This is a genomic window from Pannonibacter sp. CBAS1226 (assembly GCF_055685825.1).
In genome coordinates this window covers 167,932-225,100 of the sequence record NZ_JBVOUO010000004.1, presented here as the reverse complement: position 1 = coordinate 225,100, position 57,169 = coordinate 167,932, and the positions used below count along the sequence as shown (strand labels likewise).

Sequence of the window (57,169 nt, the reverse complement as noted above, 5' to 3'; positions counted from 1 at the left end):
CAAGGCCGGTGCGCCTGTCCGTTACCGAAGTCGAACGGCTGGTGCGTGATCCTTACGCCATCTTCGCCCGCCGCATTCTCGGTCTGGAACCCGTGGACCCCATCGGCGGCTCGCCGACGCTAGCCGACAAGGGCTCGATCATCCACGACGCGCTGGCGCTGTTCCTGTCCGAATGGCATGGCGATCTGGACCACACGGCCGTGGAACGTCTGGTAGAGATTGGCGCGGAGCTGTTTGCCCCGCTTGATGCCTTCCCCGCCATCCGCGCCCTGTGGTGGCCGCGCTTCCTGCGCATTGCCGAGGAATTCGTGGCCTTTGAACGCCAGCGGGAACCCTCCATCCGCCAGCGTTTCCTCGAAATTTCCGGCGGTGTCGAGTTGACCCTGCCGGGTGCCGAATTCCGGCTCACGGGCCGCGCCGACCGCATCGACCTGATGCAGGACGGCACGCTGGCGGTGATCGACTACAAGACCGGCGCGGTGCCCAGCATCAAACAGGTGGAGGCGCTGCTTTCGCCGCAGCTGCCGCTGGAAGTCGCCATGATCCGGCGCGGCGGCTTCGGCAGCGTGCCTGCGGGCGATCCGGTGTCCGACATGCTCTACATCGAGCTGAAGGGTGGGCGCACGGCGCTGAAGGTGGAATCACGCCAGCCGAAGGACCGCACCATCGAGGAACTGGCGGAAGATGCCTGGAAGCGGCTGGAACAGCTGGTGGCCGCCTATCAGGACGAGGAGCGCGGCTATCTCTCCCGCGCAAGGGTGGAGAAGGAGCGCGACCTCAACGGCCCCTATGATCACCTTGCCCGCGTGAAGGAATGGGCCAGCGGTTCGGAGGACAGCGAATGAGCGGGCCGCAGATCCCCCTTGCAACGCTTCAGCGGCAGGACCTTGCCTCCCGGCCTCACGCCTCGGCCTGGGTGAGTGCCAATGCGGGCTCGGGCAAGACCTTCGTTCTCTCCCGCCGGGTGGTGCGCCAGCTGCTGGATGGCACCGATCCCTCGCGCATTCTGTGCCTCACCTTCACCAAGGCCGCCGCTGCCGAGATGGCAACCCGTGTGTTCAAGATCCTCGGCCAATGGATCGCCTTGAGCGATGATGAGCTGGCAAAGGAAATTGCCGCCATCGATGGAACGCCCCCCTCCCGCGCCCGTCTGGCCGGGGCACGGCGGCTGTTTGCGCAGGCGCTGGAAACACCGGGCGGGCTGAAGATCCAGACCATCCACGCCTTCTGCGAGGCGCTGCTGCACCAGTTTCCGCTGGAAGCCAATGTGGCCGGGCATTTCTCGGTGCTCGACGACCGGCTGGCGGCAGAACTGATGGCGGAAGCGCGCGCCTTCGTGCTGCATGCCGCAGAAACCGAGCCGGAAAGCCCGCTGGGCGCAGCACTGCAACGGCTGATCGGCCTGATGCCGGATGCGGCTGTCGAGGAGGTTCTGGCCGAGGCCATCAACCGGCGCGATGCCTTGCGCAACTGGATCGTCAGCGCCGGAGATCTGGACGCGGCACTCTCCGGCCTTGCGCGGGATTTCGGGCTGGAACCAGGTGCAAGCCTTGAGGCGCTGGAGGAGGAGCTTCGCGAGGCCCGCCTCATCCGCGATCCGCTGGCTTTTGCCGAAGCCCTCCGGCAGGGCACCAAGACGGATGGCGACAAGGCGGACCTGCTGGCCGCGGCCGCCGCCGCGCTGAAGCCCGGCGGCGATCCGGCCACTTTCCGTCACAACTGGCTGCGGGTGTTCTTCACGCAGGCCATGGAACCGGCCAAGCGCCTGTGCACGGCAGGCGTCACCAAGCAGTTTCCGCAAGTGGCAGAGGCCATGCAGGCCGAGCAGAGCCGGCTTGTGGCCCTGCTGGACAAGCGCCGGGCGATTGTCACGCTGGAAGGCACCGCCGCCATCTTCCGCCTCGCTGATGGCGTCATCGGCCACTACGAGGCAGGCAAGGCCCGGCGCGGGTTGCTGGATTTCGAAGATCTCGTGGTGCGCGCCGCCAATCTTCTGGCCAACAGCGATGCGGCCCAGTGGGTGCAGTTCAAGCTGGATCAGGGCCTTGACCACATTCTGGTGGATGAGGCGCAGGACACCAGCCCCCGGCAGTGGCAGGTGATCCGCTCGCTGGCGGAAGAGTTTTTCTCCGGCGAAGGCGCAAGACGCGGCCCGCGCACCATCTTCGCCGTGGGCGACGAGAAGCAGTCGATCTATTCCTTTCAAGGCGCCGTGCCCGCCTATTTCGACGAGATGCGCCGCTATTTCGACAAGCGCGCCGCGCAGGCAGACCAGCCGTTCCATCCGGTGGAGCTGCAGCTGTCCTTCCGCTCGACGCCCGATGTGCTGGGCGCGGTGGACCGGGTGTTCCTGCCCGCCGAAGCCCATGCCGGCCTGTCGCAGGAGGTGAAGCCCCCGGTGCATGAGGCGATCCGCCGGGATCCGGGGCTCGTTGAAATCTGGCCGCTTGAAGAGCCGCTGGAGAGCGAGGAGCCGGAGGACTGGACCTTGCCGGTGGATCATCTTGGCACCGGCTCGCCCATGCTGCGGGTGGCCAGGCGCATTGCCGCCACCTTGCGCCGGTGGATGGACGAAGGCACCGCTGGGCCCGGCGACGTGATGATCCTGGTGCGCAAGCGCGGACCCTTTGTGGAAGCGCTGAACCGGGAGATGAAGCGGCTGGGCGTGCCTGCAGCGGGCAGTGACCGGCTGGTGCTGACCGAGCATATTGCGGTGATGGATCTGGTCGCCCTTGGCCGCTTCATGCTGCTGCCGGAAGACGACCTGTCGCTGGCCGCAGTGCTGAAGAGCCCGCTGTTCGGTCTGGATGACGATGCCCTGCTGGAAATTGCCCGCGATCCGGTGGAGCGGCTGCGCCCCGGCACCCTGTGGCAGGGGCTCTTGAAGAAGGCGCAGGACGGCAACCGCTGGGACCATGTGCGCCAGCAGCTGGAGGCATGGCGCGCACGCGCCGACTTCATGCCGCCCTTCGAGTTCTATGCAAGGCTTCTGTCCGTCGATGGCGGGCGGCGGGCCTTCCGGGGCCGCATGGGGCCTGAAGTGGATGACGTGCTGGACGAGTTTCTGGCGCTGGCCATGGGCTATGAGCAGACCGGCATTCCCGGCCTTGAAGGCTTCCTTGCCTGGCTTGCCGCTGCCCCCACCGAGATCAAGCGTGAGCTGACCAATGCCGCCGGGCTGGTGCGCATCATGACCGTCCATGGCTCCAAGGGGCTGGAGGCGCCGATCGTCATTCTGGTGGACCCGTGCAACGCTCCCGTCAGCAGCCATCACGACCCGTCCTTCCTGCCCTTCACGCCGGAGGACGGGAGGGAGCAGGCCCCCGCGCTGGTGTGGCTGCCGGTGAAGGCCGAGCGCATGGGCTGGCAGACTGCGGCCATCGACAAGTTCCGCGCCAGCGCTGCCGAAGAATACCGGCGCCTGCTCTATGTGGCCATGACCCGCGCCGAGGACCGGCTGATCGTCTGCGGCTGGCAGCCTGCCAAGGGCCCCAAAGAGGGCTGCTGGTATGATCTGGCCGCCAGCGCCCTGAAGCCGGAAGCCGAGGAAGTGACCGCCCCCGATGGCACGGTCACCGCATGGTTGTGGCGCAAGCCCGGCACGGATCCGGCAGCTCCCTTGAGGACACACGGCGCCCACGCTGAGCCGGAAGCAAAGAAACCCGCCGCCCCTGTGCCGGAGTGGCTGACACGCCCGGTGACGCCGCCCGCCCGCATGCCCCGGCTTCAGCCTTCCCGTGTGTTTGACGCGATGGAGATGAAAGAGGGCATCGAGGCGCCGGACGGGCTTTCCGCGCTGGAAGCACACCGGCAGGCGGAAGCCTATCCGCTGGAGCGCGGCCGCCTGCTGCACCGGCTGCTGGAACTGCTGCCGGATCTGCCCGAGGCGGAACGCGCGGCCGCCGGGCGGCGCTTTGTCGCAACCTCCCTGCCCGCCCGTTTTGCGTCCCGCAAGGACGATCTGCTGGGCGAGGTGATGGCCATTCTGGAAGACCCGGATCTTGCCCCCCTCTTTGCCCCCGGCGGGCGGGCGGAAGTGCCCATCTCCGGCCATATGGTGACGGCGGACGGGGTGACGGTTTCTGTCTCCGGCCAGATCGACCGGCTGGTGGTGCGCCCGGACGAGGTGCTGATTGCCGATTACAAGACCAACCGGCACGTGCCGGCCGATGCTTCAGGCATTCCACCGGACTATCTGGCCCAGCTTGCCGTCTACCGGCGGCTGGTTTCGGACATCTATCCGGGCCGCAAGGTGACGGCCGCGCTGCTGTGGACCAGCGCGCCGAAGCTGATGATGGCCCCCGAAGATGCGCTGGACACAGTGCTCGCCAGCCTCAAGAGCACGGACAAGATCGCTTGAAGGCCCGTTGCATGAGCGGCTGGATTACTTGACGGGACGGGTCCGCCTTCCTACGTTCGGGACAACGCAACAAGGTGAGTCCGTGAAGCCGGGTGCTTCAGGGGGCCACCGCATGGAAAGTGAACGCAAATGGCTACCACCGCAGTCACCGACGCCAGCTTCGATGCCGACGTCCTCAAGTCGTCCGAGCCGGTCGTGGTTGATTTCTGGGCCGAGTGGTGCGGCCCGTGCAAGATGATTGCCCCGGCTCTGGAGGAAATTTCCGAAGAGCTGGCCGGCCAGGTGAAGATCGCCAAGATCAACATCGACGAGAACCAGGCCATGGCCGTCAAGTATGGCGTGCGCTCGATCCCGATGCTCGTCATGTTCAAGGACGGCGAGCCGATGGCTGTTCAGGTCGGCGCTGCTCCCAAGAGCAAGCTGTCCGACTGGATCAAGAGCGCGCTCTGATCCCGCACCTCTTTTTCCCGCCGCCCGCCATGCCCCTGCTCGCAGAGGTTGGCAGCGGCGGCGGGAATGGATAAAGACAGCCGCAGGCCGCTTCCAGTCACGGGCAAGCAACAGGTGAGAAGTTTCCCTTGCGGAAACACCGCCTGCCCGATGATTGAACGGCCTGCGTTTTCATATTCGCAGACCCAATTGATGGAACCCAGATGACCGACGAGAACAAGACCCCCGAAGCGGAAAACGAAGCAGCCGCTGCGCCCGAGGCCGGGACCACCGTCGACCCCATTGAGGCTCTCCAGGCGGAGAACGCGGAGCTGAAGGATCGTGCGCTGCGCGTCATGGCCGAAATGGAAAACCTGCGCCGCCGCACAGAAAAGGAAATCAAGGACACCCGCGTCTATGCGGTCACGGGCTTTGCCCGGGATGTGCTGACGGTTTCCGACAATCTGCGCCGCGCGCTCGATGCCCTTCCGGCGGACGCCCGCCAGAGCGCCGATGCCGGCCTGACCGCCCTGATCGAGGGCGTGGAAATGACCGAGCGCGAGCTGCTGAACCAGCTCGACAAGCACGGCGTCAAGAAGCTCGACCCGGCGGGCCAGAAGTTCGATCCGAACTTCCATCAGGCCATGTTCGAAGTGCCCAACACCGAAGTGCCGAACAACACCGTCGTGCAGGTTGTGCAGGCCGGTTACGTCATCGGCGACCGCGTGCTGCGCCCGGCTCTCGTCGGCGTGTCCAAGGGCGGCCCCAAGGAAGCCCCGCAGGCAGGCCAGACCGGCGGCGTCGACACCACGGCCTGATCCCGAGACACACGCGCAACCGTATCAGGGGGCGGCACCTTGCAGGGGCCGCCTCTTTCGCTTTGGCGCTGCCCTTGGCCACGGTAAACTCACGCGATGAGCGACACTGATTCCCTGCTGGTCACCGCAACACCGGAGCTGAACGCCCGCGTTGGGGCATGGCTGGATCATCTGGGCGATGAGCGGCGCCTCGCAGACAAGACGCTGGTTGCCTATGAGCGCGACGTGCGCCAGTTCCTGCGGTTTCTGACAAGCCATCTGGGCGGAGCCCCGGATCTCAAGGACGTGCAGGACTTGAAGCCTGCCGACTTCCGCGCCTTCATGGCCCGCCGCCGCACCGGCGGGACGGGCAGCCGCTCGCTCGCGCGCGGCCTTGCCGGCATCCGGTCCTTTCTCGGCTTTCTGGAACGCAAGGGCGAAGTGAATGCTGCGGCAGCCGGTGCCGTGCGCGCGCCGCGCCAGCCCCGGTCGCTGCCCAAGCCCCTCACCGCCTCCGATGCCACCGCCGTTGCCTCCGGTGACCTGGCGATGGAAAGCGAGGCCTGGATCGAGGCCCGCAATGCCGCGGTGCTGACACTGCTCTATGGTTGCGGGTTGCGCATTTCCGAGGCCCTGTCGATCACCGGGCGCAATGCGCCGCGCACAGGCACCCGCAGCCTGCGCATCATCGGCAAGGGCGGCAAGGAACGGGTGGTACCGGTGCTGCCCGTCGTCTGCGAGGCCGTGGAGGCCTACCTCAAGCTCTGCCCCTACACGCCGGAGCCCAACGGGCCGCTGTTCTTTGGCGCACGCGGCGGACCGCTCAATCCGCGCCTGATCCAGCTGGCCATGGCAAAGCTTCGTGGAGCGCTCGGCCTGCCGGACAGCGCCACGCCGCATGCCCTGCGTCATTCCTTCGCAACCCACCTTCTGGCCGGGGGCGGGGACCTGCGTACAATTCAGGAGCTTCTGGGCCACGCAAGCCTTTCCACCACCCAGATTTATACGGAAGTGGATGCGGCACGGCTGCTGGAGGCCTATGACAAGGCTCACCCGCGAAAATAAAATAAAAGAATGCCTTGCATAAGCCTCATTCTCCCGTCACAGTAAGTCATCGTCTTTTTGGGCCTGACTTGGCTGTTTGCGGTGTCAACGATATCGACCCGCCAAATCTTTCTTCGAAAAATCCGGCGATGTATCGACGCCTGTCCTGCGGGGCGGGTATGACTCTTTTTGCAAGGTACTATCATCATGAAAACTGGAACCGTAAAGTTCTTCAACACCCAGAAGGGCTTCGGCTTCATCCAGCCGGATAACGGCGAGCGCGATGTGTTCGTTCACATCAGTGCCGTCGAGCGTTCTGGCATCGGCCACCTCAATGAAGGTCAGAAGGTCAGCTTCGAGCTGGAAACCGACCGTCAGGGCCGCAGCGCCGCTGCCAACCTGCAGATCGCCTGATTTCAGGCGGAAGCGACCCCTGCGCCAGCCTGAAAGGGCACGGCAGCAGACCTGCTTCCTCTGCACGTGACAAGGACCGGGCATCCATGGGGTGCCCGTTTCTGCATTCAGCGTGGCGCAAGCCTGTATCTGCGGCGTTTCTGTTGACCGGCAGCTCTGCCCGAATGGGGACTGTCCGGGCCAAGGAAACCTTCCCCGCAGTTCAGCAGACAGCGCGGAACGTCATGTATCGGCCCCGGAAAAACCGGTCAGAACTGGCGCGCCGCAAAGAAAGTTCGGGCTCGCAGCATTTTTTTGCGCCCAAGGGGGTGCAATTTGCGCGGAACCTGTTAGGTTGCGCCACTTCTCGTGCCATATGGCTTTAGGTCTAACCCCTGCTGCCCTCACATGAGTGCTGCGGCGCAGGCAACGTCAGGATTTACCTTGCAGGTACTCGTTCGCGACAACAACATCGAGCAGGCGCTCCGCGTCCTGAAGAAGAAGCTGCAGCGCGAGGGCGTGCTGCGTGAGATGAAGGCGCGCCGCTCCTTCGAAAAGCCGTCCGAAAAGCGCGTCCGTGAAAAGGCCGAAGCTGTTCGCCGCGCCCGCAAGGCTGCGCGCAAGCTCGCCCAGCGCGAAGGCCTGATCGCAGGTCCGAAGCGCAAGGCCGCCGCAGGTCCGCGCCGCTAATTGCCGGTCTGCCGGATGGAAGCATCTGGCAGGGCATCTCCGGACAGCCGGATGAAAAGACCCCTGACTGACACGGGATAATCCCGTTGCCAGCGGGGGTTTTTCTTTTGCCCGTCACACCCTGTGCCCTTTCCTGCCAATCCGTTAACGCAACGTTAATGCGCAGGCTTCAGGCTGAGGACAGGAGGACGTGATGTTCAACACTGGCCTTGCCGCCCTGGCGCTTATGACCGGTCTTTTCATCCTGCCCGTTGTGCCCGCCACAGCGCAGGAGCAGCGCAGCTATTGCCCGATTCCCGAGCATGGAACCTGGGTTACCCGTGGCGCCAAGCCCAGGGAGCTGACGCAGATCGAGGTCACCAGCCGCTGCGAGGACGACCGTGTGTTCATTCGCGCGCGCGCCTTCACCTCCTGCATCCCCCGCGACTGCAAATGGGGCTGGACCGAGGCCTTCTACAGGGCGGATGGCAGCCTGAGAGTGGAACTCAAGGGCTTCTATGGCATGCGCATCATCGATATGCGCATGTTCGGGGACCAGCGGATGGAAGCAACCGTGATTGCCGATCCTCATGATCCGCGTCTCGTGGAGACGATCACCACCCATATGCTGACACGCCGCAGATAAGCAGCCGGCCTCTTGCGAAGGCTCCAGGGCCTTCCTAGACTTCTCCTTGCAAGCGCAAGAGGGGAGAGCGGCGATGGACTTTTCGATTGGCGATCTGGCACGGCTGAGCGGCGTCAAGGTACCAACCATCCGCTATTATGAGCAGGCAGGCCTGCTGCCGCCGCCGGTGCGCACGGAAGGCAACCAGCGCCGCTTTGGCCAGCCGGATCTGGAGCGGCTGCAATTCATCCGCCATGCCCGCGATCTCGGCCTGCCGATGGAGGCCATCCGTGATCTGCTGGAGCTGAGCGCCCACCCGGAAGCCCCCTGCAACCGCGCCGACGAGATCGCCGCGACCCAGCTCAAGGCCGTGCAGGACAAGATTGCCCGTCTCAAACGGCTTGAATCCGAACTCAAGCGCATCGTCGCCGCCTGTGGACATGATCATGTGGTAGCCGACTGTCAGGTGCTGCGCGCGCTCGGCAATCACGCCCTTTGCGCCGGCGACCACTGATCAGAAGCGGCACCCCGGCACCAGGCTCAACCAGTACGATACATGAAGTTGCATTTCTTTTAGGCAAGAGCCGTTCTGGGCCTGAAAAGCCATCGACAGCGGTAGAAACTTCATCTAGCACTCGGATTAATCGATTAATCAGGTGCCCGCAGGATGAACGCCCCCCGGTCACGGCCAAACCTCACCCAGATTGCCGCGCTGCTGGATGTCTCAGCGGCAACGGTGTCGAATGCGCTGTCCGGCAAGGGCCGCGTTTCGGCTGAACTGGCAGAGCGGATCCGGACAAAGGCGGCCGAACTCGGCTATATGCCCAGCCAGGCGGGACGGGCACTGCGCACCGGCCGGTCGCAGGTTCTGGGCCTCGTGCTGCCGGATATCGCCAATCCCCTGTTCCCGCAGATCGCACAGGCCATCGAGCATGCGGCCGCTGCTGCCGGCTATGGCGTGCTCATCGCCGACTCGCGCGGTGATGCGGCCATGCAGACACAGGCGATCACCCGCCTTCAGGACCGGGGCGTGGACGGCATCATCATCGTGCCGCGCCGGGGCACGCGGATCATCAGCACCGGCAGCCCGGTTGCGGTGATCGACAGCCCCTCCACCCCCGGCAACACGGTTTCGGCCGACCACTGGCAGGGCGGTGCGCTGGCCGGCGCCCATCTTGCAGCCCTCGGCCACAGGGACGTGGTGATCATCGGCAGCAATCCGGCCTCCAACGTGCAGAACGACCGGGTGGGCGGCATCCGCTCCGCCCTCGGGCCGGACCGCCGGGTTGAGGTGCTGTGGATCGAACCGCATGAAGCCCTGCATGGACCGGGTGCAAGCCTTGGGCTCGCGGCGCGTGCGGCGGACGGCTTCACCGCCTTTGCCGCCCTCTCCGATCTTCAGGCCCTGCGCGCCCTCACCGAGCTGCAGCAGGCAGGACTGCGTGTACCGCAGGACGCCAGCCTCACCGGCTTTGACGATCTCATCTGGTCCTCCGCCATCACGCCGGCCATCACCAGCGTGCGGATGGACATGCCCGCCATTGCGGAAGAGGCTATCCAGGCCCTCCTCCGCCTCATCGAAAGCCAGGACACGGGGACTGCTCCGCGCGACCCGGGCATTGCCCGCGCCAGCCGCCCCAGCGTGCCCATGAGCCTGGTGGTCCGCCAGACCTGCGGCCCATCCCCCCGCATAACCGCAGAACAACAACAGACACCAGCAGGAGACAGCCAATGACCGTTAAACGGATGCTCTGCGCGGCCACCGCGCTGGCCCTGACCATGGGCGCAGCCGCCGCCCAGGAAAAGACCCTGACGATCTCCGTCTATGCCTTTGCGCAGGACGAGTTCAAGGAACTGCTCTACACGCCCTTTGAAGAGAAATGCGGCTGCAAGCTGGTGGTGGAGACCGGCAACAGCGTCGAGCGTCTTGCCAAGATGGAAGCCAACATGGCCAATCCGGTGGTGGATATGGCCGTCGTCTCCATGGCCGATGCGCTGGCCGCTTCCCGCAAGGGCCTGATCGACAGGATCGACACCGCAAAGCTTTCCAACTTCGACAAGCTTTATGACATCGCCAAGGACCCCAATGGCGACGGCATGAGCGTTGGCTACACCTTCTATGCCACGTCGATCGTCTACCGCACCGACAAGATAACCATCCGCTCCTGGGCCGACTTGCTCAAGGACGAATATGTCTCCCATGTCGCCTTCCCGAACGTGACCACCAATCAGGGCCCGCCGGCGCTGTACATGCTGGGCGAAGCGCTCGGCAACAACACGCCGGACCTGAAGGGCCCGATCGAGGCCGTTGGCGCCAAGAAGGACGAGATCGTCACCTTCTACGTCAAATCCTCCCAGCTGGTGCAGCTGATGCAGCAGGAAGAGATCTGGGCTGCCCCCATCGGCCGCTTCTCCTGGGCGCCTTTCACCAAGCTCGGCCTGCCGCTGGCATGGGCGATGCCCGATGAAGGCCAGACCGGCGGCATGAACGTGATGGTGCTGACCAAGGGCTCCAAGAACCAGGATCTGGCGCTGCAGTTCATGGACTACTGGCTCTCCACCGAAGTGCAGACCAAGCTTGCCGAAAAGCTGGTCGACAGCCCGGCCAACAAGGAAGTGACCGTTTCCCCGGCCATCGCCGACAACATCACCTTCGGCGAAGAAACGGCTGAGACCCTGAAGCTGATGCCGTCCGCCACCGTGCTGGATAACCGGGACGCCTGGCTGACGGAGTGGAACGCCAAGGTCGCCCAGTAAGGCCTGACTTTCTGACAAGCACAGGCAGCTTCGCGCTGCCGGACGAATGCCTCCCAAGGCTGGGGGTGCGGCGGGCGGGCTCCGCTCTGCCGCCGCACCCCGACTTTTTCTCCCTCCAGAAGCTAAGGCGGACATCATGTTCCAGAACCGGGCGGAAGCTCTGGCACTTGCGCTGCCTGCGGCGCTCTTCGCGGCCGTGGTCTTTCTCGTGCCTGTCGTGCTGCTGCTGTCGGAGGGCTTCCGCTCTGCCGAAGACTGGACGCTGTCGGCCTATACGGATTTCTTTTCGCAGCCGCTGAACCAGACGGTTTTCCTGCGCACGCTGAAGCTGGGGGCGATGGTCACCGTGGTGGCCGCCGTCATCGGCTATGCCGCAGCCTATGCCATCGTCACCCTGCCGCCGGGCTCCAAGGGCCGCGTCACCGGCCTGATCGTGCTGCCGCTGATGATCTCGCCGGTGGCCCGCACCTATGCCTGGATCGTCATTCTGGGGCGCACCGGCATCGTCAATCAGGCACTGCAGGGCATCGGCCTGACGGATGGCCCCTTGCGCATCCTCTTCACCGAGACCGCCGTCTTCATCGGCCTGTTGCAGCTGTTCCTGCCCTTGATGATCCTGTCGCTGATCAGCGCGCTGGAGAACCTGCCGCGTGATGCCGTGCCTGCCGCAAGGGTGCTGGGGGCCAACTGGTTCCAGGTGTTCTGGAAAGTGATCCTGCCGCTCTCCCGCGAGGGGCTGGTGGTTGGCGGCACGCTGGTCTTCACCGGCTCGCTCACCGCCTACATCACCCCGGCCATCCTTGGCGGCTCCAAGGTGCTGATGCTGGAAACCCTGCTCTACCAGCAGGTCACCGTCGCAGGCAATTTCGTTGCCGCCAGCGTCATCGCCCTCATCCTCATCGTCATGAGCTTTGCCGCCAACATCCTGTTGCGCCGCATTGCCACGGCCCGGAGCAAGTCATGACCCAGAGACTGTCCAGCTGGATCATCCTGACGCTGGTGCTGACCTTCCTCATCGGTCCGTTCTTAATCATCGTCGCAGCCTCCTTCTCTGCCGGCGAAACGCTGGCCTTCCCGCCGCAAGGCTTTTCCTTCCGCTGGATCGCAAAAGTCTTCACGGTGGAAAGCTTCCAGCAGAGTTTCGTCACCTCGATGATCCTTGCGATTGGCGGCACCCTGTCGGCGCTGGTGCTGGGCGTGCCTGCCGCCTATGCCATGTCGCGCTACCGGCTGCCGGGGGCGGAGACCGTGCGCTTCATGGTGTCGATGCCCATCATCGTGCCGGGCATCATCGTCGGCCTTGCCCTGCTGCGCTATTTCGTGCTGCCCATCGGCCTGTCGATCAGCTTGGCGCTGTTCGTCGCCCACACTGCGTTGGTGCTGCCCTATGCGGTGCGTGTGGTGTCCGCCAGCCTTGCGAACCTGCGTTCCGACATGGAAGAGGCAGCCGTGCTGCTCGGCTCGTCGCGGCTCGGCGCCTTCTTCCGGGTGGTGCTGCCCAACATTCGCGGCGGTATTCTCTCCGCCTTCATCCTCGGCTTCGTGACGAGCTTCAATCAGGTGCCGGTGTCGCTGTTCCTTTCCGGCCCCGGCGTGCGCACCCTGCCCATCGACATGCTGGGCTACATGGAAATCGTCTTCGATCCCTCCATTGCCGCCCTGTCGTCGCTGCTCGCCTTCCTGTCCATCGGCATCGTCTTTGCCGCCGAACGTTTCCTGGGGTTCTCACGCTATGTCTGATGCCACCTATCTGACCCTGGACAAGCTGTCGCTCGCCTATGGCAAGACCACGGCGGTGGAGAGCCTTGACCTTACCATCGCGCGCGGCGAACTCCTCGCCCTGCTAGGCCCCTCCGGCTGCGGCAAGACGACAACCATGCGCGCCATCGCCGGGCTGATGCCGGTGCAATCGGGCCGCATCGTGCTGGATGGCCGCGACATCACCCGCGTGGGCGCCAACAAGCGCGAGATCGGCCTCGTCTTCCAGTCCTATGCCCTGTTCCCGCATCTGACCGTGTTCGAGAATGTCGCCTTCGGCCTGCGGCTGAAGGGCATCAGCGGCGCGGCGTTGAAGCAGACGGTGGAGGCCGGGCTCAAGACCGTGGGCCTGTCCGCCTTTGCCGCCCGCAAGACGCCGGAGCTTTCCGGCGGCCAGCAGCAGCGTGTGGCGCTGGCCCGCTCGCTGGTGATGCAGCCCAAGCTCCTGATGCTGGACGAGCCGCTGTCCAACCTTGACGCACGCCTGCGCCTTGAAATGCGCACGGAACTGCAGCGCGTGCAGAAGGAAAGCGGCGTGACGATGATCTTCGTCACCCATGATCAGGTGGAAGCCCTTGCCCTCGCCGACCGCATCGTCGTCATGCGCAATGGCGCCATTGAGCAGACCGGCACGCCGGAGGAGATCTACAATCACCCGGCTTCCAGCTTCGTCGCCGATTTCGTCGGCTTCGAAAACATCGCCCGCATCGACGGCAACAGGCTGGTGACGGACGCAGGCGCTCTGGAAGTGTCCGGCCCGTTGCCGCAAGCCGCCGGCCTTGCCTGGCGCCCCCGCGCCATCCAGCTTGAAACAGGGCCGCACAAGGGCATTGTGCGCGGCGTGTCCTTCGCTGGCAGCACCCGCGAATATGTGCTGGAAACGCCGCTGGGGCTGGTAAAAGCCGAAACCGATGCTGCCCTTCCCGCCCATGCGCTGGGGGCAAGTCTTGCCTTCGACATGCCGGTTTCCGGCGCGGCGGAACTCAACAGGTTCGGATAGACCATGGGTGTGTGGATCGACACGGATATGGGCTTTGACGACATCGCGGCCATTGTGACCGTGATGGATGCAGGGCTTGAGGTGGACGGCATTTCGCTGGTCTTCGGCAACACGCCGCTTGATCAGGTCCGCCGCAACGCTGCGGGCGCGGCCTCGGCCTTCGGCTGGCGCATGCCCTTGCACAGCGGCCTTGCCCGCCCCGTCATGGGCCAGATGGAGACGGCAGAGGCCATCCTCGGGGCCACCGGCATTCCGACGATTGGCCTCACCGTGCCGCAGGATCAGCTACTGCCGGAAGGCGATGCCTTTGCCGCACTCTGTGAGTGGCTGGAGAGCGCCCCTGCCCCCCGCCGCATTCTGGCGCTGGGGCCACTGACCAACATAGCCGCGCTGGCGCTCGCCCGCCCCGCCCTTGCCGCCCGCATTGACGAACTGGTGTGGATGGGCGGCGGGCTGACGAGAGGCAACCACACGGCCTCTGCCGAATTCAACGCCTATGCCGACCCGGAGGCCGTGGCCATCGTGCTGGCGCAGGGACTGCCGCTGAAGATGGTGGACCTCGACTTCTGCCGCCAGATCCTCGCAAGCCCTGAGGACGCCGCCCCTGTGCGGGCCGCAGGCGGGCGCAATGCGGCGCTTCTGGCGGACATGCTGGAAGGCTTCATCGCCATCGCCACCAGCCGGGGACGGCCCGCCATGGCGCTCTATGATCCGGCAGCTGCTGCCATCTTCGCCCGGCCGGAACTCGCCACCTTCACCCCGGCGCACATCGCCATGGAAACGGCCGGTCAGCACACGCGCGGGCGCACCGTGGTGGAAACCCGCGCCACCCATGCCCGCTTCAACGCCGCCTATGCCTCTGCCTGCGATGTGGACGCCGTGCGCGGCATGATCCTCACCGCCCTGACGCGGGAGGCAGCCCGGCCATGACCACAGACCAGACACGCGAGCCGTTCGATCTTGCAGATCCCGCCCTTCGCCTGCGCGCCGTTGCTGCCGCCAGAGGTGATGCGCCATTTGACCGGCTGATCGTCAACGCCATCCTCATCGACATGGTGACCGGCGAGCGCCGCGCCGCCGATGTGGGGCTGACGGGGCCTTTGATTGCCTCCGTTCACGCCCCGGGCAGCCGCAGTGATGCCGCTGACATCATCGACGCGCAGGGCGGCTATCTCTCCCCCGGCCTCATCGACACGCATATGCATGTCGAAAGTTCCATGGTGACGCCCGCCGCCTATTCGGCTGCCGTGGTGCCCCGGGGCGTCACCACCGCCGTGTGGGACCCGCATGAATTCGGCAATGTGCACGGGCTTGCGGGCGTCGATGCCGCGCTTGCCGCCAGTGCCGGTCTGCCACTGCGCTTTGCCGTGCTCGCCCCTTCCTGCGTGCCTTCCGCACCGGGGCTGGAGCTGGCCGGTGCCGACTTCGGGCCGGAAGAAATCGCCGCCCTGCTCACCCGCCCCGGCATTGCCGGGATTGCGGAAGTGATGAACATGCGCGGCGTCATCGCGGGCGAGCCGCGCATGAGCGGCATCGTGCAGGCAGGGCTTGCCGCCGGAAAGCCGGTCTGCGGCCATGCGCGCGGCCTCACCGGCCCAGACCTTGCCGCCTTCATGGCCGCCGGTGTCACCTCCGATCATGAGCTGACTTCTGCCGCAGACCTGATGGAAAAACTGCGCGCCGGGCTTTCCATCGAACTGCGCGGCTCCCACGATCATCTGCTGCCAGAATTCGTGGAGACCCTGAACACGCTCGGCCACCTGCCGCAGACCGTGACGCTCTGCACCGATGACGTGTTCCCCGATGACCTTGCGAAGGCTGGCGGCCTTGATGACGTGGTGCGGCGGCTGGTGCGCTATGGCCTCAAGCCCGAATGGGCCTTGCAGGCGGCAACGCTCAACGGCGCAAGGCGGCTCGGCCGCGAGGATCTGGGCCTCATCGCCGCCGGGCGCCGGGCAGACCTCGTCGTCTTCGCGGACCTTGAGAACTTTGCCGCCCGGCAGGTGATCGTCAGCGGTAAAGTGGTGGCTCGGGACGGACAGATGCTGGCAGAGCCGCGCTCTGAAACCCTCTCCAACTCCCTCTCTGGCCTGCGCGGATCGATGAAGATTAGCCAGCTAATTTCAGATGATTTCCGGGTTGCCGCCGCAGGCTCCCGCGTCAAACTCGCCACCATCGACCGGCCCCGCTTCACCCGCTGGGGCACGGTGGAGGCAGACGTGCGCGGCGGCTTTGTGGTGCCGCCGGAGGAGACAACGCTGATCGCCGTTGCCCACCGGCATGGCCGGGCGGACAGCCGCCCGCGTGTCTGTTTCCTGCGCGAATGGGGCCGCTGGAACGGCGCCTTTGCCACGACAGTCTCCCATGACAGCCATAACCTGACGGTCTTTGGCGGCAGCGCCGAAGACCTTGCCACGGCCGCCAATGCGGTGATCGAGGCAGGCGGCGGCATGGCCGTGGCTTCCAGCGGCAAGGTGCTGACCGTGCTGCCCCTGCCGCTCTCCGGCCTTGTGTCGGACGCCCCCCTGGGCGAAGTGGCCGAAGGCTTTGCCCGCATCCGCGCCGCCATGGATGAGGTTGTCACCTGGCAGCCGCCCTATCTTGTGTTCAAGGCCTGTTTCGGCGCCACGCTGGCCTGCAATGCAGGACCGCACCAGACCGACCGGGGCATTGCCGATGTGGAGACCGGGCGCGTGCTGGAGTCCCCCGTTCTCGAAATCCTCGCTTAAGAGAGGCCAGCCATGAGCGACCTGATCGACGCTGACCTGCCGTTTCTGACGGACCTGCGCCGCGGCCTGCACGCCCACCCGGAGCTGGGCTTCGAGGAGGAGCGCACCAGCGCCATCGTTGCGAACCTGCTGGAAGAGGCGGGGCTGGAGGTGCACAGGGGCCTTGGCGGCACCGGCGTTGTCGGCACCCTGCGCTGCGGCAACGGCCCGCGCAGCATTGGCCTGCGCGCCGACATGGATGCGCTCGCCATGCCGGAAACCGCAGACCGGCCATGGAAATCCACCGTCCCCGGCAAGATGCACGCCTGCGGCCATGATGGCCACACCACCTTGCTGCTGGGCGCGGCAAGGGCGCTGGCGAAGACGCGCAATTTCTCCGGCACAGTGCATTTCATCTTCCAGCCCGCCGAGGAAGGCCGGGGCGGGGCAAAGCGCATGGTGGAGGACGGCCTCTTCCGCCTGTTTCCCTGCGATGCGGTCTATGGCCTGCACAACATGCCGGGGCTGGACCCGGACGAGATGGCCGTTGTGGAAGGCCCGCAGCTTGCCTCGTCCGACAGCTGGCGCGTCACCTTCCGGGGCACCGGCACGCATGGGGCCAAGCCGCATCTGGGCCGCGATCCCATCACTGCCGCTGGCGCCTTCCTGTCCGCGCTGCAAACCATTCCGGGCCGCGTTGTCGATCCGCTGCAGCCCGCCGTGGTCAGCGCCTGTTCCGTTCAGGCCGGTGACCCCAAGGCGCTCAACGTCATTCCGGATCTGGTGGAAATCGGCGGCACCGCACGCGCCTATTCGCCGGAGGTGCGCGATCAGCTGAAGGCGGAAATCGGCCGTCTGGCCCAAGGCACGGCGCAGATGTTCGCCATTGCCGCAGACTATACCTACATCCGCCGCATTCCGCCGGTGATCAACGATCCGGACACAACGCAGCGGGCACTTGGCGCTGCGCGGGATGTGTTTGGCGAGAAAGTCCGCACCGCTTTCCCACCCTCGACGGCAGGCGATGATTTCGCCTATTTTGCCGGTGAAGCACCCGGCTGCTATGTCTGGCTCGGCAATGGCCCGGCGGTGGATGGCGCGCTGCATCACAACACGGCCTATGACTTCAATGACGCTGCCATCGGCCCCGGCGTGCGCTTTTGGGTGCGGCTGGTGGAGCGGGAGCTTTCCGGTGAGGCCGCCCATGACTGAGCCCCACCCGCCCGCGCTTGAGCCTCATGCGTTCTGGCAGGAATTGCATGCGCCCGGCAGCTTCCCGGTCAATATTGGCCATCGCACCTTCTTCCCTGCAACGCTGGCCAGCGGCGAACAGCTGCGCCTGCCGATCCGCCCGCTGGCCGATGGCAAGCACGCACTGGCCTCGCTCATCGTCAATCAGGCGGGCTTTACCGTTCTGGATGCACTGGCACAGGGCCTTGCGGAGAGGCTCACGCCTTTCGCCCCCGATGTGGTGGTGGGCCTGCCGACGCTTGGCCTGACGCTCGCCGCCGAGACCGCCCGCAGGCTCGGCCACAGCCGCTATGTGCCGCTCGGTACCTCGCGCAAGTTCTGGTACGACGACAGCCTTTCCGTGCCGCTGTCCTCCATCACCACGCCGGACCAGATCAAGCGGCTCTATGTGGACCCGCGCATGCTGCCGCTGCTTCAGGGACGCCGGATCGCACTGGTTGATGACGTGATTTCCAGCGGCACTTCCATCCGCGCTGCGCTCGCTCTTCTGGCAGGCCTCGGCCTCACCCCCGTGGTCATTGGCGCCGCCATGCTGCAATCACGCCGCTGGAGCGAGGGCGCAGAAGGACCGGACCACTGGACCACCCGCACCGTGGGCTGCTTCGAGACACCGATGCTGGAAAAGGGACCGGACGGGCTGTGGCATGTGCCGGAAGGGTGAGGGGCATATCGTCAGCACACACCCTCACCGTCGTCATGGCATGACTTGATCATGGCATCCATTCCATGACGTTTCCAATCATGCCGGTTTTCAGAAAGGTCCACCCATAAGCTCGCGAACGTGCGGAGGTGAAACGGCATGGATGCCATGGTCGAGCCATGGCATGACGGAGGAAACTGGCAGGCCGCCCGCAAAGCAAAAAGGCCGGAGCGTTGCCGCTCCGGCCTTTCTCATATCTGCAGGTCCAGCGCCGGTCAGGCGTGGATCGGCTTGGCGAAGGTGGCCATGGCAGCTTCCTTGACGGCTTCCGACATGGTCGGATGCGCGTGGCAGGTGCGGCCGAGATCTTCCGAAGAGCCGCCGAATTCCATCAGCACGGCAGCTTCGTGGATCATCTCGCCAGCGCCATGGCCGAGGATGTGCACGCCCAGCACGCGGTCGGTCGCAGCATCGGCCAGAACCTTGACGAAGCCGTCGGTGTGGTTCATGGCGCGGGCGCGGCCGTTGGCGGTGAAGTTGAACTTGCCGGTCTTGTAGTTGACGCCGGCAGCCTTCAGCTCTTCCTCGGTCTTGCCGACGGAGGCGACTTCCGGCGAGGTGTAGACCACACCCGGGATGACGTCATAGTTCACATGGCCAGCCTGACCGGCGAGGATTTCGGCGAGAGCCACGCCCTCGTCTTCGGCCTTGTGGGCCAGCATCGGGCCAACGACCACGTCGCCGATGGCATAGATGCCCGGGACGTTGGTCTGGTAATGGCCGTCAATCTCGACGCGGCCGCGGTTGTCCAGCTTGACGCCCGCTTCCTCAAGGCCGAGACCGGCGGTGTAGGGACGGCGGCCAATGGCGACCAGCACAACGTCAGCTTCCAGCACTTCGGCAGCGCCACCGGCGGCCGGCTCGATGCTGACGGCAAGGCTGCCGCCCTTCTTCTCAACGCCCGTCACCTTGGACGACAGCTTGAACTCCATGCCCTGCTTGGCAAGGATGCGCTGGAACTGCTTGGAGATGTCCCCGTCCATCGGCCCGAGGATCTTGTCCATGAACTCGACCACAGTGACCTTGGCGCCCAGACGGCCCCAGACGGAGCCCAGTTCCAGACCGATGACGCCGCCGCCGACGACCACCAGATGACCCGGAACCTTCTCCAGCGTCAGCGCGCCGGTGGAGGAAACGACCGTCTTTTCGTCGATCTCGACACCCGGCAGCGGCATCACGTCGGAGCCGGTGGCGATGACGATGGACTTGGTCTCGATCTCGGTGACCTTGCCGTCTTCAGCGGTGACGGAGACCTTGCCTGCGGCCAGGATCTTGCCGGTGCCGTGGAAGGCATCGATCTTGTTCTTCTTCAGCAGGAAGCCAACGCCGCCGACATTGGCGTCGATGGTGGCCTGCTTGTGCTGCATCATGGCCGGCAGGTCGAGCTTAGGTGCACCCACCTTGATGCCGAGGCTTTCAAAGCCGTGGCCGGCTTCATGGAACAGCTCGGAGGCATGCAGCAGCGCCTTGGAGGGAATGCAGCCAACGTTCAGGCAGGTGCCGCCATGGGTGGCGCGCTTTTCGACAACGGCGACCTTCAGGCCAAGCTGGGCCGCCTTGATGGCGCAGACATAACCACCGGGGCCGGTGCCGATGACGACGAGATCGTATTGGGACATGAGGTCGCCTCTAGGTTTGCGAAGGGAAATCGTTTGAAGATGCGGCTGCGGCTTCGAACCGTTGCAGCCTCTGGCGCACGCGCAAGGCAATGGCGCCATGGAGCGCCAGCACAAGGAGGATCGACACCCCGTGCTGGAGGGGCGTCGTCAGAGGCCAGAGGCCATAGATCGCATAGACGCCCAGGGGAATGAACAGGGCCACGGCGGTGGCAAGGCCCGGATTGTAGAGGCGCAGGACAAGCCCCTGCGCCACATGCAAGGCTGCGTTGATCAGCAGCAGATAGACCGCAATCAGCCCCCAGCCCGGCGCGATGGAGCGCATGAGCCAGAGCGACAGCGCCACGACGCCCCACACGCCCGCCACGTTGATGATGAACACGGCCCGAACCGTGAGCACATCATGCCCCCGGCCGATGACATAGTTCACGAAGCGGCGGAAACGGTCGGCATCATGCTCTTCAAGCTGATGCAGCATGTAGAAGGGAAGGCTCAGATAGACGAGCTTTTCCGAAAAGGGCCAGGTCTTGGTGAAGACGCTGGTCATGGCCAGCAGGACGAGACCGGCGAGGAAACCGCCGTAGACCCAGTTGGCTTGCAGCCTTTCGAGCGTGCCTCTCATGACCAGCGGCCCTTTTGCAGGCCCGCCGCCGGAGAGCCGGCGGCGGATGAGCTGTGGAGCGCTTAGAGGTCCAGCACCAGACGGCGCGGATCTTCCAGGCTTTCCTTGACGCGGACGAGGAAGGTCACGGCTTCCTTGCCGTCAACGATGCGGTGATCGTAGGACAGCGCCAGATACATCATCGGACGGATGACGACCTGACCGTTCACGGCCATCGGACGTTCCTGGATCTTGTGCATGCCCAGAATGCCCGACTGCGGGGCATTGAGGATCGGCGAGGACATCAGCGAGCCATAGACGCCGCCGTTGGAGATGGTGAAGGTGCCGCCCTGCATGTCGGCGACGCCGAGCTTGCCGTCACGGGCCTTGCGGCCGAGGTTGCCGATTTCCTTTTCGATCTCGGCGATCGACATCTGGTCCGCATCACGCACCACCGGCACGACAAGGCCCTTGTCCGTGCCAACGGCCACGCCGATGTGGCAGAAGTTCTTGTAGATCACGTCCGTGCCGTCGATCTCGGCATTCACGGCCGGAATTTCCTTCAGGGCGTGGCAGACGGCCTTGGTGAAGAAGCCCATGAAGCCGAGCTTCACGCCGTGCTTCTTCTCGAACACGTCCTTGTAGGCGCTGCGCAGCTCCATCACCGGGCCCATGTCCACCTCGTTGTAGGTGGTGAGCATGGCGGCGGTGTTCTGGGCATCCTTCAGGCGGCGCGCGATGGTCTGGCGCAGCTTGGTCATGCGCACGCGTTCTTCGCGGGCCTCGTCATCCGCCGGAACGGACGCACGGACGGCGGCGGGAGCAGCTGCTGCAGCCGGAGCTGCGGAAACGCCGGCGGCAACGGCGGCCAGCACGTCGCCCTTCAGCACCTGGCCGCGCTTGCCGGAACCGGCAACCTGATCAGCCGACAGACCGGTTTCGGCCAGCAGCTTGCCCGCAGCCGGGGCCGGGGGCATGGAGGACGGAGCTGCGGGAGCAGCGGCCGGAGCAGCAGCAGCGGGAGCTGCCGCCGGGGCCGGAGCCTCTGCCTTGGCAGCGGGAGCTGCAGCGGCGCCTTCACCGGCAGCGATGTAGCCGAGGAGAGCGTTGACGCCAACGGTCTCGCCTTCCTTGACGACGATGCTTTCCAGAACGCCGGAAGCAGGAGCGGGAACTTCAACGGTGACCTTGTCGGTCTCCAGTTCCACCAGCGGCTCGTCGGCCTTGATGGCTTCGCCCGGCTTCTTGAACCACTGGGCAATCGTCGCTTCGGACACGGATTCGCCCAGGGTGGGCACGCGGATTTCGGTTGCCATGGTCGCCTTCTCTTAAAAAATCTGCCTTGGCCAATTCTGTAGACCGGTGGCCCGCCATCCCGGGGATGGCAGGCCGGACCGGATCAGCTTGCGAATGCTTCGTCCAGGAATGCCTGGAGCTGGGCCAGATGCTTGGACATCAGGCCCGTTGCCGTCGAGGCCATGGCGTCGCGGCCGGCATAGCGCGGGCGGCGGCACTTGGCGCCGATCTGGTCGAGCACCCATTCGATATAGGGTTCGACGAAGAACCAGCTGCCCATGTTCTTGGGCTCTTCCTGACACCAGACCATGTCGGCGTTGCGGAAGCGGGCCAGTTCCTGGGCGAGGGCCTTCTTCGGGAACGGGTAGATCTGCTCGACGCGGAGCAGGTACACGTCGTTGATGCCGCGCTTTTCACGCTCTTCCAGCAGGTCGTAGTAGACCTTGCCGGAGCACATGACGACCCGGCGGATCTTGTCATCCGCGACGAGGCGGGTGGCGCCATCGGGCTGGTACTCGGCATCATCCCACAGCAGGCGGTGGAACGTGGAATCCTCGCCCAGCTCGACGAGCTTGGACACCGCCCGCTTGTGGCGCAGCAGCGACTTCGGCGTCATCAGGATCAGCGGCTTGCGGATGTCGCGCTTCAGCTGACGGCGCAGGATGTGGAAGTAGTTCGCCGGTGTGGTGCAGTTGGCGACCTGCATGTTGTCTTCCGCGCAGAGCTGGAGGAAACGCTCCAGACGGGCGGAGGAGTGTTCCGGACCCTGACCTTCATAGCCATGCGGCAGAAGGCAGACGAGACCGGACATGCGCAGCCACTTGCGTTCGCCAGAGGAGATGAACTGGTCGAACAGCACCTGGGCACCGTTGGCAAAGTCACCGAACTGGGCTTCCCACATGGTCAGCGCGTTCGGCTCTGCCAGCGAGTAGCCGTATTCGAAGCCGAGCACGGCCTCTTCCGAGAGCATCGAGTTGATGACCTCGTAACGGGCCTGATCGTCGCTGACATGGTTCAGCGGGATGTAGCGGCTTTCGTCTTCCTGATCGTAGAGCACGCTGTGGCGCTGGGAGAAGGTGCCGCGTTCGCAGTCCTGGCCGGACAGGCGGACCGGGTGGCCCTCCTTCAGCAGGCTTGCAAAGGCCAGCGCCTCGGCCGTCGCCCAGTCGATGCCCTCACCGGTTTCCATCATGGTCTGACGGTTGGCGAGGAAGCGCGAGATGGTGCGGTGGACGTTGAAGCCTTCCGGAACTTCCGTGAGCTTCTTGCCCAGAGCCTTGAGGTCATCCATGGCAACGCCGGTCGAGCCGCGGCGCGGATCTTCCTCGTCGTCAGCCCGCTTCAGACCGGACCACTTGCCGTCGAGCCAGTCGGCCTTGTTCGGCTTGTAGACCTGGCCAGCCTCGAACTCGGTGTCGAGCTTGGCGCGCCAGGCGGCCTTCATGCCCTCGACCTCTTCAGCCGAAACCACGCCTTCCGCGATCAGGCGGTCGGTGTAGAGCTGCAGCGTCGTCGGATGCTTGCGGATCTTGCGGTACATGATCGGCTGCGTGAACGCCGGCTCGTCGCCTTCGTTATGGCCGAAGCGGCGGTAGCAGATCATGTCGATCACGACCGGGCGGCCAAAGGTCTGGCGGAACTCGGTTGCGATCTTGGCCGCATAGACCACGGCTTCCGGATCGTCGCCGTTGACATGCAGGATCGGCGCCTCGATGACCTTCGCCACATCCGAGGGATAGGGCGAGGAGCGCGAGAAGCGCGGATTGGTGGTGAAGCCGATCTGGTTGTTGATGATGACGTGGATCGAGCCGCCGGTGCGGTGGCCGCGCAGGCCCGACAGGCCGAAGCACTCTGCCACGACGCCCTGGCCGGCAAAGGCCGCGTCACCGTGGATCAGCAGCGGCAGAACCGGGGAGCGGTCGATCTGGGCGGTATCCACCATCCAGCGGCCGTCAACAGCGGAAATCTGGTCCTGCTTGGCGCGGGACTTGCCGAGCACCACCGGGTTGACGATTTCCAGATGCGAGGGGTTCGCCGTCAGCGACAGGTGAACCTCGTTGCCATCGAAGGAACGGTCGGAAGACGCACCGAGGTGATACTTCACGTCGCCCGAGCCTTCCACATCGTCCGGGGCGTAGGAGCCGCCCTTGAACTCGTGGAACACGGCGCGGTGCGGCTTGCCCATCACCTGGGTCAGCACGTTCAGGCGGCCGCGGTGGGCCATGCCGAGAACGATGTCCTTGAGACCGAGCTGACCGCCGCGCTTGATGATCTGCTCCAGCGCCGGGATCAGCGCTTCGCCGCCATCAAGGCCGAAGCGCTTGGTGCCGGTGTACTTCACATCAATGAACTTCTCGAAGCCTTCGGCCTCGACCAGCTTGTTCAGGATGGCGCGCTTGCCCTGCGGGGTGAACTCGACGTGCTTGTCCGGCCCTTCGATGCGCTCCTGGATCCAGGCCTTGGCGGCCGGATCGGAAATGTGCATGAACTCGACGCCGAGGGTCGAGCAATAGGTACGCTTCAGGATCTCCAGCATCTGGCGCAGGGTGGCATATTCCAGGCCCAGCACGTGATCGATGAAGATCGGACGGTCCCAGTCGGCATCCGTGAAGCCGTAGGACGAGGGGTGCAGCTCCTCGTGATCGCCCGGGGGCGAGAGGCGCAGCGGATCGAGATCGGCATGCAGATGGCCGCGCATGCGGTAGGCGCGGATCATCATCAGCGCACGCACGCTGTCGCGGGTCGCCTGCTGCACTTCGGCATCCGAGAGCGGCTTGCCCTTGGCATCGCCCTTCTGCTTCAGCTTGTCGCCCACGGCCTTTTCGACCGGAGCCCAGTTGCCGTCACAGGCATTGACGAGATCGCCTTTCGCGGCGAGCGGCCAGTCGGCGCGCTTCCAGGGAGCGCCACGCGCTTCCTTCAGCACATCGGCCTTGTCGTCCTTCAACGCAGCAAAGAAGTCCTGCCACTCGGCATCAACCGAGGCGGGGTTCTCCTGATACTGGGCGTAGAGTTCTTCGATATAGGCTGCGTTGGCGCCGTAGAGAAACGACGTCATCGCGAAGACATTGTTCGCGTCCTGCCGAGCCATGCTGCATCAGCGGAGGGTTGCTCCGCCCTTATTTTGGCGGACCGGCCGGATGGCAGGCCCTTGGTTTGCACGTTCGGGCCCGGCCTTGCGGCGCGGACCCCGCTCAAGAGTGCGAACGAGACGGCGACGCCGCGTCCGCTCGGGTGTCCCTTATGCCTTACGATACGTAAACAAACTACGCAGCCAAGACACGTTTCCGGCACTTTGCTGGCGGAAATCCCCCTGGATTACCGCGTGGCCGCCGGGGGCCCGGTGGTTGCCGAAGCGGGGCGCCATGCGCCCCGCCCGGAAATCGTATCAGCCCTTCAGGACTTCGACGAGGGTCTCGCCGAGCTTGGCCGGAGACGGAGAGACGCGGATGCCGGCCGATTCCATGGCGGCAATCTTGTCTTCCGCACCGCCCTTGCCGCCGGAGATCACGGCACCGGCGTGACCCATCGTGCGGCCCTTGGGAGCCGTGCGGCCCGCGATGAAGCCGGCCATCGGCTTCTTGCGGCCCTTCTTGGCCTCGTCCTTGAGGAACTGGGCTGCATCCTCTTCGGCGGAACCACCAATTTCACCGATCATGATGATCGACTGGGTGGCTTCGTCGGCCAGGAACATCTCCAGCACGTCGATGAACTCGGTGCCCTTGACCGGGTCACCGCCAATGCCGACAGCCGTCGTCTGGCCGAGGCCGGCGTTGGAGGTCTGGAACACGGCTTCATAGGTAAGCGTGCCGGAGCGCGACACAATACCGACCGAACCTTTCTTGAAGATGGAGCCCGGCATGATGCCGATCTTGCATTCTTCAGGGGTCAGGATGCCGGGGCAGTTCGGGCCGAGCAGGCGCGACTTGGACTTCTCCAGCTTCGCCTTGACCTTCACCATGTCGGCAACCGGAATGCCTTCCGTGATGCAGACGATGAAGGGGATCTCGGCGTCGATCGCCTCGATGATGGCAGCGGCAGCACCGGCAGGCGGCACGTAAATCACCGATGCGTCAGCGCCCGTGGCGTCCTTGGCCTGAGCCACGGATGCGAAGATCGGCAGGCTTTCGCCCTTGGAGCCGGACCACTTTTCGCCGCCCTTGGCCGGGTGCACGCCCGCAACCATCTGGGTGCCGTAATAGGCCAGAGCCTGTTCCGTGTGGAACGTGCCGGTCTTGCCGGTCAGGCCCTGGACAATGATCTTGGTGTCCTTGTTGACGAGAATGGACATCAGGCGGCTCCCTTCACGGCAGCGACAATCTTCTGGGCGGCATCGTCCAGATCATCAGCGGCGATCACATTCAGACCGCTTTCGGCGATGATCTTCTTGCCGAGTTCGACGTTGGTGCCTTCGAGGCGCACCACCAGCGGAACCTTGAGGCCGACTTCCTTCACGGCGGCGAGAACGCCTTCCGCGATGACGTCGCACTTCATGATGCCACCGAAGATGTTGACGAGGATGCCCTCGACCTTCGGGTCAGCCGTGATGATCTTGAAGGCCGCAGCGACCTTCTCCTTGCCTGCGCCACCACCGACGTCACAGAAGTTCGCCGGCTCCTTGCCGTAGAGCTTGATGATGTCCATGGTTGCCATGGCAAGGCCGGCGCCGTTGACCATGCAGCCGATGTTGCCGTCGAGGGCAACGTAGGCGAGGTCCCACTTGGAAGCTTCGATTTCCTTGGCGTCCTCTTCGGTCTCGTCGCGCAGGGCAACGATTTCCGGATGACGGAACAGGGCGTTGCCGTCGAAGGAGACCTTGGCGTCGAGAACGCGCACGCGGCCGTTCTTCATGACGATCAGCGGGTTGATCTCCAGAAGGCTCATGTCTTTTTCCATGAAGGCCTTGTAGAGGATCGGGAACAGCTTCAGCGCGTCGGCGCGGGCCTCGCCTTCAAGCTTCAGCGCATCGCAGAGCTTGCCAGCGTCGGCATCCGTCACACCGGTGTCCGGATCGATCGGCAGGGTGACGATCTTTTCCGGGGTGTGTTCGGCAACGGCCTCGATGTCCATGCCGCCCTCGGTGGAAACCACGAAGGCCGGACGGCCAACGGAACGGTCCACGAGGATGGAGAGATACAGCTCGCGCTCGATGTCGGCGCCGTCCTCGATGTAGAGGCGGTTCACCACCTTGCCGGAATCGCCCGTCTGGGCGGTGACGAGGGTGTTGCCGAGCATTTCGCCAGCGTGCTTGACCACGTCTTCCAGCGAGAAGGCGAGACGCACACCGCCCTTGGCATCAGCGGGCAGTTCCTTGAACTTGCCCTTGCCGCGGCCACCGGCGTGGATCTGGGATTTGACGACCCAGAGCGGGCCAGGGAGCTGCTTTGCAGCCGCTTCGGCTTCAGACGCCGAAAAGATTGCAACGCCCTCGGCAACCGGAGCGCCATATTCCTTCAGGACCGCTTTGGCCTGGTACTCGTGAATGTTCATTCTCTCCCCCGTGTGTTCGGAGAACCGCCGCCGGGGGACCCGGCAGCGGACGTCATTCCTGTGAGGTTACAACCGGGCTCAGGCGAGCGACGGCTGGATCTTCTTGCAGGCCTCAACCAGACCGTCGACGGATGCGACGGACTTGTCGAACATGGCCTTCTCGTCGGCATTCATGTCGATTTCGATGACGCGCTCGACGCCGCCGGCACCGATCACGACCGGAACGCCGACATAGGTGTCCTTGAGGCCATACTGGCCGCTGAGAGCAGCAGCGCAGGGCAGAACGCGCTTCTTGTCCTTGAGGTAGCTTTCAGCCATGGCAATGGCGGAAGAAGCCGGAGCATAGAAGGCAGAACCGGTCTTGAGCAGGCCGACGATCTCGGCGCCGCCGTCACGGGTGCGCTGAACGATCTGCTCCAGACGCTCGGCCGTGCACCAGCCCATCTTGACCAGATCCGGCAGCGGGATGCCGGCAACCGTGGAGTAGCGGGTCAGCGGCACCATGGTGTCGCCGTGGCCGCCCAGAACGAAGGCCGTGACATCTTCAACGGAAACGTTGAACTCGTCGGCCAGGAAGTAGCGGAAGCGGGCGCTGTCCAGGACGCCGGCCATGCCGACAACCTTGTGCGCGGGCAGGCCGGAGAACTTCTGCAGGGCCCAGACCATCGCGTCGAGCGGGTTGGTGATGCAGATGACGAAAGCGTCCGGAGCGTGCTTGGCGATGCCCGCACCCACCTGCTCCATGACCTTCAGGTTGATTTCCAGAAGGTCGTCGCGGCTCATGCCGGGCTTGCGCGGCACACCGGCGGTGACGATCACCACGTCGGAGCCGGCAATCGCCTCGTAGGAGTTGGCACCGGCCAGCTTGGCATCGAAGCCATCCACCGGGGAAGACTCGGCAATGTCGAGCGCCTTGCCCTGCGGCGTGCCCTCGGCGATGTCGAAGAGGACGATGTCCCCGAGTTCCTTGAGACCGGCAAGATGAGCGAGCGTGCCGCCGATCTGACCCGAACCGATCAAAGCAATCTTATTGCGCGCCATATCCGAACGTTTCCCTTTACGTAAGATGGAACTCAATGCCATCCGCCGATGACTGGGGATGGCACTACTCCCTTTGATCCGCTCACGCAAGCCAATCAAAAGAATATTACGCTAGGACACCTGAAGATTCTGGCGTCCCCTGCGCGCTTACGTGCATGACCTATACGGAATGCATATCAGCGCGTGCATGACTTCTGTTGTCTCCGGACAGGTAAGCCTCGGACCTCATCTCGATGAGACGGGACACTGTCCGGTCGAATTCGAACACCTCGGCCCCGCTTGGCGCCCTGTAGAGGCCATCGGGTTCAACCTCTGCGGTGACCACCGTCTTCACCCCGTTGTCATAGAGAGCATCTATGAGATTGATGAAGCGCTTGGCCTCGTTCCGGCGGGTCTGGTCCATCGCAGGCACATCCTCGATGAAGACCGTATCATAGGTATGGGCGATGCGCAGATAGTCCGCTGCACCCAGCGGTTTTGCGCAGAGATCTGCGAAAGTGAAGCGGGCCACGCCGTTGGCGGCGCGCGGCACGTCAATATGCCGGCCCTTCATGTCCAGCTGCTGGCGCTCTTCCGGAAAGCCGTTTGTGAGCTTCGCCCAGATGCCGTCCGCAGCCGCTTTTGCCGCCTCGCCAAGCGGGCTGATATAGACCTCGGCGCCGCCCAGCTTCTCCATCCGGTAGTCGGTTGGCGAATCGAGCATCAGCACCTCGACCTGTTTCTGCAGCAGGTTGATGAAGGGCATGAAGAGCTGCCGGTTGAGCCCGTCCTTGTAAAGATTGCTGGGTGCAACATTCGACGTTGCAACCATAACAACCCCTCTTGCGAAGAGCTGTGTGAACAGCCGGCCAAGGATCATGGCATCGGCAATATCGGTCACGGAGAACTCGTCAAAGCACAGGAGGCGGGTCTCGGCGGCGATCTGGTCTGCCACCGGGGGGATGGGATCATCCCCCTTCACTTCGCCCCTTTTCAGGGCCTCACGCCAGGCAAAAATGCGCTCATGTGTCTCGGCCATGAACTCATGGAAATGCACCCGGCGCTTGCGGCGGATGACCGTCACTTCCATGAAGAGGTCCATCAGCATGGTCTTGCCACGCCCGACACCGCCCCAGATGTAGAGGCCATGCACGGCGGCCCACATCTCGTTCTTCTTGCGCGCAAACAGCCAGCCCAGCGCGCTCTTCTTCGAGGCGAGGCGGACTTCCGCAAGGCGTGCATTGAGGGAATCGAGTTTGCGGACGACTTCCGCCTGGGCGTCGTCACGGGCAATTGCGCCGGATGCAACCAGCGCGTCGTACCTGCTGGCCAGTGCGGTTGCAACCGGCAGATCCATGTTCATCGTCGGCTTCAATGTAGGCTCTCCGCCTGCACCGAATGGCCTTCCGCCTTCCTGTACGGTCTGCCAGACGGGCATCTGCTGCACGACTGCGCACAAGCGCATACAATTTTCCGCTGTTGCGATACGGACAAAGCCACGTCGGCGCAAGCCCCTTCTCCAGCCGGCGCGCGCTTTTTAGCACAAGACGGGCACCCAAACGTAAAGCTTCTTCGTCAATTGCAAGAGGAAAGCGGCAAAAGCGCGGCCTTTCCCGGGCCCGGCGCCTCCGCAACACAACCATCGCGCAGGCTCGCAGGAAGGTGTATCCCCGGGGATTGCAATCGGCACGTACCGGACCCGAACCGGCCATACGTCCGGCTGGCTGGCTGGCACACCCTGCCCCGCCCCGGCTACCAGATTCACACATCAGGTCCGGAAACTGCCCGCAATGAGGCGTTTGCTTTTCGGGAGGACGCCTGCCGCCCCCCTCCCCCTGGTCTACCGGATTCACACATCGTACAAGAAGAGGCTGCAAGCGCTGCTTTGATGCTGGAAAAGGTAAGCAGTTTCAGAGCCTTCCTTCTCTGGCTGAAGCCTCTCGTTTCCCCTCCCCCTTGAGGGGAGGGGGTAGGGGTGGGGGTCTTCACACAGGAGCGCCGCTTGACTGGCACTCGTCTCTACCCAACGCACCTTCAATGAAAATACCCCGTTTTTTCAGGCCGTTACCCCCACCCCTCACCCCTCCCCTCAAGGGGGAGGGGGACTGAAACGCCGCGCCAGAGTAACCAGACTGCTGGCTGTCCCCAAACCGTCTTTGGCTTCAAACACGATGTGTGCATGCTGTAGCCCTTGAGGGGAGGGATGGCAGTCAGTGCAAAGCAACCCGCCGCCGCACGGGCTCAACCAGCTTACGTGGCATCAAGCTCATCGTGAGCTGGTATCCGTCACCCAGGGACGGCAGGCCGTCACAGGCGCACGAAACGGGATTTACGGCCGTTCTGCCTTTCGTGAAGGCACAGCAGGCGGCCCGCAAGTTCGCGGCCGGCCGGGCTGGCCAGATCAGCCGGTTTGCCGCGGCCATCTGCAATCAGCCAGATGTTGCCGGGCGTCACCATGTCGGCCATGGCGGCTGTTCCCGCCGCAAGGCCGAGCTTCTCTGTGATCCGGGTGACATCCGTCCCATCCGGGTGGCTGAGCCGTTGAAGATCCCGGTGCAGCGCGCCCAGATCGCCCGTATCCAGAATGAAAGTCTGAACCTTGCCGCCGGCCAGCACCGCCAGCCGGTAGAGGCCCGGAAGCGCGGGTACAAGGCGGCTATTGCAGGGGGTTTCAGTCACGATGCCGATCTCGGTCCATTCGGCACGAACGGTCAGATTGACCGGCTCCCGCATTTCGCGGGCATGCCGCCGCAACTGATCAAGGTTTTCCTGATGACGTCCGGAGCGCGAGGGCCCGGCATTTTCGGCAGCAGCCGAGGTGCCGGAAATACGCAGACGGCGGAAGACGACCAGATCCCGGCGCAGATCCGTATGATCGACCCGCCAGCCGGCGTCGAGCCAGGCATTCTGATGCACCAGGCTGCCGCCGGAATTGGCCCACCAGGTCCGGTGCTCCCGGGCACTCATTGGCAGGCTGACGCCGAGGATCGTCTCCAGTTCGTCAAGCTTCGCAGCCCAGACGACTTCGTCCAGACGGGCCAGATGTTCACGCAGCGGGTCGTATTTTGCCATGGGCCAGCAGCATCCGATAGTTACACCCCGACACACTTACCCGTTTCCCGTGAAATTTCCGGGAAACGGGTTTGGGGGTGCAAGTCCGTATGCGCTCAGGCGTTTCCGGCTTCAGCGGGAAAGAGATACCGGCATGCCGCCCACGGTCTGGCCGTTGAAGCGCTCGCCGCCTGCGCCGTAGAGCTGGGCCACTGTAGCGCCGGTTCCATCCTTGAGCACGACCTGCTTGCCGCTCAGGTCCCAGGCGGCAATACCGGCGAGCGTGCTGTCATTGCAGCCGCGGGTGTTGGCGCGGTAGCCGCCCGACCAGGTGGTCAGGGTCATGAACAGCATGCAATTGGAGCTGCCGGAGGCAATCTTCCAGCCGCCGAGCATGTCGTTGCGTCCCACTTCCGTGGCGCCTGCGGGCGGCGTGACCGAGGCCATGGCACCGGGCGCAGCCGTGCCTGGCTGCGGCGCACCCAGCGGCTGGCCCATGGGCTGGCCGGGCTGCGGCCCGGACATTGACGGGTCGCTCATCACCATGCCCGGCGCAGGCGTGAGCGGCTGCAGCTGACCACCGGCCACCGGCGTCGTCGGGGAAGCCGGCAGCGGCGCCGGAGCCCGGCCGCCATCCATGCCCAGCCGCGAACAGCCGGCCACACCAACGGCAAATGCCAGAACCGCGATCGTTGCAACTCGTGTCATGTCGAATCAGTCCTTCCTGCCCCACAGGGACGTTTAGTCTAACCGCAAGGGCGAAAAATTTCTTCCCCCGCTATGCCCCAATTCACCGTATGGGGCAAACGTGATTGATCCGGACGCCATTCCGCGTCATATATGGTCCAAGTCTATGGAGGACCCAAGGGCGGCGAGTCACTTCACCGAAGGACCGCTGGAATGCCGCACCTTAACAACAATGGCAGCACCAATGGGCGTATCCGCCTCTTGGGCAGCGCCGACAAACATCTCTTCCGTGATCATCTCCTGCGTCTGGACCCAGAGACCCGCCGCAGCCGCTTTGCCATGCTCGTCGGCGACAGCTTTCTGCGGGCCTATGTGGAAACCAGCTTTGCGCTTGATACAGTCATTTACGGCTATTTCGAGGACGGCGTGCTGCGCGGCACGGCAGAATTGCGCCCCGTCGGCAGCGCCGCGGCTGCAGAAGCCGCCTTTTGCGTGGAAGAAGGCTGGCGCGGCATGGGGCTGGGCACCGAACTGATGGAACTGCTGCTGATTGCCGCCAGAGCGCGCGACTGCCAGCATATCTACATGAACTGCCTGGCCACCAACCGCTCCATGCAGGCCCTCGCCCGCAAGTTCTCCGCCGATCTCAGCTTCGAATGCGGCGACGTGGTGGGACACCTTCTGCCGCAGTCCGCCGGCATCCCGCCTGCCGATCCGCTTGGCAACTGGAGCCGCTTTGCCTTCGGCATGGCCCGCAAGGTCTTTGGCCTTACCTCCCACGCCCGGGCCGCAGAAGGCTGACTGTCCGATCCAGCAAAAACAAAGCCAATAAAAACAAAGAAGGGCCGCGCTGGCGGCCCTTCCGTGAGATCGGCTGACCTCGTGTCCGGATCAGATCCCGGCAAAACCTCGCGCTGCCAGAGGCTGCTCCAGCACCGTTCCGTTCCGCCCAGACATCAGGGTCAGGCTCGGGGTCTCACTCGACATGGGCTCACCTCCTTTCAACAGTTGCAGACAGGATGAGCTTAACGCGTACATCCGCAAGCGCAAGATCAATTGCCCGTGAATGCCGCTGCGACGAACGAACGCAAGTCCCTGAATTTATTCACCCTCTCCCAGATGCCGCCACAATTTTGCAGATTCTGCGCCGCCAGAGGCAACCAAATGGCGGACCGCCGCGTTCCAGTCCGCAGGAAACCCGGTGCACGATGGCGGCAAATTTGGGCGAAGATCGCCACAGATCATCCCCAGATCCGCCATCAGGATCCTGCACTCTGGCTTGTCCAACAGGGAGGCTGCGATGCAGCGGCAATTGCATAGGGCCGGCAGGCTGGCACATGGAGCTGCATTTTCTCATGCCGGTCATGAGCTGGCTAAATCTGTGGAGACCCCTCAGACGGCAGGACCTTTCAGGGTTGAGCATGGGCGGCCGGGGGGCTATGCCTCCCCCACCATGCCCGTGCCAGGCTGGCTTTGCCGCTCTGCTGCACCCGGACTGTCTGCATCTGGACGATCACGGGCACGGCGCACCGGCTGCAGGCCAAGAGGCCTGACCGGAGCCTTGCGCGCAAGTCCGGCCGGAGATGTCCGGCCGTCCAAGCCCCACGCCCCTCACCCGGGCCGCAGGCACAGCCGCGACCGCCGGACAGCAATTTGCCGCCCGTGCCACTGCGCGGCGTTGCACATGTTTCATGCCCGGTTCGCGGCCCCGTGCCGCTCCGGCGTGGCATTTCGATCAACTGTCCAGCGGGGAGCCTGAAGCGCTTGACCTTCCATCCGACCCCTCAGTTGCCGGCTCAGGCCGTGCAAAGACCACGAGACATTCGCCTTGATGTGTTTCGTGGCCTTGGCATGTTCATCATCTTCATCTCCCATCTGCCGCAGAGCTGGTGGGCGAACTGGATTCCGGCGCGCTTCGGCTTTTCCGACGCCACGGAGATCTTCGTTTTCTGCTCCGGCATGGCCTCGGCCATTGCCTTCGGCAAGATCTTCGACCAGAGCGGCATGCTGATGGGCACCGCCCGCATCGGCCACCGCATGTGGCAGGTCTACTGGGCGCATATCTGCCAGTTCCTGGTGATCGCCGCAGGCCTTGCCGCGCTCATGAACAGCGGCTATCTGGAGCGCTGCTGCGGGCTCAAGGAAGATTACGTGCAGGCTCTGAACCTGCGCTATTTCTTCAATGATCCGGTGGGCAACCTGCCGGGCCTGCTCAGCCTCACCTATGTGCCGAACTACTTCGACATCCTGCCGATGTATGTGGCGCTGCTCGCCATGGTGCCGGTGATGATGTTCATCGCCGCCAAGAGCCGCATTGCCTTCTTTGCAGCGATGATCGGCATGTGGGTTGCCGCCACCCTGCATCTGGTCAGCTTTCCGGCCGAGCCCTGGTCGAACCGCCAGTGGTTCTTCAACCCCTTCGCCTGGCAGCTGGTGTTCTTCAGCGGTTTTGCCTTCATGAAGGGCTGGATTCCGGCGCCTCCCGTCGACCGGCGCCTTGTCTGGCTGGCGGTTGCGCTGGTTCTGGTCAGCATCCCCTTCACCAATTTCCGGATCTACGAGGCTGTGCCGGGCTTCCAGGCGCTGCGGGATGCCTCAAGGCCGCTCTGGATCAAGACCGACCTCGGCATCCTGCGCTATGTCCACTTCCTGGCGCTGGCCTATATCGCCTATGTCGCCGTGGGCCCCAATGGCGTGCGGCTGCATGCCGAGGGGCGCATTACCGGCCCGGTGGTGGCCGTGCTGCGCAAGGTGGGCCAGCAGTCGCTGCCGGTGTTCCTCGCCAGCCTTCCCATCGCCCAGGCCACGGCCATCCTGCGCGACATGGCAGGCGGACGCGGTGACTGGCTGATCCAGGCCATCTCCAACATTGCAGGCCTCGCCGCCATTGCGGCCGTCGCTTATATCGCTGCCTGGTTCAAGAGCCAGCCCTGGCGCAAGGTGCCCAAGCCTGCTCCGGCACCGCTGCCGGCCAAGCCCCCTGTTGCGGCCTCGTCCGGCCGGACCGCCGTTCCCGCCTACGGGCCGCCGGCGCGGCCTTCGCGGACACCGAGCGCCTTGCCGCAAGGTGCCTGAACGCGCCAGCCAGATCCCTTCAAACGCAAAAGGCGCAGCTTCACGGGCTGCGCCTTTTCTCTATTCTAGCCTGGCGTCTGCCGGTCAGTGAACCGACAGCATGGTCAGGTCGTGCTCGTAGGCATTGGCGATGGCTGCCTCGCGGCTGTCGGCCACGATGATCGGCGTGCCGTCCGCGTTGAGCAGCGCCCACAGGCGCAAGCCCCTGGCGATATGGGCCGCACCGGGGAAAAGCCGGGCAAGATCATCGGAACTCATCTGGCGCAGATAACCCACCTGTCCGGCGCCGAGCCGTGCGAACAGCTCCGGCGTCAGGTCATGCGGGTCCATTGCGCGTTCATTGGTGTCGCGCGTCATGGCATTGTCTCCTTGATTGGGCGGCAGACCCTGCCCCCTTGAAAGTCAGTCCCTTGCAGTGATCTCAATCCGGCGCACCACGCGTTCGGGCTCCGGACGGACAAGATCGATCGACAAAAGCCCATCCTTGAGATCGGCTCCGAGGATTTCGATGCCCTCCGCCAGCACGAAGGCGCGCTGGAACTGGCGGGCAGCGATGCCGCGATGCAGATACTGCCGGGACTTGTCTTCGGACTGGCGCCCGCGAATCACCAGCTGGCGCTCCTCCACGGAGACATCGAGCTGATCACGGGTGAAGCCTGCCACGGCCAGCGTGATGCGAATGACTTCGCCATGCTCGTCCGACTTGGGAAGGCGTTCGATATTATAGGGTGGATAGCCGTCGTTGGCGGCTTTCGACACCCGGTCGAGAACCCGTTCAATGTCGTCGAAGCCGAGCATGAACGGGCTTGAAAACGCTGACATTCGCGTCATCGTCAAAGTCCTCTACAAAGCGACCTTGAGAACCGGACCCTCTCTTGAGGCATCCGGAGCCGGGGTGCCAATCACCCCGCTTGTCCTCAATATGGCGGCTGGCGGCAGCAGTTTCAAGCAAGGGGCAGCAGCGCCCTGCACAGGGGAGACCAAACATGGCTAACAAAAAGGCTCATGAAGAGCACATCGCAGACGAAGCGTCCGGCCAGGCCACCAGAGCAAGCTACGACAGCTTCTGCGCCTCGCTGCCCGCCACCACCCACGTCATCCAATGGGAAGGGGCGTCCGTCTGGAAGGTCGGCGGCAAGATCTTCGCCATCTGGTCTGACTGGAAGGGCACGCCCGCCGTCAGCTTCAAGTGCTCGGACATGGCCTATCAGATGCTGAGCGAACAGCCCGGCCTTGCTCCCGCCCCCTATCTCGCCCGCGCCAAATGGATCCAGCTGCATGAGCTTGATGCGCTGAGCGAGGCGGACCTCTTCGCCTATATCCGCGCCGCCCATAGCCTCGTTGCCGCCAAACTCACCCGCAAGCTCCGGCTCGAACTGGGGCTGGAACTGGGGCTGGGATGAGGCGCGGCTGTCCCCATATGTAATAAGCCCCACGCGAAGGGCGGCCACCGTATAAGAATGTTCTACAGTCAGATCCAGGAGCCCACCCTGCTGCCTCTAGCCAAGCCACAGCCCAGTTTTCTGCGCAGTCTGAGACTGTCCTTTGCCTTGCTGGCGGGGCTGGCGGTGATTTTCGCCGGTTTTGCCTGGCAGATCTTTGATCTGACTGCCGAGAGAGTGCTGCGCAGCCGGGCGAGCAGCGATCTGATGGCCGAGTTTCTGGAACTGCGGTCCGACCGGCGGCTGCTGCAGCTGCGGATTGTTTCCGGCCCGGACCCGGCACAGCCGCTGGATCACGAAGCCTCCGCCTTGCTGGACCGGATGGAGGCACGGCTCGACCGTATCGGGCAGCTAGCGAAAACCTCCCGGAGCGCCAATGGTACGGATGACGGTCTGGACGCAGACGCCCGGCGCCAGGAGCAGGCACTCGCAAGCCTCAGGGGTGCCCTTGCCCGGAAACGCGTCGAGGTCATGGCGCTCGCCCGTGGCGAGCCTCCCGCAGCGGAGCAGCAAGTCTCTTCCCCAACTCTGGTGGATGATGGTTTCGGCGGGATTCTTGACCGCAGCATAGCTGCGGAGGAGACCGCCATCGAGCGCAAGCGGGCTGCCGTCAATGGCATGCTGGCAGAGTTGCGCATCGCCGTCTGGGTCTCGATCTCGGCTTTCATCGCCATCAGCCTCGGCATGGCTTTCCTTTTGTCCCGCCGGCTGCAGGCACCCATCCAGCTGCTGTCCAAGGGGCTCCGGGCCATGCGCGCCGGAGAGCTGAGCCACCGGATTCCGGTTCTGCGCGAGGACGAATTTGGAGGTCTCGCCGATGATGCCAACACAATGGCGGCGGAACTGCGGAAGGCGCAGGAGAGCGAGCGCCAGTTGCTGGCCTCGCTGGAATCGGAAGTCTCCTTGCGCACCGCCGATCTGCGGCGGGCGCTCGCGGATCTGGAACAGACCGAACTGCGCCGCCGCGAATTGATGGGCAACATCGGCCACGAGCTGCGCACACCCCTTACCGTTCTGCATGGGGAGGCACAGGTGGCCCTGCGCAAGGGGCCGCGCACCGTCGAGGAGTATCAGGAAGTCCTTGGCCAGATCCTCATGTCCAGCCGCCAGCTGGGCCGGATGATCGATGACCTGCTGATGCTTGCCCGCGAAGAGGATGCAAGCCTGACGCTGTCTGTCCAGCCGCTCAACCCCGAGATGGAAGTGAAAGCAGCCATCCGGCTTTTCGGCGGAAACAGCAAGCGCACGCGCTGGCTGCCCTCCGGCATGACCAGCCGCCGCGTGATGGCCGACCCCCTGCGGCTGCAGCAGGCGGCAGGCGCGCTTCTGGACAATGCGCTGCACTATTCGGACAGTACGGTGAAGCTGGCCTCGCGCTGGCAGGACGGCCAGTGGTCGCTTGCCGTAATTGACGAGGGCATCGGCATTGATCCGGAGGATTTGCCCCATGTACGGGACCGCTCCTACCGGGGAGCCCTCGCCCGGGAAAGGCGTCCGGGCGGTCTTGGCCTTGGCCTTGCCATTACGGAAGACCTGATTGTCCGCATGGGGGGCAGCCTGCATCTGGAGACCGGGGAAACCGGCCGCGGCACCATCGCCACCCTCACCCTGCCGGAGATGAAACCTGCATGACGCATGTGCTGCTGATCGAGGATGATACCAGGATCGCCGGATTTCTGACCCGGGGCCTGCGGGCTGAGGGCTTCAATGTCCGGCATGCAGCCAATGGCAGCGACGGGCTGCAGGCGGCGCGCGAGTTGCAGGCAGGCGGCGAGCGCGCTGTCGTGATCCTCGACCTGATGCTTCCCGATATTCACGGGCTTGACCTGTGCCGCACCCTGCGGCGGCAGGGAATCGGACTGCCCGTGCTGATGCTGACTGCAATGCGCGAAACCACCGACCGGGTCACCGGCTTGCGGATGGGCGCAGATGACTATCTGTGCAAGCCCTTCGACTTCGAGGAGCTGCTGGCGCGGATCGAAGCCCTTACCCGCCGGGCAGGACTGCCGCAGGCAAGTGCCGGTCCGGCCGGCAGCACACAGGTGACGCGCCTTGGAAGCCTGCTGCTGGACCGCAATGCCATGACAGCCACATGCCGGGGAACGCCGCTGGATCTGACGGCAACCGAGCTGCGCATGCTGATGACCTTCGCCGCAGCACCCGGGCGGCTGTTCTCGCGCGAGCGGCTGCTGGCGGAGGTGTGGGAGGCGGACAGGGACCCGCTGACGAATGTCATTGATGTCTATGTGGCACGGCTGCGCAAGAAAATCGGGAAGGGCCCGGATCTTCCAAAGATCCAGACCCTTCGGGGACTTGGCTACCGGCTTATCCTGCCTTCAGACAGTGCGGACCCGGCTCACTGAGCAGGGGTGTTGGGCAGCGACGAGTGGTGCACCATGATCTGCAGCTTGCCCGACGCGTCACGGACGTATCCCCAGGTCTTGTCCACCTCGACGATACCGCCGTCCTTGCTGGTGAAACGGACCTTGCCCATGGTCTGCGCCGTTTCATCAGAGATGAAGATCGCGGCATTTTCGATCTGCACGTCCGTCCAGCCCTGCAGCGCGAAGCCCTTGTCCTTGGGATAGTCCGGGTTCTGGCCAACGAAGTAGGAAATGGCTCCCTCCTCCGTGGTCCGGAACGTCTGCGGGGTCTCCGTCAGGGTCGGCTTGAAGAGGACGGGGCCGATCTCATATCCATAAAGCTCGCCCACGCGCTTGACGGCGATTTCCTTTGCCTTGTCCGGTTCACCGGCCGCGCCGATCTCCAGAAGGGCATCGGCCCAGGCACGCTGAGCGGCCTCGACTTCCGCCTGGGTGATTTCCGAAGCGGGGAAGATGGTGGCCGTGACGGCCATGGCAGGGACGGCAAAGGACAGGGCAAGGCCTGCCAGCAGGCCAGTGGCGGTAAGGCGGGTTGATGTCAGCATTTTCATCTCCTCGTGTTCAGGCGTCTTGCCTGAAGGAGATGTAGCTCCCCATCCTGTCATACGTCTGAGCCGAACATGAACGCTGGATGAAAAACACCTGCCGCGCGCTCCTGGACAATCCCCCCGTCCCTTTCAGCCTGCGGATGCTGGTGCCGCAAGGGCTTGATCACACTGCAGATGGCCTCGAACATGCAAAGGCCCGGCGCAGGGCCGGGCCTTCAGATCATCGGGCGTGCCGTGATCAGTCTTCGATGCGCTTGCCCGTTGCCTTGTCGAAGGCATGGAGTCTGGCGGCGCTGGCGGTGAAGCTGACGCGCTGGCCAAGCTCGTAGCGGGCATGGGCGGGCACGCGGATGACCACCTGCGGCCCGGTTTCGCTGCCCACGGTGCCATAGAGGAAGCTTTCGGCCCCCACCGGCTCCAGCACACCGGCCACCACGTCCAGCGTCAGACCGCCCGCTTCCGCAGGCTGCTCGCTGGCGAGGGCCAGATGCTCCGGCCGCACGCCGAGGATGACCTCTGCGCCCTTGCCCATGTCCGGCGCATCAAGACCGGCACCGCCCGGCAGTGACAGGCGGCCATTGGCGGAAGCCGTCGTGATCAGGTTCATGGCCGGAGAGCCGATGAACGAGGCCACGAAAGTGGACGCGGGGCGTTCATAGACCGAGATCGGATCGCCGATCTGCTCGATCTGACCGCCGTTCAGCACCACCAGCCGGTCGGCCAGGGTCATGGCTTCCAGCTGGTCATGCGTCACATAGACGGAGGTGGTGGCCAGCGACTTCTGCAGGCGCTTGATTTCCACGCGCATCTGCACGCGCAGCTTGGCATCGAGGTTCGACAGCGGCTCGTCGAAGAGGAAGGCCGCCGGTTCACGCACGATGGCACGGCCCATGGCAACGCGCTGGCGCTGGCCGCCGGACAGCGCCTTGGGCTTGCGGTCGAGATAGGCGCCGATCTCAAGGATGCGCGCAGCTTCCTTGACGCGGCGGTCGATCTCGTCCTTCGGCACACCGCGGTTGCGCAGGCCATAGGCGAGGTTGTTGTAGACCGTCATATGCGGATAGAGCGCATAGTTCTGGAACACCATGGCGATGTCGCGCTCGGACGGGTCCACGCGGTTCACCACCCGGTCGCCGATGCGGATGTCGCCGGAGGAGATTTCCTCAAGCCCCGCGATCATGCGCAGCAGGGTGGACTTGCCGCAGCCGGAAGGGCCGACCAGCACGATGAACTCGCCGTCGGCAATGTCCATGGACACGCCTTTGACCGCTTCGACGCCGCCGGCATAGACCTTGCGGACGTTATCAAGAGTGATGGTAGCCATTACTTTTCCGTCTCCACGAGACCTTTGACGAAGAGTTTCTGCATGACGATGACGACGATGACCGGCGGCAGCATGGCCAGCACGGCGGTGGTCATCACCAGATGCCATTGCGGATGCGCATCAGCCACATCGGCCATGCGCTTGATGCCCATGACGATCGTGTAATAGGACGTGTCGGTGGTCACCAGCAGCGGCCAGAGATACTGGTTCCAGCCGTAGATGAAGAGAATGACGAAGAGCGCCGCGATATTCGTGCGGCTGAGCGGCAGCAGGATGTCGCGGAAGAACTTCATCGGGCCTGCCCCGTCCACACGCGCGGCTTCCATCAGTTCCTCGGGCACCGTCAGGAAGAACTGGCGGAAGAGGAACGTCGCCGTTGCCGAAGCAATCAGCGGAATGGCAAGGCCGGAGTAGCTGTTCAGCATGCCCAGATCCGCCACCACCTTGTAGGTGGGCAGGATGCGCACTTCCACCGGCAGCATCAGGGTGATGAAAATCAGCCAGAAGGCCAGCTGGCGGAAGGGGAAGCGGAAATAGACGATGGCGAAGGCCGAGATGATCGAGATGGTGATCTTCCCGATGGCAATGGCCAGGGCCATGATCAGCGAGTTGAACATCATCGGCCCGAGCGGCGGTGCGCCGGCCGAGCTGTTGCCGCTCGTCATCATGGTGGTGAAATTGGCAATCGCCTCGTTGCCCGGCAGCATGGGGATGACGCCGGTCATGAAGTCACTCGGGCCATGGGTGGAGGCAATCACCGCCACATAGACCGGGAAGGCGACGATGAAGAGGCCCGTCAGCAGCACAAGATGCGTGAGGACGGTCAGCCAGGGTTTGTTCTCAACCATTTGCGCCTCTCTCAATAAGCCACGCGCCGCTCGATGAAGCGGAACTGGATGATGGTGAGCACGATGACGATCGCCATCAGAATGACGGACTGAGCCGCCGAGGAGCCAAGGTTGAGGCCGACGAAGCCGTCGGAATAGACCTTGTAGACGAGAATGTTGGTGGCCTGCGCCGGGCCGCCCTTGGTGGTCGCGTCAATCACCGGGAAGGTGTCGAACATCGCATAGACGAAGTTGACGACCATCAGGAAGAAGGTGGTGGGCGAGAGCAGCGGCAGCACGATGGTGAAGAAGCGCTTCACCGGGCGGGCGCCGTCAATGGCTCCTGCTTCCAGCAGCGACTGCGGAATGGACTGAAGCCCCGCCAGGAAGAAAATGAAGTTGTAGGAGATCTGCTTCCAGCTTGCGGCGAGGATCACGAGGATCATCCCGTCCACCTTGCTGGTGCTGTGGTTCCAGTTGTAGCCGAGCCCATGCAGCAGATAGGGGAAGATGCCGATGGACGGGTTGAACATGAACCACCACAGGATGCCCGCCACCGCAGGGGCCACCGCATAGGGCCAGACCAGCAGGGTGGAATAGACATTGCGCGAGCGGATCAGGCTGTTGACCGCCACGGCCAGCACGAGCGCCAGACCCAGCGACAGCAGCGCCGTCGAAACGGCGAAGATCGCCGAGACATAGAGCGAATTCAGATAGGTGGGATCTGCCAGCAGGCGGATGTAGTTATCCACCCCGACAAATGTGGTCTTGAAGCCGAAGGCATCCTCTCTGAGGAACGACTGCCAGATCGCCTGGCTTGCCGGCCAGAGGAAGAAGACACCCGTGATCGCAAGCTGCGGCGCCAGCAAGAGATAGGGCAGCAGCCTGTTGGGAAAGATGGCGCGTTTTGTCTGCATGGGTCCCACCCTGAACGCAAAAAGAAGCAAGCCCGCGCGGGAAGCGCGGGCTTGCTTTCCGTTTCCGGCTTACTTGTTGGCTGCTTCGAACTCGCGGATCAGCGCATTACCACGCTTGACGAGGTCATCGAGAGCCTGCTGCGAGGTCTTGGAACCGCTGAGCAGCTGCTCGAACTCTTCGTCGATGATCGCACGGATCTGGACGTAGTTGCCGAAGCGCAGGCCCTTGGAGTTGGCGGTCGGGGCATTCAGCGTCATCTGCTTGATGGAGACGTCAGCGCCCGGGTTCTTCTCGTAGTAGCCCTGTTCCGTGGACAGGTCATAGGCAGCCTGCGTGATCGGCAGGTAACCGGTGGCCTGGTGCCATTCAGCCTGAACTTCAGCGGAGGACAGGTAGCTGAAGAAGGAGGCTACGCCCTTGTATTCCTCGGCCTGCTTGCCCTGCAGCACCCACAGGGTGGCGCCGCCGATGATCGAGTTCTGCGGAGCGCCCTGAACGTCGCTGTAATAGGGCAGCATGCCAACGCCGACCTTGAAGTCCTTGGCGTTTGCGTTCACGGCAGCGCGGGCAGCCGAGGAGTTCATGTAGATGGCGCATTCCTGCGAGTAGAACTTCGGAGGGGCGTCATTGCCGCCGGCCGGGCCGCCGTACTGGAAGATGCCCTCGTCCTGCCACTTCTTCAGGTTGCCCCAGTGACGGGCCTGGGTCTCGCCGTTCAGCGTCAGCTCGGTACCGAGGCCGCCGAAGCCGTTTTCCAGGGTGCCGATCGGCAGGTTGTGCCAGGCAGAGAAGTTTTCGGTCTGCGCCCAGGAAACCCAGGCCGTGGTGAAGCCGCACTTGGCAGCGCCGGATTCCATGATCTTCTTGGAGAAGCTCTCGACTTCTTCCCAGGTCTTCGGCGGGGATTCCGGATCAAGGCCAGCCTTCTGGAAGACGTCCTTGTTGTAATAGAGTACCGGGGTGGAGGAGTTGAACGGCATGGACAGCATGTTGCCGTCCGTGTCGGTGTAATAGCCGACGACGGCCGGCAGGAAGGCCTTCGGATCAAAGGCTTCGCCAGCGTCAGCCATCAGCTGGTAGACCGGATAGACGGCGCCCTTGGCAGCCATCATGGTGCCGGTGCCGACTTCGAACACCTGAACGATGTGCGGCTGCTGGCCGGCGCGGAAGGCGGCGATTGCGGCCGTCATGGTCTCAGCGTAGCTGCCCTTGTAGGTCGGGACAACCTTGTACTCGCTCTGGGTGGCGTTGTACTTGGTGGCGATATCTTCGAGCTTCTGGCCCAGTTCACCGCCCATGGCGTGCCACCAGGTGATTTCCGTGGCAGCGAACGAAACGGAAGTGGTGCCCATGAGGGCGGCAGCGGCAAAGAGGCCGGCTGCGATATGACGCTTAGCCATTGGTTTTCTGCTCCCTAACAAGGAACCGCCCCGCTCCACGGGTCCGGCTCCACACAGCGCTTGGAACACTCGAACCGGGCCTGAAAGACGGGCTTTCCGGCTGCAGTCTGTGTTTGTCCCCGCGCTTCTTATTATGTTCATATGAACGGCATATGTCGCTCATATGAACGTTGTACGACAGTTCCTTGAACAGGACAACGGCCATGTCCGGCCCCCTCCTCCCGAAGGGGCATAAAGACATGCAACCCTGAGCGCCAAATCACCACGGCAGCGCCGCACCACAGGCACCGCCCTTGCCAGGCTTCATTAATTTTGCCAGCTTATTTTCTCTTTGCTGCCAAAATGGCGCGTTTCAGCGGCATTTTTCCTTCTCCGCCTTATCATTTGCATCATTCAGGCGTATGAAGGAACAACAGGTTGTGCAGTGCGTATACAATCAGCCTTCCCGTTTGACGGGCTATTCTTGGAGCCGCCATGCATCCCTTTCTCGTCATCCTGCATCTGGCTGCGGCCGTCATGCTTCTGCTCTGGGCTGTCCGGATGGTGCGCACCGGTATGGAGCGGGCGCATGGGCCTGCCCTGCGCGATGCGCTGAGGCAGGCAAAGGGCGGGCGCTTCGGCATGGCGTTCGCCGGCATGGTTCTGGCCATCCTGCTGCAAAGCTCCACGGCCGTGGGCGTGCTGGCCGCGGGCTTTGCCGCCAGTGGGTTGCTGGGTGCCTCCATGGGGCTCGCCGCGCTTCTGGGGGCGGACCTTGGGTCTGCGCTGGTGGTGCGCATTCTGGCCTTCGATCTCTCCGAGCTCATTCCGCTGCTGCTGCTGACAGGCTGCGTGCTGTTCCTCAAGTTTGAAGCCCGGCAGGTGCGCCAGCTGGGCCGCATCATTCTGGGCATCGGCTTCGTGCTGCTGTCGCTGAAGATGATCGGTGAGGCGACCGCGCCCCTGCGCCACAGCGAGGCATTGCCGGCGGTGATCACCTATCTGCAGGGCGACCCGCTCACCGCCTTCGCCCTGGCCGCATTGCTGACCTGGGCCATGCATTCCTCTGTCGCCATGGTGCTGCTGCTCGCCAGCCTTGCCGGCGCGGGCCTGCTGCCGTTCAATGCGGCCCTGCCGATGGTTCTGGGTGCCAATATGGGCGCAGGCCTGATTGCCGTGTGGCTGACGCGCGGGCTCAGCATCGAGGCACGCCGCATCCCCATGGGCAACCTTGTATTTCGTGCGGCCGGGTCTGCCGCCGTGCTGCTCACGCTTTGGATGGCCAGCCCGCCGCTGGACTGGCTCGGCGCTGCCCCGGAAAGCCGCATCGTCAACGCCCATGTGCTGTTCAACGCCGTTCTGCTGGTGCTGGCGCTGCCCTTTACCGGGCCGATGCAGGCTCTGACGGCGCTGATTCTGCCCCGTCCGCCGGTGGTGGCGGACCCGGTGCAGACGCGCCCGCGCTCCGCGCTGGACCGCTCGACCGTCAGGATCCCCAGCCTTGCCCTGGCTTCGGCCAAGCGCGAGCTGCTGCTGATGGGTGAAACGGTGGAACAGATGTACCGGCCAGTCATCGACCTTCTGGCCGGGGCGCAGGACGGCCAGATTGCCGCGCTGCGCGCCCTTGATGAGGAGGTCAACCGGCGGCACACCGAGATCAAGCTGTTCATTGCCGAGGTGAACCGGGGCGAGCTGAAGCAGGAAGATGCCCGGCGCAGCATCGAGCTGACCGACTTTGCCATCAACCTGGAGCATATCGGCGACATCATCGCCAAGATGCTGCTGCCGCTGGCCGAGGAGCGCAACCGGCTTGGCCTGCGCTTCTCCGACGAAGGCTGGGCCGAGATCACCCGCCTGCATGAACGGGTTCTGGCCAACATGCAGATGGCGATGAATGTGCTGATATCCGCCGACATCGATTCAGCCGAGCAGTTGATGCGTGAGAAGGAAGTCCTGCGCAAGCTGGAGCGCGACAGCCAGAACCGCCACCTGAAGCGGCTGCAGACCGGCAATCCGGCCAGCATGGCGACCTCGAACATGCATCTGGAGCTGGTGCGGGCCTTCAAGGAGATCAACTCCTTGCTGGTCACCGTCGCCCATCCTATCCTCGCCGAACAGGGCCTGATCCTCGAAAGCCGCCTCGCCGGGCGCAGCAGCCAGATGCAGGAGCAGACGGCCTGAGAAAATTCAGGCCTCTCTGCTCCGAAAAATTCTCATACATTTCAAAATCTTATCCGCATCATTCGGGCATCCGGCGCTGCGCGCTTTCGCACATGCACAATGCAATGTTGCATCAGGACTCAAACACCATCTTTACAATAATAATATAGTATGATTTTTTGACCTCCGGCCACGGCCATTCGTGTTCTGGGAGGGACCAATGAAATTGAAGACAGCTCTGGCGGGCATGACGATGCTCGCAACGGTCGCGCTTGCCTCAACCTCAGCGATGGCGCTGACGGTTGGCTTTTCGCAGATCGGATCTGAATCCGGCTGGCGCGCCGCCGAGACGACCCTGACCCGCCAGCAGGCGGAACAGCGCGGCATCGACCTGAAGTTCGCCGATGCCCAGCAGAAGCAGGAAAACCAGATCAAGGCGCTGCGCTCCTTCATCGCACAGGGCGTGGACGCCATCCTGCTGGCCCCCGTCGTCGCCACCGGCTGGGACGCGGTGCTGAAGGAAGCCAAGGAAGCGGAAATTCCGGTGATCCTGCTCGACCGCATGGTCGACAGCGACAAGGATCTGTACCTGACGGCCGTGGGGTCCGATCTGGTGCATGAAGGCTCCGTCGCCGGCGAATGGCTGGTCAAGGAAGTGAACGGCAAGCCGTGCAACGTGGTGGAGCTGCAGGGCACGACCGGCTCATCCCCCGCCATCGACCGCAAGAAGGGCTTCGAGCAGGCGCTGGCCGGGCATGACAACCTGAAGATCATCCGCAGCCAGACCGGCGACTTCACCCGCACCAAGGGCAAGGAAGTCATGGAAAGCTTCCTCAAGGCGGAAAACGGCGGCAAGAACATCTGTGCGCTTTACGCTCACAATGACGACATGGCTGTCGGCGCCATTCAGGCCATCAAGGAAGCGGGCCTGAAGCCGGGCACCGACATTCTCGTCGTCTCCATCGACGCCGTGCCGGATATTTTCCTCGCCATGGCCGCCGGTGAAGCCAATGCCACGGTGGAACTGACGCCGAACATGGCAGGCCCCGCCTTCGACGCGCTGGAAGCCTTCCGCAAGGACGGCACTTTGCCTGCAAAGTTCATCCAGACGGAATCGAAGCTCTACACCAAGGCTGACGACCCGCAGAAGGTCTACGAAGAGAAGAAGGACCTCGGCTACTGAGCCGGTCCTGATCGGGGGACCGGCAGACACCCTCCTGCCGGTTCCCCAGCTTCTGACCGCCCTTGCGGCGGCCAATGCCTGCGGAGCAGCGCCGTGACAGACAGATCTACCCACGCCGGGCCGCAGCATCTGCTGCAGGCCACCGGCATCACCAAATCCTTTCCCGGCGCGCTCGCCCTCGACAACGTGGATTTCACCCTGCAGGCGGGCGAGGTGCATGCCCTGCTCGGCGAGAACGGCGCGGGCAAGTCCACGCTGGTGAAATGCCTGACCGGCGCCTACCGGCGCGACCGCGGCGACATCCTGCTGGAAGGCCGCAGGATCGACCCGCGCGACACGCTGGACGCCCAGACCATGGGCATCGGCACCGTCTATCAGGAGGTCAATCTCCTGGGTAACCTGACGGTGGCCGAAAACCTCTTTCTCGGCCGCCAGCCGATGCGCTTCGGCATGGTCCACACCCGTGAGATGGAAGCACGCGCCAAGGTGCTGCTGGCCGGCTACGGCCTTGATATCGACGTGCGGCGCAGCCTGTCGGCCTATCCGGTCGCCGTGCAGCAGATCATCGCCATTGCCCGTGCGGCGGATCTCTCCGGCAAGGTGCTGATCCTGGACGAGCCCACCGCCAGCCTCGACACCCAGGAAGTGGAGATGCTGTTCAACGTGGTGCGCGGCCTCAAGGCGCGCGGCCTCGGCATCGTCTTCATTTCCCACTTCCTCGATCAGGTCTACGAAATCTGTGACACGGTGACGATCCTGCGCAATGGCCGCAAGGTCGCCACCCGTGCCGCCCTGGGGCTGCCGCGCCTTGATCTGGTGGCCCTGATGCTGGGCCGCGATCTGGAGGCCGAAACGCGGGAGCGGGCCGTTCACACGGCACCGGAAGGCGAAGCTGCGCTGCAGTTCCGCCAGTTCGGCCGCAAGGGTCATGTTGCCCCCTTCGACCTCGCGGTCCATCCGGGCGAGGTCGTGGGCATGGCGGGCCTGCTCGGCTCCGGCCGCACGGAAACCGCTGAAGTTCTGTTCGGCGCAGCCCCCGCCGATACGGGCGAGGCGCGGATGGACGGGCGGGTGCTGAAACTCGGCTCGCCGCGTCAGGCCATTGCCGAAGGCTTTGCCTTCTGCCCGGAAGACCGCAAGCATGACGGCATCATCGCCGAGCTTTCGATCCGCGAGAACATCGCCCTTGCGCTGCAGGCGCGGCGCGGCTGGATGCGGCCCGTGCCGCGCAAGGAGCAGGTGGCGCTCGCCGACAAATACATCAAGGCACTCGATATCCGCACCACCAGCCGGGAAAAGCCCATCGGCCAGCTTTCCGGCGGCAACCAGCAGAAGGCGCTTCTGGCCCGCTGGCTGGCACTCAATCCCAAGTTCCTCATTCTTGATGAGCCGACACGCGGCATCGACGTGGGCGCCCATGCGGAAATCATCCGCCTGATCGAGGATCTTTGCGCCAAGGGCATGTCGCTGCTGGTGATCTCCTCCGAACTGGAGGAGCTGGTGGTCTACAGCCACCGGGTGATCGTGGTGCGCGACCGGGCGCATGTGGCCGAACTGACAGGAGAGGACGTGACCCCGCACAAGGTGATGCAGGCCATCGCAGAGGCCGGACATGGACATGTGTCCGCTCAGGACCAGGCCAGAGGAGCAGCCGAATGAAGCCCTTCCTCGAGGCTGCAGGCGGCTTTTTCCGGCGCTTTGCCCCGCAGCTGATCACCCTCGCCGTGGTGCTGACGCTGAACACCCTGCTGTTTCCCGGCTTTCTCGACATCGGCATTGCCAACGGGCGGCTCTACGGCAGCCTGATCGACATTCTCAACCGCGGCGCTCCGGTGGCCCTGCTGGCCATCGGCATGACGCTGGTCATCGCCACGCGCGGCATCGACCTGTCGGTGGGCGCTGTCATGGCGATTTGCGGCGCCGCGGCAGCGGCAACGGTGGCCAGCAGCGGCAGCGCCGTGGCGGCCATCACCGTTGCTCTTGGAATCGGCCTTGCCTGCGGGCTGTGGAACGGCATTCTCGTTGCGCTGCTGAACATCCAACCGATCATTGCCACGCTTATCCTCATGGTGGCCGGGCGCGGCATTGCCCAGCTCATCACCGAAGGCACCATCCTCACCTTCACCCATGAGGGGCTGATCTTTGTCGGCAGCGGCTCGCTCTTCGGCCTGCCCATGCCGGTGGTGCTGTGGCTGGCGGCCGCCCTCATTGCAGCACTTCTGGTGCGCCGCACCGCCCTTGGCCTTCTCATCGAGGCCGTCGGCATCAACCGCCGCGCCAGCAGCCTCGCCGGTGTCAATGCCGGAGTGCTGATCGTCGCCGTCTACATGATCTCCGGCTTTGCCGCAGCGGTGGCAGGCATCATCGCCGCCGCCGATATCCGCGGCGCCGATGCCAACAATGCCGGGCTGTGGCTGGAGCTGGACGCCATTCTGGCCGTCGTCATCGGCGGCACCTCGCTGCTCGGCGGGCGCTTCACCCTGTTCGGCACTGCGCTTGGCGCACTCATCATCCAGTCGATCAACACCGGCATTCTGATCTCCGGCTTTCCGCCGGAATTCAATCTGGTGATCAAGGCCAGCATCATCATCGTGATCCTGCTGATCCAGTCCCCCGCCATCCAGAGCCTTTTCACCGTGCTGCGGCGCCAGCCGGAAAGACCAGCCAAGAGGGAGCTGTCCAAGCCATGACATCCCGCCAGCTTCCGCTTCTCATCACGCTCGCCGTCTTCGTGCTGGCCTATGCCATCTGCTACACCCAGTATCCGGCCATGCTGTCCACTCGGGTGGCCGGCAACCTTCTGACGGACAACGCCTTTCTCGGCATTGCCGCCGTCGGCATGACCTTTGTCATCCTCTCGGGCGGCATTGATCTGTCGGCAGGTTCGGTCATCGCCTTCACCGGAGTTCTGCTCGCGGTACTGCTGCGTGATACATCCATTCACCCGCTGGCAGCTTTCGCATTGGTGCTGATGCTGACCTCGGCCTTCGGTGCGGCGATGGGCGGCATCATCCACGCCCTCGCCATGCCCGCCTTCATCGTCACGCTGGCGGGCATGTTTCTGGCGCGCGGGCTTGCCTTTGTGCTGTCGACCGAATCCATCCCTGTCACCCATGAGTTCTACGGCACGCTGCAGGACATGTTCATCCGCCTGCCTGGCAAGGGGCGCCTGACGCTGATCGGCGGCATCATGCTGCTGACCGTTGCGGCCGGCATCTTCCTGGCCCACCGCACGCGCTTCGGCACCAATGTCTATGCCCTTGGCGGCGGGGTGCAGACGGCCCGGTTGATGGGCGTGCCCGTGGGCCGCACCACGGTGCAGGTCTATGCCCTTTCCGGCTTCCTGTCGGGCCTCGCGGGCATCGTCTTTTCGCTCTACACTTCGGCCGGTTACTCGCTGGCGGCGGTCGGGGTGGAACTGGACGCGATTGCCGCCGTCGTCATCGGCGGAACCCTGCTCACAGGCGGCAGCGGCTATGTGGCGGGAACTTTTGCCGGGGTCCTGATCATGGGCCTGATCCAGACCTATATCATCTTCGATGGCTCACTTTCGAGCTGGTGGACCAAGATCGTGATCGGATTGCTGCTCTTTGCCTTCATTTTGTTGCAGAAGGGCCTGGTTTGGTTTACCGGCGGGGTGGACAGGCGCATGCATCAAGCCAGCTAGAGGAGGCCCCCGGAGGGCCTTGGGAACCGGACATGAACGTGATGGAGCCCAGTATCGCAAATTTCTCCCCGCGCAACAGCCATGGGCGCGTGGTGGATGTGCTGGGCCGGGAAATCGTGGAAGGGAAATACCCTTCCGGTGCCGTTCTTCCGGGTGACAATGAGCTGGCCGAGCGCTTCCAGGTGTCGCGCACCGTGCTGCGCGAGGCCATGAAAACACTGGCCGCCAAGGGCATGGTGCAGGCCCGCGCGCGCATCGGCACCAAGGTGACCGACCGCAAGTTCTGGAACCTGTTCGACGGCGATGTGCTGAGCTGGCACTTCAGCGGCGGCGTCGATGCCGCCCTCTTCAATCACCTGTCCGATGTGCGGCTGGCACTGGAGCCAGCGGCCGCATCCATGGCCGCCCTCAACGCCAGTGCCGAGGACATCCGCACCCTGCACCGGCTGACCGATGCCATGCGCGACGCGGAAGACGCCCGCGCCTTCGCCGAAGCCGACATGAAGTTCCATCTGGCCGTGCTGGAAGCCTCGCGCAATCCATTCATGAGTTCGGTCGGCAGCCTCATCGGCGCGGCCCTCGTCAGCATTTTCCGCCTCAGCTCGCCTGCGGGCAGCCGGGAAGGCTTTGCCGAGACCGCCGGCACGCACCGCGCCATTGCCGATGCCATCGGCCAGCGCGACCCTCAGGCTGCTGCAAAGGCCATGGAGCGCGTCATCATCATCGGCCGCGACCGGGTGCTGCCCAGCGCCAGACAGGAAGCCGCAGACGCTTCTGCGTGAAGTCAGAACCTCTTATGCCAAGGCTTTCGATGCTGACGCATCTCGCCTTGAGATTGCTCAGGCGCCGCTCGGGCTTGATCAACTCCCGGTGAGCCAAGCTCATCGGGAGTTGGTGTCACAAACGGATGACGAACAGCTTGCGGGTGGTTTCGACCACCTCCCAGATGCCGGAAAAGCCGGGCTGGATGATGAAGCTGTCGCCGGTCTTCAGATCCCGCACAGAACCGTCCGCATCCGTCAGGCGGGAATGGCCGGACAGGATCGTGCAGAACTCCCATTCATCATAGGAGACACGCCAGGCGCCCGGCGTTGATTCCCAGGCGCCGGTGAACTGCCGCTCACCATCGCGGGTCTCAAGCAGCCAGGTGGTGAAGCGCGGGTCCCCCGAGATCACCTTTTCGGGGGCCGGTGCATCATGCTCGCGCGTCAGCTGATCCAGATCGAGCGGAAGAAAATGCTTCATGCGGCCTCGCTGCATTTCCGGAGACGGTTCCGGACCATGGCACAGGACGGGAAAACGAAAAAGGCAGGTTCAGTTTCCTGAACCTGCCTCGCCGAGGTTGCCCTCGAAGTGGTGGAGCCAATCGGAATCGAACCGACGACCTCTTGAATGCCATTCAAGCGCTCTCCCAACTGAGCTATGGCCCCGAAACTTTTGAACCGGCTTGGGTCACCGGCGTCTGTGGAGGCGGGTTATAGAGGGGGTCTTCGAATTGATCAAGAGGCTTTTGCCAGAAAAATCAAAAACCGCCTGTGGACAACTCAACCCCTTGAAAAACCCCGCAGAAATCTGCGCATCCATGAGCCGGCAAAGGCCCGGAACAGCAAGGGGCGAGGCCCTGGCGCACCGGTTGCCCCGATGGCCTGCAGCCCCGCCCCCTTGAAGACTGGAGAATAAGGATCCGGCAGCAGCAGCTTGCCGGATGCCCATTTCAACAGCTGCCGGCCTTAGCGGTCGGTATCGTCGTCCATCTCGACAACGATGCCCGGGACGGCTTCGTCTTCGTCTTCCTCGTCTTCGATGAAGACATCGTCATCGGCGTCATCGTCGATGGCCGCTTCGTCGTCATCGCCCAGATCCGGAACGATATCGCCCTCGACCTCGGCATCGGCCTCTTCCAGGGAGACCAGCTCGGGAGCCACCAGATCCTCTTCATCCTCGTCCTCGTCCTCCTGCTGGACGACGCGGGAAGCCTTGGCAGCGCGGCTGCTCGACACGATGTCGAACAGGGTGCCGCACTTCGGGCAGGTGATGGGGTTGCGGTTCAGGTCGTAATATTTGGCGCCGCAGCTAGGGCACAGCCGCTTTGTGCCGAGTTCAGGTTTTGCCACCGTGCTTACCCTTTGTTCGTGCTCGAGGGTTTGTCCAAAATTCTGTCTCCGGCACTTCCGGGCTGGAACGCCTCTGTCCAGTCCGCAAACGCCGGGGCCGTCTTGCTCAAGGCGCGGCCCTTAAATGCGGCGCGCCCTCATGTCAAAGCCAAATGACCGGCCTCGTTGACTGAAGCATTCTCAGGCGCTGCGCAAGCAAAAATTCGTGCCATCCCGCACTCGCGGATGACGGGGGCATGGACCCGTGTTAGGAGTGACCACTTTTTCAGGCTCCGCAACTTCCGGAATTGACCATGTCTCACGCTTCGACGCCCCGCCCCTTGCGTTCGCGCGCCGGTTCCGCCCTCACGGGCCGCATCCGCGTGCCGGGGGACAAATCCGTCTCGCACCGCTCGCTGATGTTCGGCGCCCTGGCTGTCGGCCGCACCACCGTGACCGGCCTGCTGGAAGGCGAGGACGTGCTGAACACCGCTGGCGCCATGCGCGCGGCCGGTGCACGCATCCACAAGGATGAGAACGGCACCTATCACATCGACGGTGTCGGCCTCGGCAGCCTGCTGGAGCCGGAAGACGTGATCGACTTCGGCAATGCCGGCACCGGCGTGCGCCTGACCATGGGCATCTTCGGCACCCATCCGATTGCCGCCACCTTCGTGGGTGATGCGTCCCTGTCCCGCCGCCCGATGGGCCGCGTGCTGGACCCGCTGCGCCAGATGGGCACGCAAGTCGTCGCCCGCGCCGGGGACCGGCTGCCGCTGTCCATCCGCGGCGCCGACATGCCGCTGCCGATCACCTACCGCGTGCCCATGCCTTCGGCGCAGGTAAAGTCGGCCGTGCTGCTGGCCGGCCTCAACACACCGGGCGAGACGGTCGTGATCGAGCCCATCGCCACCCGCGACCACACCGAGAAGATGCTCGCCGGTTTCGGCGCCGATATCTCCGTGACCGTAGACGAGCAGGGCGCCCGCATCATCCGCCTCAAGGGCCGTCCGGAACTGAAGGCGCAGGCCATCGACGTGCCGGGCGATCCGTCCTCCGCTGCCTTCCCGATCGTCGCCGCGCTGATCACCCCGGGCTCAGACGTCACGGTGGAAAACGTGCTGCTCAACGAGCACCGCACCGGCCTCATCACCACGCTGATCGAGATGGGCGGCGACATCACCATCGAGAACGAGCGCATGGCGGGCGGTGAGCGCGTCGGCGACATCCGCGTCAGGGCCAGCAAGCTGAAGGGCGTTACCGTCCCTGCGAACCGCGCGCCGTCCATGATCGACGAATATCCGGTGCTCGCCGTGGCAGCAGCCTTTGCCGAGGGGGACACCCACATGCCCGGCCTTGAAGAGCTGCGCGTGAAGGAATCCGACCGTCTGGCCGCCGTGGCGCGCGGGCTGGAAGCCAATGGCATCCCTTGCAAGGAAGGCGAGGCAGAGCTGACCGTGACCGGCGGCGCCTCCGGCATTGGCGGCGGCATCGTGACGACCCACCTCGACCACCGCATCGCCATGAGCTTCCTCGTGCTCGGTCTTGCCAGCGGCAAGGCCGTGACGGTGGATGACGGCGCCGTGATCGCCACCAGCTTCCCCACCTTCACCAGCCTCTTTGCAGGCCTTGGCGCAGACATCAGCGAGCTGGAGGATGCCCGCGCATGATCATTGCCATCGACGGACCCGCCGCTTCCGGCAAGGGCACGCTTGCCCGCCGCCTCGCCGCCCATTTCGGCCTGCGGCATCTGGACACCGGCCTCACCTACCGGGCGGTTGCCGCTGCGCTTCTGGCGCAGGGCCTGCCGCTCGGGGACGAGAAGGTGGCCGTCGATATTGCCGGGCGTCTTGACCTTGGCCACATGGACCGCAGCGCCCTCTCCACCCACGAGGTTGGAGAGGCTGCCTCGCGCATTGCCGTGCTGCCGGGCCTCAGGGATGAACTCGTCCGCCTGCAGCGCGCCTTTGCGCAGACGCCTCCCGGTGCGGTTCTGGACGGCCGCGACATCGGCACAGTGGTCTGCCCGGATGCGGATGTGAAACTCTATGTCACCGCCGCCCCCGAGGCGCGCGCCAGGCGCCGCACGGCGGAAATCCTCTCGCAGGGCAAGGAGGCGGATTTCGCCTCCGTGCTGGAGGATCTGAAGCGCCGGGACGAGCGGGACATGAACAGAACCGTCGCTCCGCTGCGTCAGGCGGACGGTGCGCACTTGCTAGATACGACCGGAATGGATATAGAGACTGCGTTCCAGGCGGCTGTGGATATCATCACCTCCGCCCGGGCATCCTGATCAGGAGCCTCGGAAAGACCCGCCCGGCCATGCCGGAGAGCGGGATTTCGGCTTGATCAAACAGGCAGCCTTGTGACGGACAGGCGGGTCAGCCCCCCTCTCCGCCAGCATGGGCAGCATGAAGGAATTCCGGTTCGGGCAGCCGCTGATGCAGTGCCTGGACCAAGGACGTTACGGATCTCCGCCTTCCGTCCGCCGGCCCGCGCCGGATCTGCTTTTGGGGCAGGTTCTGCGTGGAAGGATGCCACCTTGCGGTGGTGTCCCGGAAGGAATGGGGGTCCATCATCAACACCAGCCCAGCCGGCGACGCCAGCAATGGCACCAGGAGTTTTTATGTCTGCAATGAACCCCTCCACCGAGGATTTCGCCGCCCTTCTGAACGAGTCCTTCACCACGAACGACCTCTATGAAGGGTCCGTCGTCAAGGGCATCATCGTTGCCATCGAGAAGGACCTCGCCGTCATCGACGTCGGTCTGAAGGTCGAAGGCCGCGTTCCGATGAAGGAATTCGGCGTCAAGGGCCGTGATGGCGACCTGAAGGTTGGCGACGAGGTCGAGGTCTATCTCGAGCGCGTCGAAAACGCTCTCGGCGAAGCCGTGCTGTCGCGCGAAAAGGCGCGCCGCGAAGAAAGCTGGGTCCGTCTCGAAGTGTCGTTCGAGAAGGGCGAGAAGGTCACCGGCCAGATCTTCAACCAGGTCAAGGGCGGCTTCACCGTCGATCTGGATGGCGCCGTTGCCTTCCTGCCGCGTTCGCAGGTCGATATCCGCCCGGTGCGCGATGTCACCCCGCTGATGCACACCCCGCAGCCGTTCCAGATCCTGAAGATGGACAAGCGCCGCGGCAACATCGTGGTGTCCCGCCGCGTCGTGCTGGAAGAGACCCGCGCCGAGCAGCGTTCGGAGCTGGTGCAGAGCCTGGAAGAAGGCCAGACCGTGGAAGGCGTGGTCAAGAACATCACCGATTACGGTGCGTTCGTCGACCTCGGCGGCATCGACGGCCTGCTGCATGTCACCGACATTGCATGGCGCCGCATCAACCACCCGTCGGAAGTTCTCACCATCGGCCAGTCCGTCCGCGTGCAGATCATCCGCGTCAACCAGGACACGCACCGCATCAGCCTCGGCATGAAGCAGCTTGAAACTGATCCGTGGGATGGCATCGAAGCCAAGTACCCGATCAGCGCCAAGTTCTCGGGCCGCGTGACCAACATCACCGATTACGGTGCGTTCGTCGAGCTGGAGCCGGGCATCGAAGGCCTGATCCACGTGTCCGAAATGTCCTGGACCAAGAAGAACGTCCATCCGGGCAAGATCGTTTCGACCTCTCAGGAAGTCGACGTCATGGTCCTGGAAGTCGATCCGGTCAAGCGCCGCATCTCGCTCGGTCTCAAGCAGACCCTGCAGAACCCGTGGGATGCTTTCGCAGAGCGCTTCCCGGTCAACACGGAAGTCGAAGGCGAAGTCAAGAACAAGACCGAATTCGGTCTGTTCATCGGCCTCGAAGGCGACGTGGACGGCATGGTGCACCTCTCCGACCTCGACTGGAACCGTCCGGGCGAGCAGGTCATCGAGGAGTACAAGAAGGGCGACATGGTCAAGGCCGTGGTGCTCGACGTGGACGTGG

Annotated in this window: 51 protein-coding genes and 1 tRNA gene (2 of these 52 running past the window's edge); 32 read left to right on the top strand and 20 right to left on the bottom strand. The window is 64.1% G+C overall.

What is annotated here, in order from left to right:
- The 18 genes from addB to AC0CMF_RS13585 all read left to right on the top strand — a co-directional run.
- On the top strand, positions 1-845 hold the 3' end of the coding sequence (gene addB / locus AC0CMF_RS13670) for a double-strand break repair protein AddB (protein ID WP_374629822.1). 2,299 nt of this gene lie to the left of the window's left edge; 845 of the gene's 3,144 nt are visible here — the last part of the coding sequence; its start codon lies beyond the left edge, outside the window; the stop codon is at positions 843-845.
- Entirely contained in the window at positions 842-4,360 is a 3,519-nt protein-coding gene (gene addA / locus AC0CMF_RS13665) for a double-strand break repair helicase AddA (RefSeq protein WP_374629821.1), read from the top strand. The genes addB and addA overlap by 4 nt, the downstream gene beginning before the upstream one ends.
- Before the next feature lie 129 nt (positions 4,361-4,489).
- Complete coding sequence (trxA, locus tag AC0CMF_RS13660) at positions 4,490-4,810, top strand: thioredoxin (RefSeq protein WP_050473364.1); 321 nt, start codon at positions 4,490-4,492, stop codon at positions 4,808-4,810.
- 203 nt (positions 4,811-5,013) lie between these two features.
- Positions 5,014-5,607, top strand: a complete 594-nt coding sequence (gene grpE, locus AC0CMF_RS13655; protein ID WP_050473365.1) for a nucleotide exchange factor GrpE — start codon at positions 5,014-5,016, stop codon at positions 5,605-5,607.
- Between the two features lie 96 nt (positions 5,608-5,703).
- Complete coding sequence (locus tag AC0CMF_RS13650) at positions 5,704-6,651, top strand: tyrosine recombinase XerC (RefSeq protein ID WP_374629820.1); 948 nt, start codon at positions 5,704-5,706, stop codon at positions 6,649-6,651.
- Positions 6,652-6,837: 186 nt separating this feature from the next.
- Positions 6,838-7,044, top strand: a complete 207-nt coding sequence (locus tag AC0CMF_RS13645; RefSeq protein WP_019963692.1) for a cold-shock protein — start codon at positions 6,838-6,840, stop codon at positions 7,042-7,044.
- A gap of 423 nt (positions 7,045-7,467) precedes the next feature.
- Entirely contained in the window at positions 7,468-7,713 is a 246-nt protein-coding gene (gene rpsU / locus AC0CMF_RS13640; RefSeq protein ID WP_019963693.1) for a 30S ribosomal protein S21, read from the top strand.
- Positions 7,714-7,906: 193 nt separating this feature from the next.
- On the top strand, positions 7,907-8,338 hold the full coding sequence (locus tag AC0CMF_RS13635) for a hypothetical protein (RefSeq protein WP_094462791.1): 432 nt from the start codon (positions 7,907-7,909) through the stop codon (positions 8,336-8,338).
- 73 nt (positions 8,339-8,411) lie between these two features.
- A complete protein-coding gene (locus AC0CMF_RS13630; RefSeq protein ID WP_050473367.1) occupies positions 8,412-8,831 on the top strand; it encodes a MerR family transcriptional regulator in 420 nt (139 codons plus the stop codon).
- Positions 8,832-8,984: 153 nt separating this feature from the next.
- A complete protein-coding gene (locus AC0CMF_RS13625) occupies positions 8,985-10,052 on the top strand; it encodes a LacI family DNA-binding transcriptional regulator (RefSeq protein ID WP_374629819.1) in 1,068 nt (355 codons plus the stop codon).
- Positions 10,049-11,074, top strand: a complete 1,026-nt coding sequence (locus tag AC0CMF_RS13620) for an ABC transporter substrate-binding protein (RefSeq protein ID WP_374629818.1) — start codon at positions 10,049-10,051, stop codon at positions 11,072-11,074. The genes AC0CMF_RS13625 and AC0CMF_RS13620 overlap by 4 nt, the downstream gene beginning before the upstream one ends.
- A 136-nt stretch (positions 11,075-11,210) precedes the next feature.
- Complete coding sequence (locus AC0CMF_RS13615) at positions 11,211-12,038, top strand: ABC transporter permease (RefSeq protein WP_122519072.1); 828 nt, start codon at positions 11,211-11,213, stop codon at positions 12,036-12,038.
- Positions 12,035-12,814 carry an ABC transporter permease gene (locus AC0CMF_RS13610; protein WP_472481957.1) on the top strand — a complete coding sequence of 260 codons (780 nt, stop codon included), beginning with the start codon at positions 12,035-12,037 and terminating at the stop codon, positions 12,812-12,814. Before AC0CMF_RS13615 ends, AC0CMF_RS13610 begins: the two co-directional genes overlap by 4 nt.
- The gene (locus tag AC0CMF_RS13605; RefSeq protein WP_374629817.1) at positions 12,807-13,832 is read left to right on the top strand and encodes an ABC transporter ATP-binding protein; all 1,026 of its coding nucleotides are present in this window, start codon (positions 12,807-12,809) and stop codon (positions 13,830-13,832) included. The genes AC0CMF_RS13610 and AC0CMF_RS13605 overlap by 8 nt, the downstream gene beginning before the upstream one ends.
- Positions 13,833-13,835: 3 nt before the next feature.
- Positions 13,836-14,762 (top strand): nucleoside hydrolase, encoded by a 927-nt coding sequence (locus tag AC0CMF_RS13600; protein ID WP_374629816.1) that lies wholly within the window; start codon positions 13,836-13,838, stop codon positions 14,760-14,762.
- A complete protein-coding gene (locus AC0CMF_RS13595; protein WP_472481954.1) occupies positions 14,759-16,561 on the top strand; it encodes an adenine deaminase in 1,803 nt (600 codons plus the stop codon). The genes AC0CMF_RS13600 and AC0CMF_RS13595 overlap by 4 nt, the downstream gene beginning before the upstream one ends.
- A gap of 12 nt (positions 16,562-16,573) precedes the next feature.
- Positions 16,574-17,752 carry a M20 aminoacylase family protein gene (locus AC0CMF_RS13590; protein WP_374629814.1) on the top strand — a complete coding sequence of 393 codons (1,179 nt, stop codon included), beginning with the start codon at positions 16,574-16,576 and terminating at the stop codon, positions 17,750-17,752.
- Positions 17,745-18,452: a phosphoribosyltransferase gene (locus tag AC0CMF_RS13585; RefSeq protein WP_374629813.1), complete on the top strand. Its 708-nt coding sequence runs from the start codon at positions 17,745-17,747 to the stop codon at positions 18,450-18,452. Before AC0CMF_RS13590 ends, AC0CMF_RS13585 begins: the two co-directional genes overlap by 8 nt.
- A gap of 254 nt (positions 18,453-18,706) precedes the next feature.
- On the opposite strand, the gene lpdA is transcribed toward AC0CMF_RS13585, so the two are convergent.
- From lpdA to AC0CMF_RS13535, 10 genes are all read right to left on the bottom strand, one after another.
- Positions 18,707-20,110 (bottom strand): dihydrolipoyl dehydrogenase, encoded by a 1,404-nt coding sequence (lpdA, locus tag AC0CMF_RS13580; protein ID WP_050473375.1) that lies wholly within the window; start codon positions 20,108-20,110, stop codon positions 18,707-18,709.
- Between the two features lie 10 nt (positions 20,111-20,120).
- The gene (locus tag AC0CMF_RS13575) at positions 20,121-20,729 is read right to left on the bottom strand and encodes an HXXEE domain-containing protein (RefSeq protein WP_186391585.1); all 609 of its coding nucleotides are present in this window, start codon (positions 20,727-20,729) and stop codon (positions 20,121-20,123) included.
- 62 nt (positions 20,730-20,791) lie between these two features.
- On the bottom strand, positions 20,792-22,024 hold the full coding sequence (odhB, locus tag AC0CMF_RS13570) for a 2-oxoglutarate dehydrogenase complex dihydrolipoyllysine-residue succinyltransferase (protein WP_122519063.1): 1,233 nt from the start codon (positions 22,022-22,024) through the stop codon (positions 20,792-20,794).
- Between the two features lie 83 nt (positions 22,025-22,107).
- On the bottom strand, positions 22,108-25,095 hold the full coding sequence (locus AC0CMF_RS13565) for a 2-oxoglutarate dehydrogenase E1 component (protein ID WP_122519062.1): 2,988 nt from the start codon (positions 25,093-25,095) through the stop codon (positions 22,108-22,110).
- A gap of 297 nt (positions 25,096-25,392) precedes the next feature.
- Entirely contained in the window at positions 25,393-26,295 is a 903-nt protein-coding gene (sucD, locus tag AC0CMF_RS13560) for a succinate--CoA ligase subunit alpha (protein ID WP_019963709.1), read from the bottom strand.
- On the bottom strand, positions 26,295-27,494 hold the full coding sequence (gene sucC, locus AC0CMF_RS13555) for an ADP-forming succinate--CoA ligase subunit beta (RefSeq protein WP_374629812.1): 1,200 nt from the start codon (positions 27,492-27,494) through the stop codon (positions 26,295-26,297). Before sucC ends, sucD begins: the two co-directional genes overlap by 1 nt.
- A gap of 78 nt (positions 27,495-27,572) precedes the next feature.
- Positions 27,573-28,535 carry a malate dehydrogenase gene (mdh, locus tag AC0CMF_RS13550; protein ID WP_050473381.1) on the bottom strand — a complete coding sequence of 321 codons (963 nt, stop codon included), beginning with the start codon at positions 28,533-28,535 and terminating at the stop codon, positions 27,573-27,575.
- A 160-nt stretch (positions 28,536-28,695) separates the two neighbouring features.
- The gene (zapE, locus tag AC0CMF_RS13545; protein WP_186414913.1) at positions 28,696-29,877 is read right to left on the bottom strand and encodes a cell division protein ZapE; all 1,182 of its coding nucleotides are present in this window, start codon (positions 29,875-29,877) and stop codon (positions 28,696-28,698) included.
- Positions 29,878-30,821: 944 nt separating this feature from the next.
- Positions 30,822-31,586, bottom strand: coding sequence for a DUF7662 domain-containing protein (locus AC0CMF_RS13540; protein WP_374629811.1), 765 nt, complete (start codon positions 31,584-31,586; stop codon positions 30,822-30,824).
- Positions 31,587-31,697: 111 nt separating this feature from the next.
- Positions 31,698-32,273 carry a protease inhibitor Inh/omp19 family protein gene (locus AC0CMF_RS13535; RefSeq protein WP_050473384.1) on the bottom strand — a complete coding sequence of 192 codons (576 nt, stop codon included), beginning with the start codon at positions 32,271-32,273 and terminating at the stop codon, positions 31,698-31,700.
- A 192-nt stretch (positions 32,274-32,465) separates the two neighbouring features.
- On the opposite strand from AC0CMF_RS13535, the gene AC0CMF_RS13530 reads away from it, so the two are divergent.
- Together AC0CMF_RS13530 and AC0CMF_RS13525 are read left to right on the top strand one after the other, a co-directional pair.
- Positions 32,466-33,053 carry a GNAT family N-acetyltransferase gene (locus AC0CMF_RS13530; RefSeq protein WP_050473385.1) on the top strand — a complete coding sequence of 196 codons (588 nt, stop codon included), beginning with the start codon at positions 32,466-32,468 and terminating at the stop codon, positions 33,051-33,053.
- A 1,002-nt stretch (positions 33,054-34,055) separates the two neighbouring features.
- Positions 34,056-35,327, top strand: coding sequence for an OpgC family protein (locus AC0CMF_RS13525; RefSeq protein ID WP_374629810.1), 1,272 nt, complete (start codon positions 34,056-34,058; stop codon positions 35,325-35,327).
- Positions 35,328-35,411: 84 nt separating this feature from the next.
- Here the strand turns inward: AC0CMF_RS13525 and AC0CMF_RS13520 are convergent, their stop codons facing one another.
- Together AC0CMF_RS13520 and AC0CMF_RS13515 are read right to left on the bottom strand one after the other, a co-directional pair.
- Positions 35,412-35,684 (bottom strand): BQ00720 family protein, encoded by a 273-nt coding sequence (locus AC0CMF_RS13520; protein ID WP_174235442.1) that lies wholly within the window; start codon positions 35,682-35,684, stop codon positions 35,412-35,414.
- Between the two features lie 45 nt (positions 35,685-35,729).
- Entirely contained in the window at positions 35,730-36,158 is a 429-nt protein-coding gene (locus AC0CMF_RS13515; RefSeq protein ID WP_050473386.1) for an Hsp20 family protein, read from the bottom strand.
- Between the two features lie 155 nt (positions 36,159-36,313).
- On the opposite strand from AC0CMF_RS13515, the gene AC0CMF_RS13510 reads away from it, so the two are divergent.
- The 3 genes from AC0CMF_RS13510 to AC0CMF_RS13500 are packed head-to-tail and all read left to right on the top strand — an operon-like array spanning position 36,314 to position 39,132.
- Positions 36,314-36,730 carry an MmcQ/YjbR family DNA-binding protein gene (locus tag AC0CMF_RS13510; RefSeq protein WP_374629809.1) on the top strand — a complete coding sequence of 139 codons (417 nt, stop codon included), beginning with the start codon at positions 36,314-36,316 and terminating at the stop codon, positions 36,728-36,730.
- Between the two features lie 57 nt (positions 36,731-36,787).
- Positions 36,788-38,401, top strand: coding sequence for a sensor histidine kinase (locus tag AC0CMF_RS13505; RefSeq protein WP_374629808.1), 1,614 nt, complete (start codon positions 36,788-36,790; stop codon positions 38,399-38,401).
- Positions 38,398-39,132: a response regulator transcription factor gene (locus AC0CMF_RS13500; RefSeq protein ID WP_186391577.1), complete on the top strand. Its 735-nt coding sequence runs from the start codon at positions 38,398-38,400 to the stop codon at positions 39,130-39,132. Before AC0CMF_RS13505 ends, AC0CMF_RS13500 begins: the two co-directional genes overlap by 4 nt.
- On the opposite strand, the gene AC0CMF_RS13495 is transcribed toward AC0CMF_RS13500, so the two are convergent.
- The 5 genes from AC0CMF_RS13495 to ugpB form a co-directional block, all read right to left on the bottom strand.
- Positions 39,126-39,698, bottom strand: a complete 573-nt coding sequence (locus AC0CMF_RS13495; protein WP_050473649.1) for a hypothetical protein — start codon at positions 39,696-39,698, stop codon at positions 39,126-39,128. The two genes, AC0CMF_RS13500 and AC0CMF_RS13495, sit on opposite strands and share 7 nt — an antisense overlap.
- Before the next feature lie 241 nt (positions 39,699-39,939).
- The gene (locus AC0CMF_RS13490; RefSeq protein ID WP_374629807.1) at positions 39,940-41,025 is read right to left on the bottom strand and encodes a sn-glycerol-3-phosphate import ATP-binding protein UgpC; all 1,086 of its coding nucleotides are present in this window, start codon (positions 41,023-41,025) and stop codon (positions 39,940-39,942) included.
- A complete protein-coding gene (gene ugpE, locus AC0CMF_RS13485; protein WP_050473391.1) occupies positions 41,025-41,873 on the bottom strand; it encodes a sn-glycerol-3-phosphate ABC transporter permease UgpE in 849 nt (282 codons plus the stop codon). Before ugpE ends, AC0CMF_RS13490 begins: the two co-directional genes overlap by 1 nt.
- A gap of 11 nt (positions 41,874-41,884) precedes the next feature.
- Entirely contained in the window at positions 41,885-42,769 is an 885-nt protein-coding gene (ugpA, locus tag AC0CMF_RS13480; protein WP_050473392.1) for a sn-glycerol-3-phosphate ABC transporter permease UgpA, read from the bottom strand.
- Between the two features lie 69 nt (positions 42,770-42,838).
- Positions 42,839-44,170 carry a sn-glycerol-3-phosphate ABC transporter substrate-binding protein UgpB gene (gene ugpB / locus AC0CMF_RS13475; RefSeq protein ID WP_374629806.1) on the bottom strand — a complete coding sequence of 444 codons (1,332 nt, stop codon included), beginning with the start codon at positions 44,168-44,170 and terminating at the stop codon, positions 42,839-42,841.
- Positions 44,171-44,644: 474 nt separating this feature from the next.
- Here ugpB and AC0CMF_RS13470 point away from each other — a divergent pair, with 474 nt between their 5' ends.
- The 6 genes from AC0CMF_RS13470 (at position 44,645) to AC0CMF_RS13445 (ending at position 51,941) form a co-directional block, all read left to right on the top strand.
- Positions 44,645-46,330, top strand: a complete 1,686-nt coding sequence (locus AC0CMF_RS13470; protein ID WP_050473394.1) for a Na/Pi cotransporter family protein — start codon at positions 44,645-44,647, stop codon at positions 46,328-46,330.
- 199 nt (positions 46,331-46,529) lie between these two features.
- The gene (gene ytfQ, locus AC0CMF_RS13465; protein ID WP_058898287.1) at positions 46,530-47,492 is read left to right on the top strand and encodes a galactofuranose ABC transporter, galactofuranose-binding protein YtfQ; all 963 of its coding nucleotides are present in this window, start codon (positions 46,530-46,532) and stop codon (positions 47,490-47,492) included.
- Between the two features lie 93 nt (positions 47,493-47,585).
- Entirely contained in the window at positions 47,586-49,151 is a 1,566-nt protein-coding gene (gene ytfR, locus AC0CMF_RS13460; RefSeq protein ID WP_374629805.1) for a galactofuranose ABC transporter, ATP-binding protein YtfR, read from the top strand.
- Positions 49,148-50,182 (top strand): ABC transporter permease, encoded by a 1,035-nt coding sequence (locus tag AC0CMF_RS13455; RefSeq protein WP_374629804.1) that lies wholly within the window; start codon positions 49,148-49,150, stop codon positions 50,180-50,182. The genes ytfR and AC0CMF_RS13455 overlap by 4 nt, the downstream gene beginning before the upstream one ends.
- A complete protein-coding gene (gene yjfF / locus AC0CMF_RS13450; protein ID WP_374629803.1) occupies positions 50,179-51,159 on the top strand; it encodes a galactofuranose ABC transporter, permease protein YjfF in 981 nt (326 codons plus the stop codon). The genes AC0CMF_RS13455 and yjfF overlap by 4 nt, the downstream gene beginning before the upstream one ends.
- A gap of 41 nt (positions 51,160-51,200) precedes the next feature.
- Positions 51,201-51,941 (top strand): FadR/GntR family transcriptional regulator, encoded by a 741-nt coding sequence (locus tag AC0CMF_RS13445; RefSeq protein ID WP_082676126.1) that lies wholly within the window; start codon positions 51,201-51,203, stop codon positions 51,939-51,941.
- A gap of 115 nt (positions 51,942-52,056) precedes the next feature.
- Here the strand turns inward: AC0CMF_RS13445 and AC0CMF_RS13440 are convergent, their stop codons facing one another.
- The 3 genes from AC0CMF_RS13440 to AC0CMF_RS13430 all read right to left on the bottom strand — a co-directional run bounded on the left by AC0CMF_RS13440 (position 52,057) and on the right by AC0CMF_RS13430 (position 53,273).
- Complete coding sequence (locus AC0CMF_RS13440; protein ID WP_374629802.1) at positions 52,057-52,404, bottom strand: cupin domain-containing protein; 348 nt, start codon at positions 52,402-52,404, stop codon at positions 52,057-52,059.
- Positions 52,405-52,513: 109 nt separating this feature from the next.
- Positions 52,514-52,589, bottom strand: a tRNA-Ala gene (locus tag AC0CMF_RS13435).
- 300 nt (positions 52,590-52,889) lie between these two features.
- A complete protein-coding gene (locus AC0CMF_RS13430) occupies positions 52,890-53,273 on the bottom strand; it encodes a TIGR02300 family protein (RefSeq protein ID WP_019963733.1) in 384 nt (127 codons plus the stop codon).
- 293 nt (positions 53,274-53,566) lie between these two features.
- Between AC0CMF_RS13430 and aroA the strand changes: the two genes are divergently transcribed.
- The 3 genes from aroA to rpsA all read left to right on the top strand — a co-directional run.
- A complete protein-coding gene (gene aroA, locus AC0CMF_RS13425; protein ID WP_374629801.1) occupies positions 53,567-54,922 on the top strand; it encodes a 3-phosphoshikimate 1-carboxyvinyltransferase in 1,356 nt (451 codons plus the stop codon).
- Entirely contained in the window at positions 54,919-55,545 is a 627-nt protein-coding gene (gene cmk / locus AC0CMF_RS13420) for a (d)CMP kinase (RefSeq protein WP_374629800.1), read from the top strand. Before aroA ends, cmk begins: the two co-directional genes overlap by 4 nt.
- 333 nt (positions 55,546-55,878) lie before the next feature.
- Positions 55,879-57,169 carry the 5' portion of a 30S ribosomal protein S1 gene (gene rpsA / locus AC0CMF_RS13415; protein ID WP_026355521.1) on the top strand. Its footprint extends 407 nt past the window's final position, so 1,291 of the gene's 1,698 nt are visible here — the first part of the coding sequence; its start codon is at positions 55,879-55,881; its stop codon lies beyond the right edge, outside the window.

Bases quoted from the DNA above. Each gene is read 5' to 3' on its own strand.
- addA (WP_374629821.1), top strand. From the start codon at position 842: ATGAGCGGGCCGCAGATCCCCCTTGCAACGCTTCAGCGGCAGGACCTT.
- trxA (WP_050473364.1), top strand. From the start codon at position 4,490: ATGGCTACCACCGCAGTCACCGACGCCAGCTTCGATGCCGACGTCCTC.
- grpE (WP_050473365.1), top strand. From the start codon at position 5,014: ATGACCGACGAGAACAAGACCCCCGAAGCGGAAAACGAAGCAGCCGCT.
- AC0CMF_RS13650 (WP_374629820.1), top strand. From the start codon at position 5,704: ATGAGCGACACTGATTCCCTGCTGGTCACCGCAACACCGGAGCTGAAC.
- AC0CMF_RS13645 (WP_019963692.1), top strand. From the start codon at position 6,838: ATGAAAACTGGAACCGTAAAGTTCTTCAACACCCAGAAGGGCTTCGGC.
- AC0CMF_RS13635 (WP_094462791.1), top strand. From the start codon at position 7,907: ATGTTCAACACTGGCCTTGCCGCCCTGGCGCTTATGACCGGTCTTTTC.
- AC0CMF_RS13630 (WP_050473367.1), top strand. From the start codon at position 8,412: ATGGACTTTTCGATTGGCGATCTGGCACGGCTGAGCGGCGTCAAGGTA.
- AC0CMF_RS13625 (WP_374629819.1), top strand. From the start codon at position 8,985: ATGAACGCCCCCCGGTCACGGCCAAACCTCACCCAGATTGCCGCGCTG.
- AC0CMF_RS13620 (WP_374629818.1), top strand. From the start codon at position 10,049: ATGACCGTTAAACGGATGCTCTGCGCGGCCACCGCGCTGGCCCTGACC.
- AC0CMF_RS13615 (WP_122519072.1), top strand. From the start codon at position 11,211: ATGTTCCAGAACCGGGCGGAAGCTCTGGCACTTGCGCTGCCTGCGGCG.
- AC0CMF_RS13610 (WP_472481957.1), top strand. From the start codon at position 12,035: ATGACCCAGAGACTGTCCAGCTGGATCATCCTGACGCTGGTGCTGACC.
- AC0CMF_RS13605 (WP_374629817.1), top strand. From the start codon at position 12,807: ATGTCTGATGCCACCTATCTGACCCTGGACAAGCTGTCGCTCGCCTAT.
- AC0CMF_RS13600 (WP_374629816.1), top strand. From the start codon at position 13,836: ATGGGTGTGTGGATCGACACGGATATGGGCTTTGACGACATCGCGGCC.
- AC0CMF_RS13595 (WP_472481954.1), top strand. From the start codon at position 14,759: ATGACCACAGACCAGACACGCGAGCCGTTCGATCTTGCAGATCCCGCC.
- AC0CMF_RS13590 (WP_374629814.1), top strand. From the start codon at position 16,574: ATGAGCGACCTGATCGACGCTGACCTGCCGTTTCTGACGGACCTGCGC.
- AC0CMF_RS13585 (WP_374629813.1), top strand. From the start codon at position 17,745: ATGACTGAGCCCCACCCGCCCGCGCTTGAGCCTCATGCGTTCTGGCAG.
- lpdA (WP_050473375.1), bottom strand. From the start codon at position 20,110: ATGTCCCAATACGATCTCGTCGTCATCGGCACCGGCCCCGGTGGTTAT.
- AC0CMF_RS13575 (WP_186391585.1), bottom strand. From the start codon at position 20,729: ATGAGAGGCACGCTCGAAAGGCTGCAAGCCAACTGGGTCTACGGCGGT.
- odhB (WP_122519063.1), bottom strand. From the start codon at position 22,024: ATGGCAACCGAAATCCGCGTGCCCACCCTGGGCGAATCCGTGTCCGAA.
- AC0CMF_RS13565 (WP_122519062.1), bottom strand. From the start codon at position 25,095: ATGGCTCGGCAGGACGCGAACAATGTCTTCGCGATGACGTCGTTTCTC.
- sucD (WP_019963709.1), bottom strand. From the start codon at position 26,295: ATGTCCATTCTCGTCAACAAGGACACCAAGATCATTGTCCAGGGCCTG.
- sucC (WP_374629812.1), bottom strand. From the start codon at position 27,494: ATGAACATTCACGAGTACCAGGCCAAAGCGGTCCTGAAGGAATATGGC.
- mdh (WP_050473381.1), bottom strand. From the start codon at position 28,535: ATGGCGCGCAATAAGATTGCTTTGATCGGTTCGGGTCAGATCGGCGGC.
- zapE (WP_186414913.1), bottom strand. From the start codon at position 29,877: ATGAACATGGATCTGCCGGTTGCAACCGCACTGGCCAGCAGGTACGAC.
- AC0CMF_RS13540 (WP_374629811.1), bottom strand. From the start codon at position 31,586: ATGGCAAAATACGACCCGCTGCGTGAACATCTGGCCCGTCTGGACGAA.
- AC0CMF_RS13535 (WP_050473384.1), bottom strand. From the start codon at position 32,273: ATGACACGAGTTGCAACGATCGCGGTTCTGGCATTTGCCGTTGGTGTG.
- AC0CMF_RS13530 (WP_050473385.1), top strand. From the start codon at position 32,466: ATGCCGCACCTTAACAACAATGGCAGCACCAATGGGCGTATCCGCCTC.
- AC0CMF_RS13520 (WP_174235442.1), bottom strand. From the start codon at position 35,684: ATGACGCGCGACACCAATGAACGCGCAATGGACCCGCATGACCTGACG.
- AC0CMF_RS13515 (WP_050473386.1), bottom strand. From the start codon at position 36,158: ATGACGCGAATGTCAGCGTTTTCAAGCCCGTTCATGCTCGGCTTCGAC.
- AC0CMF_RS13510 (WP_374629809.1), top strand. From the start codon at position 36,314: ATGGCTAACAAAAAGGCTCATGAAGAGCACATCGCAGACGAAGCGTCC.
- AC0CMF_RS13505 (WP_374629808.1), top strand. From the start codon at position 36,788: ATGTTCTACAGTCAGATCCAGGAGCCCACCCTGCTGCCTCTAGCCAAG.
- AC0CMF_RS13500 (WP_186391577.1), top strand. From the start codon at position 38,398: ATGACGCATGTGCTGCTGATCGAGGATGATACCAGGATCGCCGGATTT.
- AC0CMF_RS13495 (WP_050473649.1), bottom strand. From the start codon at position 39,698: ATGCTGACATCAACCCGCCTTACCGCCACTGGCCTGCTGGCAGGCCTT.
- AC0CMF_RS13490 (WP_374629807.1), bottom strand. From the start codon at position 41,025: ATGGCTACCATCACTCTTGATAACGTCCGCAAGGTCTATGCCGGCGGC.
- ugpE (WP_050473391.1), bottom strand. From the start codon at position 41,873: ATGGTTGAGAACAAACCCTGGCTGACCGTCCTCACGCATCTTGTGCTG.
- ugpA (WP_050473392.1), bottom strand. From the start codon at position 42,769: ATGCAGACAAAACGCGCCATCTTTCCCAACAGGCTGCTGCCCTATCTC.
- ugpB (WP_374629806.1), bottom strand. From the start codon at position 44,170: ATGGCTAAGCGTCATATCGCAGCCGGCCTCTTTGCCGCTGCCGCCCTC.
- AC0CMF_RS13470 (WP_050473394.1), top strand. From the start codon at position 44,645: ATGCATCCCTTTCTCGTCATCCTGCATCTGGCTGCGGCCGTCATGCTT.
- ytfQ (WP_058898287.1), top strand. From the start codon at position 46,530: ATGAAATTGAAGACAGCTCTGGCGGGCATGACGATGCTCGCAACGGTC.
- AC0CMF_RS13455 (WP_374629804.1), top strand. From the start codon at position 49,148: ATGAAGCCCTTCCTCGAGGCTGCAGGCGGCTTTTTCCGGCGCTTTGCC.
- yjfF (WP_374629803.1), top strand. From the start codon at position 50,179: ATGACATCCCGCCAGCTTCCGCTTCTCATCACGCTCGCCGTCTTCGTG.
- AC0CMF_RS13445 (WP_082676126.1), top strand. From the start codon at position 51,201: ATGGAGCCCAGTATCGCAAATTTCTCCCCGCGCAACAGCCATGGGCGC.
- AC0CMF_RS13440 (WP_374629802.1), bottom strand. From the start codon at position 52,404: ATGAAGCATTTTCTTCCGCTCGATCTGGATCAGCTGACGCGCGAGCAT.
- aroA (WP_374629801.1), top strand. From the start codon at position 53,567: ATGTCTCACGCTTCGACGCCCCGCCCCTTGCGTTCGCGCGCCGGTTCC.
- cmk (WP_374629800.1), top strand. From the start codon at position 54,919: ATGATCATTGCCATCGACGGACCCGCCGCTTCCGGCAAGGGCACGCTT.